The sequence below is a fragment of the Kitasatospora sp. NPDC094028 genome (genome assembly GCF_049543595.1).
GTDB lineage: Bacteria > Actinomycetota > Actinomycetes > Streptomycetales > Streptomycetaceae > Kitasatospora.
Window position 1 is genome coordinate 433459 of record NZ_JBMVFA010000003.1, and the last position, 57671, is coordinate 491129.

General features: G+C 73.5%; 29 protein-coding genes and 1 riboswitch (2 of these 30 only partly in view). Of the genes, 7 read left to right on the forward strand and 22 right to left on the reverse strand.

Annotated features, from left to right (window positions below):
- The 6 genes from ACPC54_RS07570 to ACPC54_RS07595 all read right to left on the reverse strand — a co-directional run.
- A protein-coding gene (locus tag ACPC54_RS07570) for a type I polyketide synthase (RefSeq protein ID WP_498962249.1) crosses the window boundary here: on the reverse strand, positions 1-1370 show its 5' end (the start). The gene continues 5020 nt to the left of window position 1, outside the view; only the first 1370 of its 6390 coding nucleotides appear in the window; it begins with the start codon at positions 1368-1370; its stop codon lies beyond the left edge, outside the window.
- 14 nt (positions 1371-1384) lie between these two features.
- The gene (locus tag ACPC54_RS07575) at positions 1385-12097 is read right to left on the reverse strand and encodes a type I polyketide synthase (RefSeq protein WP_498962251.1); all 10713 of its coding nucleotides are present in this window, start codon (positions 12095-12097) and stop codon (positions 1385-1387) included.
- A 14-nt stretch (positions 12098-12111) separates the two neighbouring features.
- Entirely contained in the window at positions 12112-22707 is a 10596-nt protein-coding gene (locus ACPC54_RS07580) for an SDR family NAD(P)-dependent oxidoreductase (RefSeq protein ID WP_498962253.1), read from the reverse strand.
- Positions 22708-22835: 128 nt separating this feature from the next.
- Entirely contained in the window at positions 22836-29360 is a 6525-nt protein-coding gene (locus tag ACPC54_RS07585; RefSeq protein WP_498962255.1) for an SDR family NAD(P)-dependent oxidoreductase, read from the reverse strand.
- Positions 29361-29609: 249 nt separating this feature from the next.
- Positions 29610-30371 (reverse strand): thioesterase II family protein, encoded by a 762-nt coding sequence (locus tag ACPC54_RS07590; RefSeq protein ID WP_498962256.1) that lies wholly within the window; start codon positions 30369-30371, stop codon positions 29610-29612.
- Between the two features lie 33 nt (positions 30372-30404).
- Positions 30405-31910, reverse strand: coding sequence for a DHA2 family efflux MFS transporter permease subunit (locus ACPC54_RS07595; RefSeq protein WP_498962258.1), 1506 nt, complete (start codon positions 31908-31910; stop codon positions 30405-30407).
- Positions 31911-32855: 945 nt separating this feature from the next.
- On the opposite strand from ACPC54_RS07595, the gene ACPC54_RS07600 reads away from it, so the two are divergent.
- Positions 32856-33488, forward strand: coding sequence for an RNA polymerase sigma factor (locus tag ACPC54_RS07600; RefSeq protein ID WP_498962260.1), 633 nt, complete (start codon positions 32856-32858; stop codon positions 33486-33488).
- Positions 33489-33531: 43 nt separating this feature from the next.
- Here the strand turns inward: ACPC54_RS07600 and ACPC54_RS07605 are convergent, their stop codons facing one another.
- Positions 33532-33813, reverse strand: a complete 282-nt coding sequence (locus tag ACPC54_RS07605; RefSeq protein ID WP_498962262.1) for a hypothetical protein — start codon at positions 33811-33813, stop codon at positions 33532-33534.
- Positions 33814-33971: 158 nt separating this feature from the next.
- Positions 33972-34625: a DUF7691 family protein gene (locus tag ACPC54_RS07610; protein ID WP_498962264.1), complete on the reverse strand. Its 654-nt coding sequence runs from the start codon at positions 34623-34625 to the stop codon at positions 33972-33974.
- 214 nt (positions 34626-34839) lie between these two features.
- On the opposite strand from ACPC54_RS07610, the gene ACPC54_RS07615 reads away from it, so the two are divergent.
- Complete coding sequence (locus ACPC54_RS07615; protein WP_498962266.1) at positions 34840-36285, forward strand: alkaline phosphatase family protein; 1446 nt, start codon at positions 34840-34842, stop codon at positions 36283-36285.
- Positions 36286-36318: 33 nt separating this feature from the next.
- On the forward strand, positions 36319-36951 hold the full coding sequence (locus tag ACPC54_RS07620) for a hypothetical protein (RefSeq protein ID WP_498962268.1): 633 nt from the start codon (positions 36319-36321) through the stop codon (positions 36949-36951).
- A gap of 24 nt (positions 36952-36975) precedes the next feature.
- Here ACPC54_RS07620 and ACPC54_RS07625 read toward each other — a convergent pair whose 3' ends face one another.
- Positions 36976-38583 carry a multicopper oxidase family protein gene (locus ACPC54_RS07625; RefSeq protein ID WP_498962270.1) on the reverse strand — a complete coding sequence of 536 codons (1608 nt, stop codon included), beginning with the start codon at positions 38581-38583 and terminating at the stop codon, positions 36976-36978.
- A gap of 277 nt (positions 38584-38860) precedes the next feature.
- On the opposite strand from ACPC54_RS07625, the gene ACPC54_RS07630 reads away from it, so the two are divergent.
- Positions 38861-40309, forward strand: a complete 1449-nt coding sequence (locus tag ACPC54_RS07630) for an amino acid permease (RefSeq protein ID WP_498962272.1) — start codon at positions 38861-38863, stop codon at positions 40307-40309.
- 125 nt (positions 40310-40434) lie between these two features.
- Positions 40435-41691, forward strand: a complete 1257-nt coding sequence (locus ACPC54_RS07635) for a threonine/serine exporter family protein (protein ID WP_498962274.1) — start codon at positions 40435-40437, stop codon at positions 41689-41691.
- A gap of 2 nt (positions 41692-41693) precedes the next feature.
- Here the strand turns inward: ACPC54_RS07635 and ACPC54_RS07640 are convergent, their stop codons facing one another.
- The 4 genes from ACPC54_RS07640 to ACPC54_RS07655 form a co-directional block, all read right to left on the reverse strand.
- The gene (locus tag ACPC54_RS07640) at positions 41694-42407 is read right to left on the reverse strand and encodes an IclR family transcriptional regulator (protein ID WP_498962276.1); all 714 of its coding nucleotides are present in this window, start codon (positions 42405-42407) and stop codon (positions 41694-41696) included.
- Positions 42408-42608: 201 nt separating this feature from the next.
- A riboswitch (SAM riboswitch) is annotated at positions 42609-42751 on the reverse strand.
- Between the two features lie 139 nt (positions 42752-42890).
- Positions 42891-44012 (reverse strand): NHL repeat-containing protein, encoded by a 1122-nt coding sequence (locus tag ACPC54_RS07645; RefSeq protein ID WP_498962278.1) that lies wholly within the window; start codon positions 44010-44012, stop codon positions 42891-42893.
- Between the two features lie 280 nt (positions 44013-44292).
- Entirely contained in the window at positions 44293-45693 is a 1401-nt protein-coding gene (locus tag ACPC54_RS07650) for a phenylacetate--CoA ligase family protein (protein ID WP_498962280.1), read from the reverse strand.
- A gap of 54 nt (positions 45694-45747) precedes the next feature.
- The gene (locus ACPC54_RS07655) at positions 45748-46671 is read right to left on the reverse strand and encodes an aldo/keto reductase (RefSeq protein ID WP_498962449.1); all 924 of its coding nucleotides are present in this window, start codon (positions 46669-46671) and stop codon (positions 45748-45750) included.
- Between the two features lie 590 nt (positions 46672-47261).
- On the opposite strand from ACPC54_RS07655, the gene ACPC54_RS07660 reads away from it, so the two are divergent.
- Positions 47262-48623, forward strand: coding sequence for a protein kinase domain-containing protein (locus tag ACPC54_RS07660; RefSeq protein WP_498962282.1), 1362 nt, complete (start codon positions 47262-47264; stop codon positions 48621-48623).
- A gap of 378 nt (positions 48624-49001) precedes the next feature.
- Here ACPC54_RS07660 and ACPC54_RS07665 read toward each other — a convergent pair whose 3' ends face one another.
- From ACPC54_RS07665 to ACPC54_RS07705, 9 genes are all read right to left on the reverse strand, one after another.
- On the reverse strand, positions 49002-49214 hold the full coding sequence (locus ACPC54_RS07665; RefSeq protein ID WP_498962284.1) for an MbtH family protein: 213 nt from the start codon (positions 49212-49214) through the stop codon (positions 49002-49004).
- 68 nt (positions 49215-49282) lie between these two features.
- The gene (locus ACPC54_RS07670; RefSeq protein WP_498962286.1) at positions 49283-49456 is read right to left on the reverse strand and encodes a hypothetical protein; all 174 of its coding nucleotides are present in this window, start codon (positions 49454-49456) and stop codon (positions 49283-49285) included.
- Between the two features lie 235 nt (positions 49457-49691).
- The gene (locus tag ACPC54_RS07675; RefSeq protein WP_498962288.1) at positions 49692-50507 is read right to left on the reverse strand and encodes a LuxR family transcriptional regulator; all 816 of its coding nucleotides are present in this window, start codon (positions 50505-50507) and stop codon (positions 49692-49694) included.
- 304 nt (positions 50508-50811) lie between these two features.
- Positions 50812-51924 (reverse strand): prephenate dehydrogenase, encoded by a 1113-nt coding sequence (locus tag ACPC54_RS07680; RefSeq protein ID WP_498962290.1) that lies wholly within the window; start codon positions 51922-51924, stop codon positions 50812-50814.
- Positions 51925-52152: 228 nt separating this feature from the next.
- On the reverse strand, positions 52153-52389 hold the full coding sequence (locus ACPC54_RS07685) for a helix-turn-helix domain-containing protein (protein WP_498962292.1): 237 nt from the start codon (positions 52387-52389) through the stop codon (positions 52153-52155).
- A 496-nt stretch (positions 52390-52885) separates the two neighbouring features.
- Positions 52886-53902: an asparaginase gene (locus ACPC54_RS07690; protein WP_498962294.1), complete on the reverse strand. Its 1017-nt coding sequence runs from the start codon at positions 53900-53902 to the stop codon at positions 52886-52888.
- Positions 53903-54002: 100 nt separating this feature from the next.
- Entirely contained in the window at positions 54003-55439 is a 1437-nt protein-coding gene (locus tag ACPC54_RS07695; RefSeq protein ID WP_498962296.1) for an amino acid permease, read from the reverse strand.
- Positions 55436-56113 (reverse strand): FadR/GntR family transcriptional regulator, encoded by a 678-nt coding sequence (locus tag ACPC54_RS07700; protein ID WP_498962451.1) that lies wholly within the window; start codon positions 56111-56113, stop codon positions 55436-55438. Before ACPC54_RS07700 ends, ACPC54_RS07695 begins: the two co-directional genes overlap by 4 nt.
- A gap of 86 nt (positions 56114-56199) precedes the next feature.
- Positions 56200-56988: a gamma-glutamyl-gamma-aminobutyrate hydrolase family protein gene (locus ACPC54_RS07705; RefSeq protein WP_498962298.1), complete on the reverse strand. Its 789-nt coding sequence runs from the start codon at positions 56986-56988 to the stop codon at positions 56200-56202.
- A gap of 270 nt (positions 56989-57258) precedes the next feature.
- On the opposite strand from ACPC54_RS07705, the gene ACPC54_RS07710 reads away from it, so the two are divergent.
- Positions 57259-57671, forward strand: partial view of a LysR family transcriptional regulator gene (locus tag ACPC54_RS07710; RefSeq protein ID WP_498962300.1) — the beginning only. 496 nt of this gene lie beyond the right edge of the window; 413 of the gene's 909 nt are visible here — the first part of the coding sequence; its start codon is at positions 57259-57261; its stop codon lies off the right edge, out of view.

A 57671-nucleotide genomic window follows, 5' to 3' on the forward strand; every position in this document is an offset into this window, starting at 1 on the left:
TTGGTGCCGCTGACGCCGAACGAGGACACGCCCGCGCGACGCGGCCGCTCACCGGCCGGCCACTTCCGGGCCTCGGTCAGCAGCTCGACCCGGCCGGACTCCCAGTCCACGTGCGAGGACGGCTCGTCCACGTGCAGGGTCTGCGGCAGCACGCCGTGCCGCATCGCCATCACCATCTTGATCACGCCCGCCACGCCGGCGCCCGCGGAGGTGTGGCCGATGTTCGACTTGATCGAGCCCAGCCACAGCGGCTCGTCCCCGGCCCGCTCGCGCCCGTAGGTCGCCAGCAGGGCCTGCGCCTCGATCGGGTCGCCCAGCCTGGTGCCGGTGCCGTGGCCCTCGACCGCGTCGACGTCGGCGAGCGACAGGCCCGCGCTGGCCAGCGCCGCCCGGATCACCCGCTCCTGCGAGGGACCGTTCGGCGCGGTGAGACCGTTGCTGGCGCCGTCCTGGTTGATCGCGGTGCCCCGGATCAGGCCGTGGATGCGGCGCCCGTTGCGGCGCGCGTCCGACAGCCGCTCCAGCACGAGCAGGCCGAGGCCGTCCGAGAAGCCGGTGCCGTCCGCCGAGGACGCGTACGCCTTGCAGCGCCCGTCCTCCGCCAGGCCGCGCTGGCGGCTGAACTCGCGCAGCATGAACGGGCTCGGCATCAGTGTCACGCCGCCCGCCAGGGCGAGCGAGCACTCGCCGCCCCGCAGCGCCTGCACGGCCATGTGCAGGGCGACCGAGGAGGAGGAGCAGGCGGTGTCGACGGAGACCGCCGGGCCCTCCAGGCCGAGCAGGTAGGAGATCCGGCCCGAGGACACGCTCGCCGCGCCGCCGGTGAGCTGGAAGCCCTCGATCTCCGGCAGGGCGCGCTCCTGCCCCATGCCGTAGTCGGTGACGCTCAGCCCGCAGTAGACGCCGGTGTCGCTGCCGCGCAGCGTGCCGACGTCGATCCGCGCGTCCTCAAAGGCCTCCCAGGAGGCTTCGAGCAGCAGGCGCTGCTGCGGGTCCATCGCGGTCGCCTCGCGCGGCGAGATGCCGAAGAACTCCGCGTCGAACTCGCCGATGCGGTCGACGAATCCGCCGCCCCGGGCGTAGACCGTCCCGGGCTGCTCCGGGTCGGGGCTGTACAGCCGCTCCAGGTCCCAGCCGCGGTCGTCGGGCAGCGGCGCGACGGCGTCGCGCCCCTCCGCGACCAGCTCCCACAGCCCGTCCGGCGAGGACACCCCGCCGGGGTAGCGGCAGCTCATCCCGATGATGGCCAGCGGCTCGGTCGCCCGGGACTCGGCCTCCTCCAACTGCGCTCTGGTCTCGTTGAGTTCGAGCGCGACCTTCTTGAGGTAGCGGACCAGCTTCTCCTGCTGGTCGACGCTCTCCGTCGTCATCTCCGTGTCCCCCGTCACTCGTCGCCCAGCTGAACATCGATCATTCGGAACAGGTCCTCGGCGGTGGTCGCCGCCTGGAGCTGCTCCCGCTCGCTCTGCGCCCTGCTCACCGGCTCGCCCTCGCCCGGGCCGGCGGCCGCCGCCGCTCCGGCGCTGATGGCCGACAGCAGGGTGCGCAGGCGCTTGGCCACCCGCTGCTGCTCCTCCGCCGAACTGGCGGCGAGCATCTCCTCCAGCCGCCGGACCTCCTGGTCGATCGGAGGCTCGGCCGGCTCCCCGCCGCCCAGCTCCGACAGCAGCAGGTCCGCCACCGCCGCCGGCGTCGGGTGGTCGAAGACCAGCGTCGCCGGCAGCCGCACGCCCGTGGACTGGGCGAGCCGGTTGCGCAGTTCGACGGCGCCGAGCGAGTCGAAGCCGAGGTCCTTGAAGGCCCGGTCCGGCTCGATCGCGGCCGCCGAGGCGTGGCCGAGGACGGCCGCCACCTGCGCCTGGACGGCCTCCAGCACGATCCCCGCCCGCTCCGGCTCCGCCACCGCCGCCAGCCGCTGCGCCAGCACGCTCGCCCCGGCGTCGGCCGCCCGGGCCGGCAGCCGGACCAGGCCGCGCAGCAGCGGCGGCAGCATCCCGGCCCGGGCCTGGGCGCGCAGCACGGTGGTGTCCAGCAGCACCGGGGCCACCATGGCCGCGTCCACGTCCAGCGACCGGTCGAACAGCGCCGGTCCGGTCGCCGGGGTCAGCGCGCCGACTCCCATCCGCTCCAGGCGCGCGAACTCGGCCTCGCCCAACTGGGCGGCCATACCGGCCGTTTCGGACCACAGACCCCAGGCGAGCGAGCTCGCCGGCAGGCCGGCCGCCCGGCGGGACGCGGCCAGCGCGTCCAGCGCCGAGTTCGCGGCCGCGTAGTTCGCCTGCCCCGGGCTGCCGATGAGGGCGGACACCGAGGAGAACAGCACGAACGCCGTCAGGTCGGCTCCGGCGGTCAACTCGTGCAGGTGCCAGGCGGCTTCGAGCTTCGGGCGCATCACGCGGTCGACCTGCGCGGGCGACAGCGAGGCGATCACGCCGTCGTCGAGCACACCGGCGGCGTGCACGACGGCCGACAGCGGCTTCTCCGATTCCGCGATGGCGGCCGCCAGTTGTGCGCGGTCCGCGACGTCACAGGCGACCACCTTCGCGGTCGCACCCAACTCGGCCAGCTCGGCCACCAGTTCGGCGGCACCGGCGGCCCGCGGGCCGCTGCGGCTCAGCAGCAGCAGGTGCCGCACGCCACGGGCGGCGACCAGGTGGCGGGCGAAGACCGCGCCCAGGCCACCCGTACCACCGGTGATCACCACCGTGCCCTCGGCGTCGAACTCCACCGCCGACTCACCGCTGGACGCCTTCACCAGGCGCGGCGCCAGTACCCGGCCGCCGCGCAGCGCCACCTGCGGCTCGTCGCCGTCCAGCAGCGCGCCCCAGTCCGGTCCGGAGCCGTCGTCGGAGCCGTCCTCGGAACCGTCCAGGCCGACCAGGTCGACCAGCAGGAAGCGGTCCGGGTTCTCCGACTGCGCACTGCGCAGCAGGCCCCACAGCGCGGCCTGGGCGACGTCCGCCGCCCCGCCGTCCACGGACACCGCGTTCCGGGTGACCAGGGCCAGCCGCACCTCGGCCGTCCAGTCGGCGGCCAGCCACCGCTGCACCAGCTCCAGCGCCTCGGCCACGGCCTCGCGGGCCGCGTCGGCCTCGTTCCCCGCCGGAGTGGCGACGGACGCCACCACCAGCCGCGGCTTCGGGGCGCCCTCGGCGAGCGCCTTCTCCAGCGCCGCCAGGTCGGCGAACGCCTCGCCCTCGACACCCGCACCGTCCAGCACCGCCGGCCGGACGGGCTGCGCCGCGCCGAGCGCCACCGGCGCCCAGTCCAGCCGGTACACCGACTGGGCGCCACCGCGCCGCAGCCGCTCCAGCTGCGAGAGGTCCACCGGGCGCATGTCCAGCCGCTCCAGGCTCAGCACCGGCTCGCCCTGCTCGGACACCACGTCCACCCGCAGAGCGGAGTCACCGGCGGGCGAGATCCGCACCCGGACCCGGGAGAGGCCCGGCCGGCCGCCGGTCACCTTCGACCACGAGAACGGCAGCAGGGTCGCGCCGCCGTCCGCGCCCTTCTCCGCGAACGCGCCGTGCAGCGTCGCATCGAACAGCGCCGGGTGCAGGGCGAAGCCCTCGCCGCCGGTGTCGCCCGGCAGGGCCACCTCGGCGAACACCTCGGAGCCGACCCGCCACGCCGTCCGCACGCCCTGGAACACCGGGCCGTAGTCGAAGCCGAGCTCGGCCATGCCCGCGTACAGCGCGCCGCCGGTCATCTCCGTCCCACCGGTGGGCGGCCACTCGGTCGGCAGCCACACCGCCGGAGCGGCACTCTCGGCCGCCAGCCAGCCACGGGCGTGGCAGACCGCCTCGACGGCCTCCTCGGCCGACGCCGACTCCGGGCGGGCGAACACCGCCACCTCGCGACGGCCGTCCGCACCCGCGACGCCCACCGTGACGCGCAGCTGCGCGGCGCCGCCCTCCTCCAGCAGCAGCGGCGACTCCATCACCAGCTCGTCCACCACCGGCACACCCACCCGGCGACCGGCCGCCGCGACCAGGTCCACCCACGCGGTGCCCGGGACGATCACCATGCCCAGGACGACGTGGTCGCGCACCCACGGCTGCGACTCGGTGGAGAACCGTCCGGTGAACACCCACTCGTCACGGTCGCCGACCTGCACGGCCGCCGCCAGCACCGGGTGCTCCATGCGGTCCAGGCCGGCCGCGACGACGTCACCGCCCTGCGCGGACGGCGTCAACCAGTAGGTCTCCCGCTGGAAGGCGTACGTCGGCAGGTCGACGATCCGGGCACCGGTGGCGGCGAACGCGGACTCCCAGTCGACCTTCACCCCGGCGGCGTGCGCCTGGCCGAGGGAGAGCAGGAAGCGCGACAGGCCGCCCTCCTCCCGCTTCAGCGAACCCACCACCGACACCCGGCCGTTGGCCTCCGCCGCCTCGACGGCGTCCTCCACGGCCATGGTCAGCACGGGGTGCGGGGAGGCCTCGACGAAGCAGCCCATGCCCTGGTCGATCAGCGCGCGGATGGCCGGCTCGAAGCCCACCTGACCGCGCAGATTCTTGTACCAGTAGCCGGCGTCCAGCACCGCCGTGTCGATGAACTCGCCGACGACGGTGGAGTAGAACGGGATCCGGCCGCTGGTCGGCTCGACCGGCGCCAGGGCGGCGAGCAGGTCCGCTTCGATGATCTCGACCTGCGCGGAGTGCGAGGCGTAGTCGACTTTGACCTTGCGGGCCCGGACGCCGTCGCGCTCGCAGGCCTCGAACACCTCGTCCAGCGCGCCGGGTTCGCCCGCGACGACCACGGCGGCCGGGCCGTTCACGGCCGCGACGGAGAGCCGGCCCGCGTACGGCTTCAGCAGCTCCTCGACCCGCTCCACCGGCAGCGCCACCGACATCATGCCGCCCAGGCCCGCGAGCCTGTCGCGCACCAACTGGCTGCGCACGGCCACGATCCGGGCCGCGTCACGCAGCGACAGCCCGCCCGCGACGTACGCCGCCGCGATCTCGCCCTGCGAATGCCCGACCACGGCCGCCGGCTCGACACCGTAGGAACGCCAGAGGGCGGCGAGGCTGACCATGACGGCGAACAGCGCCGGCTGGACGACATCCACCCGCTCGAACGACGGCGCGCCCTCCTTGCCGCGCAGGACGTCCTCCAGGCTCCAGTCGACGAACTCGGCCAGCGCCTCACCACACGCGGCGATCTCCGCCGCGAACACCGGCGCCGAGTCCAGCAGTTCGACCGCCATCCCGACCCACTGCGCACCCTGCCCCGGGAACACGAACACCGGCTTCACCGTGCCACCGGCCGAACGGCCCTCCACCACCAGCGGCGAGGGCTCGCCCAGCGACAGCGCCGCCAGACCCGCCAACAGCTGCTCACGATCGGCCGCCGCCACCACAGCCCGGTGCTCCAGCTGCGCCCGCGTCGTCGCCGCCGAGAACCCCACATCGGCAAGCGACAGCTCAGGCCGCGCCACCAGATGCGCCCGCAACCGCTCCGCCTGCGCCCGCACCGCCGCCGCACTACGACCCGACACCGGCACCGCCACCGCCGCGACCTGCGGAGCCGGCTCCACCACCGGCACCTCCTCGGCCGCCGGAGCCTCCTCCAGGATCACGTGCGTGTTCGTCCCACTGACCCCGAACGAGGACACCGCCGCACGACGCGGCCGCCCGTCCACCACCGGCCAGTCCCGCGCCTCCGTCAGCAGCTCGACCCGGCCCGCGTCCCACTCCACGTGCGGCGAGGGCTCGTCCACGTGCAGGGTCTGCGGCAGCACGCCGTGCCGCATCGCCATCACCATCTTGATCACACCGGCGACACCGGCCGCCGCCGAGGTGTGCCCGATGTTGGACTTGATCGAGCCCAGCCACAGCGGCTCCCCGGCGCGGTCCCGGCCGTAGGTGGCCAGCAGGGCCTGGGCCTCGATCGGGTCGCCCAGCTTGGTGCCGGTGCCGTGGCCCTCGACCGCGTCGACGTCGTCCGCCGACAGGCCCGCGTTCGCCAGCGCCGCCCGGATCACCCGCTCCTGCGAGGGCCCGTTCGGCGCCGTCAGACCGTTGCTCGCGCCGTCCTGGTTGACCGCGCTGCCGCGCACCACGCCCAGGATCCGGCGCCCGTTGCGGCGGGCGTCCGACAGCCGCTCCAGCACGAGCAGGCCCATGCCGTCCGAGAAGCCGGTGCCGTCCGCGTCGGACGAGTACGCCTTGCAGCGCCCGTCCTCGGAGAGGCCCCGCTGGCGGCTGAAGCCGACGAGCAGGTCCGGCGTGGCCATCAGCGAGATGCCGCCGACCAGGGCCAGTTCGCATTCGCCCGCGTGCAGGGACTGGGAGGCGAAGTGCAGGGCGACTGAGGAGGAGGAACAGGCGGTGTCGACGGACACCGCCGGGCCCTCCAGGCCGAGCGAGTAGGCGATCCGGCCGGAGACCACGCTGGTGGTGGTGCCGGTGAGGTGGTAGCCCTCCAACTCCGGTGCCATCGTGGAGTGGTAGCCCGAGGGGACGGTGCCGCAGAAGACGCCGGTGTTGCTGCCGCGCAGCGAGGTCGGGTCGATGCCGGCGTGTTCGAAGGCCTCCCAGGAGGCTTCGAGCAGCAGCCGCTGCTGCGGGTCGGTGGCGGTCGCCTCGCGCGGCGAGATACCGAAGAACTCGGCGTCGAACTCTCCGATGCCGTGCACGAATCCGCCGGCCCGGGTGTACGCCGTGCCCGCGTGGTCGGGGTCCGGGTCGTACAGGTTGGCCAGGTCCCAGCCGCGGTCGGACGGGAACGGGCCCATCGCGTCCCGGCCTTCGGCGACCAGCTGCCACAGCTCGTCCGGCGAGGACACCCCGCCCGGGAACCGGCAGCTCATGCCGACGATCGCCAGCGGCTCGGCGGAGTCGACGCGCCGCGCCCGGGTGGCCTTCGGACGGCCGCTCGCGGGCTCCACCGTGATCTGCGAGACCAGCAGGCGCGCCACCGCCGCGGGGGACGGGTGGTCGAACACCAGGGTGGCCGGCAGGCGCACCCCCGTGGACCGGGTGAGCCGGTTGCGCAGCTCGACGGCGCTCAGCGAGTCGAAGCCGATCTCCTGGAAGGCGCGCTCCGGGTCGATCGCGGCGGCCGAGGCGTGCCCGAGCACGCCCGCGACCTGCCCCAGCACCAGGTCGAGCGCCACCCGCTCGCGGTCCGCCTCCGGCACGCCCGCGAGACGGCGGGCCAGCGATCCGCCGTTCTCCGCGCGCCGGGCCGGGACGGGCGCCAGCCCGCGCAGCAGCGGCGGCAGCAGGCCCGCCCGGGCCTGGGCGCGCAGAACGGCCGTGTCGAGCTGGACGGGCGCGAGCAGCGCCGCGTCCGAGGCCAGCGCCCGGTCGAACAGACCGAGACCGAGCTCGGCCGTCAACGGCTTCGCCCCCATCCGCTCCAGCCGCGCCAGCTCCGCACCACTCAACTGCGCCGCCATACCACCGGCTTCGGACCACAGACCCCAGGCCAGCGAGACCGCCGGCAGACCCGCCGCCCGACGGGACGCCGCCAACGCGTCCAACGCCGAGTTCGCCGCCGCGTAGTTGCCCTGACCCGGACTGCCGATCAGCGCCGCCACCGACGAGAACAACACGAACGCCTTCAGATCGGCCGAGGCCGTCAACTCGTGCAGATGCCACGCCGCTTCGACCTTCGGCCGCAGCACCCGCTCGACCTGCTCCGGCGCCAACGACTCGACCGTACCGTCGTCCAGCACCCCGGCCGCATGCACGACACCCGTCAGCGGACGACCCAACCCGCCCAACACCGAAGCCAGTTGCCCTCGATCCGCGACATCGCACGCGACGACCTCCGCCGCCGCACCCAACTCCGCCAGCTCCGCCACCAGTTCGGCCACACCCTCGGCCGCCGGACCACGCCGGCTCAACAGCAGCAGATGCCGCACCCCGTACGCCGCCGCCAGGTGCCGCGCGAACACCGCACCCAGACCACCCGTACCACCGGTGACCAGAACCGTGCCCCCGGCATCGAACTCCACCACCGGCCCCTCGGCCGGGGCCTTCACCAGGCGCGGCGCCAGAACCTTGCCGTCGCGCAGCGCCACCTGCGGCTCGTCGCCGTCCAGCAGCGCGGCCCAGTCCGGTCCGGCGCCGTCGTCGGAGCCGTCCAGGTCCACCAGCAGGAAGCGGCCCGGGTGCTCCGACTGCGCACTGCGCAGCAGACCCCACACCGCCGCCTGGGCGACCTCCGCCGCCTCACCGTCCACCGACACCGCACCACGCGTCACCAGCGCCAACCGGGCCTCACCCGACCAGTCGTGCGCCAGCCAGGACTTCACCAGCGCCAGCGCCCGGGTGACGGCCTCGGCCTCACCCCCGACCGAGGTGTCCACCGAGGCCACCACCAGCTGCGGCGCCTGGCCGCCCTCGGCCAACGCCCGGCCCAGCGCCGCCAGGTCCGCGAACCGCTCGCCCTCGACACCGGCCTCGCCCAGCACCGCCACCCGGACGGCCTCGCCGGTGCCGGACGCCACCGGTGCCCAGCCGAGCCGGTACAGCGGGCTCTGCGTCCCGCCGGCCCGCTTCAGCTGCGCCCGGTCGACCGGGCGGAACACGAGCTGGTCCATGCTGAGCACCGGCTCGTCGTGCTCGTCGACGATCTCGATGCGGAACGCGGCCTCACCGGCGGGAGTGAGCCGGGCGCGGGCGTGCGAGACGCCGGGGCGATGGAGCCGGACGCCGTTCCACGAGAACGGCATGACGAGCGTGTCGTCGGGCTTCTCGCCGAACAGCGAGCTCTGCACCGCCGAGTCGAAGAGCCCGGGGTGGATGCCGAAGGCCGTGCGGGTGTCGGCGTCGTCCGGCAGGGCCAGCTCGACGTAGACGGCGTCCTCGTCCTGCCAGGCCTCGACGACGCCCTGGAACAGCGGGCCGTAGTCGTAGCCGATGTCGGTCATGCGGGTGTAGAGCGCCTCCGGGGACAGGGGCTCGGCGCCCGGCGGCGGCCATTCGACGTCCCACCCGGGCACCGACGACTCGTGCGCCGCCAGCCAGCCCCGGCCGTGGCAGGTCACCTCGGCGGAAGCGTCGGCGTCCTGGCCCTCGGGGTGCGAGAAGAGCACGAACTCGCGGCGGCCGTCCTCGTCGGCCTGGCCCACGGTGATCTGCAGGCGGCGCGCGGCCGTCTCGTCCAGGGCCAGCGGCGCCTCGATGACGAGCTCGTCCAGCACCGGGCAGCCGACCTCGCGGCCGGCGGCCAGGCTCATCTCGACCAGCGCCACGCCGGGCACGACGACGGTGCCCAGCACGACGTGGTCGCGGGTCCACGGCTGGGACCGGGTCGAGATGCGGCCGGTGAACAGCCACTCGTCGCGGTCGCCGATGAGGGCGCGGCCGGCCAGCACGGGGTGCTCGACGGCGATGAGCCCGGCGGCCGTGACGTCACCGCCCAGCGCGGACGGCATCAGCCAGAAGCGCTCGCGCTGGAAGGCGTAGGTCGGCAGGTCGACGACCTTGGCGCCGGTGCCCGCGTAGAACGCGGCCCAGTCGACGGCCGCGCCGGCGGTGTGGGCCTGGCCGAGGAAGCCCGCGAAGGTCTCGCGGTCCCCCTGCTTGGCACGCAGGGCCGCCGCGAACGCGGCGTCGGCGTTCTCGTCGACGCACTGGCGGGCCATCGCCGTCAGCACCGCGTCGGGGCCGAGCTCCAGGAAGCGGCGAACGCCCAGCTCCCACAGGGTGGTCACGCCGTCGGCGAAGCGCACCGCCTGGCGCACGTGGCGCACCCAGTACTCGGCGTCGAAGGCCTCGACCAGCGCGCCGGTGACGTTGGAGACCACCGGGATGGCCGGCTCGGCGTAGGTCAACTTCTCCGCGACCGTACGGAATTCGGCCAGCATGGGTTCCATGCGGGGCGAGTGGAACGCGTGCGAGACCCGCAGGCGGGTGGTCTTACGGCCCTCGACCTTCGGCAGCCACTCCTCGACGGCGTCCGCGTCACCCGACACAACCAGCGCGGTGGGCGCGTTGATCGCGGCGATCTCCAGCCGGCCCTCGAACCCGGCCAGCGACTCGGCAACCTCCGCCTCGGTGGCCTGCACGGCCACCATCGCGCCACCGGCGGGCAGCGCCCCCATCAACCGGCCACGCGCGACGACGAGTTCGGCGGCGTCGGCGAGCGAGAGCACGCCCGCGACGTGCGCGGCGGCGATCTCGCCGACCGAGTGCCCGACCAGATAGTCCGCCCGCAGCCCCAGCGACTCCGCCAGCCGGAACAGCGCCACCTCCACCGCGAACAGCGCGGCCTGGGTGAACTCGGTGGAGTTCAGCTCCTCGCCACCGGCCGCGATCAACTCCCGGACGGAACGGCCCAGTCGGGCATCCAGCTCGGCGCAGACCTCGGTCAGCGCCCGCTCGAACACCGGGAAGGCACCGGCCAGCTCCAGGCCCATCCCGGCCCGCTGCGAGCCCTGCCCGGTGAACAGGAACGCCGACTTGCCGCCGACCGCACCCACCCCGGCCGACACCCCGGCCAGCCGCTCCGCCAGCTCGTCACGCCCCGAGGCGACGACGACCGCGCGCCGCTCCAGCAGCGCCCGCGAAGAAACGGACGAGTACCCGAGGTCCGCGACGGCCGCGTCCGGGTCGGCGGCCACCCACGCGCGCAGTCGCTCGGCCTGCGCCCGCAGCGCCGCATCGGTGCGCGCCGAGAGCACCACCGGCACCGCGCCCGCCGGACGGGCCACGACCTCCTCCACGGCGGGAGCGGCCGGCTCCTCGGCCGGCGCCTCCTCCAGGATGATGTGCGCGTTGGTGCCGCTGACACCGAACGAGGACACCGCGGCCCGGCGCGGACGCCCCTCCGCGGCCGACCAGGCGCGCGCCTCGGTCAGCAACTCGACCCGGCCGGACTCCCAGTCCACGTGCGAGGACGGCTCGTCGACGTGCAGCGTCTGCGGCAGCACGCCGTTGCGCATCGCCATGACCATCTTGATCACGCCCGCGACACCGGCCGCGGTCGAGGTGTGGCCGATGTTGGACTTGATCGAGCCGAGCCACAGCGGCTCGCCCTCGCGCTCGCGCCCGTACGTCGCCAAGAGGGCCTGCGCCTCGATCGGGTCACCGAGCACCGTGCCGGTGCCGTGGCCCTCGACGGCGTCGACGTCACCCGTCGACAGTCCGGCGTTGGCGAGCGCCGCCCGGATCACCCGCTCCTGGGACGGGCCGTTCGGCGCGGTGAGGCCGTTGCTGGCGCCGTCCTGGTTGACGGCGCTGCCGCGGATCAGGCCGAGGATGCGACGCCCGTTGCGGCGCGCGTCGCTCAGCCGCTCCAGGACGACGAGGCCGAGGCCGTCCGAGAAGCCGGTGCCGTCCGCCGAGGACGAGTACGCCTTGCAGCGCCCGTCCGGGGCGAGGCCGCGCTGACGGCTGAACTCCATGTGCAGGAACGGCCCGGCGAGGACGGTCACGCCACCGGCGAGCGCCAGCGAGCACTCCCCGGCCCGCAGCGCGTTCACCGCGAGGTGCAGGGCGACCGCCGAGGCGGAGCAGGCGGTGTCGACCGACACCGCCGGGCCCTCCAGGCCGAGCGCGTACGCCATCCGGCCGGAGACCACGCTGGTGGTGGAGCCGGTCAGCCGGAAGCCCTCGATCTCGGGCAGGGCACCGGCCGGCATGGCCGCGTAGTCGGACGGGCCGACGCCGCAGAAAACGCCGGTGGAGCTGCCGCGCAGGGTGTGCGGGTCGATGCCGGCGTCCTCCAGCGCCTCCCAGGCCGACTCCAGCAGCAGGCGCTGCTGGGGGTCCATCGCGGTCGCCTCGCGCGGCGAGATGCCGAAGAACTCGGCGTCGAACTCGGCGGCGCCGTCGATGAATCCGCCCTCGCGGGCGTAGACGGTGCCGAGCGTGTCGGGGTCCGGGTCGTAGAGCTTCTCCAGGTCCCAGCCGCGGTCGGTCGGGAACGGACCGATGCCGTCCCGGCCTTCGGCGACCAGCTGCCACAGCTCCTCGGGCGAGGTCACCCCGCCCGGGTAGCGGCAGCTCATGCCGACGATCGCCAGCGGCTCGCCGTCGCGCGACTCGTACTCGCGCAGGCGCGCACGGGCCTGGTTGAGGTCGCTCGCCATCTTCTTGAGATAGCGGGCGATCTTCTCCTGCTGCTCGGTGTTCTCTGCCATGTCAGCGCCCCCTGTCACGCTTCGCCGAACTCGGCGTCGATCATTTGGAAGACCTCGTCCAGATTGCTGGCCGCCTCGATCCGCTCGGCCGTGCTCTCCGCCTGTCCGTCGTCGTCGGCGACGACGGAGAGCAGGCGGCGCAGTCGCTCGGCCACGTGGCGCCGGTCGGTGTCGGCGATCGCGGCGAGCATGTCTTCCAGCTTCGTCAGTTCCTTGTCGATGGGTGCCTCGGCCGGCTCGTCGCCGCCGCCGAACTCGGCGAGCAGGAGTCGCGCGATCTCCCCGGGTGTCGGGTGGTCGAACACCAGCGTCGCGGGCAGTCGCATGCCCGTGGACTGGGTGAGCCGGTTGCGCAGGTCGACGGCGCCGAGCGAGTCGAAGCCCATCTCCTGGAAGGCCCGCTCGGGTTCGATGGCCGCGGCCGAGGCGTGGCCGAGCACTGCCGCCACGTGGGTGCACACCAGGTCGAGGATGACGGCCGGCCGGTCGGCGACCGCGACGCCCGCAAGCCGGTCGCGCAGCGTCACCGTCGAGGTGTCCACCCGCCGGGCGGGGGCGGGCGCGAGCCCGCGCAGCACGGCCGGGATCACGCCGTCCCGGGCCTGGGCGCGCAGAACGGCCGTGTCGAGCTGGACGGGCGCGAGCAGCGCCGCGTCCGAGGCCAGCGCCCGGTCGAACAGACCGAGACCGAGCTCGGCCGTCAACGGCTTCGCCCCCATCCGCTCCAGCCGCGCCAGCTCCGCACCACTCAACCGCGCCGCCATACCACCGGCTTCGGACCACAGACCCCAGGCCAGCGAGACCGCCGGCAGACCCGCCGCCCGACGAGACGCCGCCAACGCGTCCAACGCCGAGTTCGCCGCCGCGTAGTTACCCTGACCCGGACTGCCGATCAGCGCCGCCACCGACGAGAACAACACGAACGCCTTCAGATCGGCCGAGGCCGTCAACTCGTGCAGATGCCAAGCCGCTTCGACCTTCGGCCGCAGCACCCGCTCGACCTGCTCCGGCGCCAACGACTCGACCGTACCGTCGTCCAGCACCCCGGCCGCATGCACGACACCCGTCAGCGGACGACCCAACCCGCCCAACACCGACGCCAGTTGCCCGCGATCCGCGACATCGCACGCGACGACCTCCGCCGCCGCACCCAACTCGGCCAGCTCCGCCACCAGTTCGGCCACACCCTCGGCCGCCGGACCACGCCGGCTCAACAGCAGCAGATGCCGCACCCCGTACGCCGCCGCCAGGTGCCGCGCGAACACCGCACCCAGACCACCCGTACCACCGGTGACCAGAACCGTGCCCCCGGCATCGAACTCCACCACCGACTGGCCGATGGCCGCCTTCGCGAGCCTCGGGGCGAGCAGCTTCCCGCCGCGCAGTGCAAGCTGCGGCTCCTCCGCCGCCACCACCGCACCCCAGTCGGCCACTTCACCGTCCACGTCGACCAGCACGAACCGGCCCGGGTGCTCCGACTGCGCACTGCGCAGCAGACCCCACACCGCCGCCTGGGCGACCTCCGCCGCCTCACCGTCCACCGACACCGCACCACGCGTCACCAGCGCCAACCGGGCCTCACCCGACCAGTCGTCCGCCAGCCAGGACCGCACCAGCGCCAACGCCCGGATGACGGCCTCGGCCTCACCCCCGACCGAGGTGTCCACCGAGGCCACCACCAGCTGCGGCACCTCACCGCCCTCGGCCAACGCCCGGCCCAGCGCCGCCAGGTCCGCGTGGGTCTCCCCCGCGCCGACCGCCGCGACCCTCAGGTCCGCCGCCCCGGCACCCGGCTGCACGGGCACCCAGTCCAGCTCGTACAGGTGGCGCTCGCCGTCCCGCCGGGCCGCCTCCAGGTGCGCCTGCTCCACCGGGCGGACGTCCAGGCGGCGCAGGCAGGCCAGCGGCAGGCCGTCCTCGCCCGCGATGTCGAGCTGCAGCGAGGTCGGGTCCGGCAGCGAGATCCGCACCCGGATCCGGGTGAGGCCGAAGCGCTCCAGCTGCACGCCGGACCAGGAGAACGGCAGGCCGCTCGGGTTGCCCTCGCCCATGTCGAGCATGCCGAGCCCGCCGTGCAGGGAGGAGTCGAACATCGCCGGGTGAATGGCGAAGCCGTCCGGCGAACCGGCCTCCTCGGGCAGCGCCAGCTCGGCGAAGACCTCGCCGTCCCGGCGCCAGGCGGTCCGCACCGCGCGGAAGGCCGGGCCGTAGTCGAAGCCCGCGTCGGTGAGGTGGGCGTTCTTGTTGAGCATCGAGTACAGCTCGGACACCGTCAGCGGCTCGGCGTCGGCCGGCGGCCACGGGACGGGCAGCTGCGGCAGCGGCTCCGCGTTGGCGGAGAGCCAGCCGCGGGCGTGGCAGGTCAGCTCGGTGGCCTCGTCCTCGCCCGCCTCGACCCGGGAGAACAGCGCGAACTCGCGCCGGGTGTCCTCGCCGGCCGGGCCGACCGTGATCCGGATCTGCCGGGTCAGGTCGTCCTCCAGCACCAGCGGCGCGGCGATGACCATCTCGTCGACGACCTCGCAGCCCAGGCGGCGGCCGATGGTCAGCGCCATCTCGACCATCGCCGTCCCGGGCACCAGGACGATCCCGAACACCTGGTGGTCACGGGTCCACGGCTGGCTCTCCTGGGACATCCGGCCGGTGAACACCCACTCGTCCCGGTCGCCGACCTGCACGGCCGCCGCCAGGATCGGGTGCCGCATCCGGTCCAGCCCGGCCGTCGCGACGTCGCCGGTGCCACCCTTCGGCGCGAGCCAGTAGTTCTCGCGCTGGAAGGCGTAGGTCGGCAGGTCGACGCGCTGCGCGCCCGTGCCCGCGAACACGGCCGCCCAGTCGACCTGAACGCCGGCGGCGTGGGCCTGGCCGAGGAAGCCCGCGAAGGTCTCGCCCTCGCCCTGCTTGGCGCGCAGCGCCGGGACGAACGCCGCCTCCGTGTCGTCCTCGACGCACTGGCGGGCCATCGCCGTCAGCACCGCGTCGGGGCCGAGCTCCAGGAAACGGCGAACGCCCAGCTCCCACAGCGTGGTCACGCCGTCGGCGAAGCGCACCGCCTGGCGCACGTGCCGCACCCAGTACTCGGCGTCGAACGCCGCCACCAGCGCGCCGGTGACGTTCGACACCACCGGAATCCGCGGCTCGGCGTAGGTCAACTTCTGCGCCACCGCACGGAATTCGGCCAGCATCGGCTCCATCCGCGGCGAGTGGAACGCGTGCGAGACCCGCAGCCTCGTCGTCTTACGACCCTCGACCCTCGGCAGCCACTCTTCGACGGCATCCGCGTCACCCGAAACCACCACGGCCGCGGGCCCGTTGACCGCCGCGATCTCCAGCCGACCCGCGAACCCGGCCAGCGACTCGGCCACCTCGGCCTCACCCGCCCGCACGGCCACCATCGCGCCACCACCCGGCAGCGCACCCATGAACCGGCCACGCGCCACCACGAGTTCAGCCGCATCGGCCAAAGACAGCACCCCGGCCACATGCGCGGCCGCGATCTCACCCACCGAGTGCCCGACCAGATAGTCGGCGCGCAGCCCCAGCGACTCCGCCAGCCGGAACAGCGCCACCTCCACCGCGAACAGCGCGGCCTGCGTGAACTCGGTGGCGTCCAGCTCCGCGCCGTCCGCCGCCAGCAGCTCCCGCAGCGAGCGGCCCAGGCGCGGGTCCAGCTCGGCACACACCTCGGTCAGCGCCTCGTCGAACTTCGGGAAAGCGCCCGCGAGTTCGAGGCCCATCCCGGCCCGCTGCGAACCCTGCCCGGTGAACAGGAACGCCGACTTCCCGCCGACCGCCCCCACCCCGGCCGACACCCCGGCCAGCCGCTCCAGCAGCTCGTCACGCCCCGAGGCGACGACGACCGCGCGCCGCTCCAGCAGCGCCCGCGAGGAGACCGCGGAGAACGCGACGTCGGCGACCGACAGTTCGGGCCGCGCCAGCAGGTGCGCCCGCAGCCGCTCGGCCTGCGCCCGCAGCGCCACGTCCGTGCGTGCCGACAGCACCACCGGCACCGCACCCGCCGGCACCACCGGCACCGCACCCGCCGGCACCTCCGGCGCCGCCTGCGTGCTCCGCACGACCGGAGGCGCCTCCTCGACGATGATGTGCGCGTTGGTCCCGCTCACACCGAACGAGGACACGCCCGCCCGGCGCGGACGCCCCTCGACGGCCGACCAGGCGCGCGCCTCGGTCAGCAGCTCGACCTCGCCCGCCTCCCAGTCGATGTGCGGGGACGGCTCGTCCACGTGCAGGGTCTGCGGCAGCACGCCGTGCCGCATCGCCATGACCATCTTGATCACGCCGGCCACACCGGCCGCCGCCGAGGTGTGCCCGATGTTCGACTTGATCGAGCCCAGCCACAGCGGCTGATCCCCGGCCCGCTCACGGCCGTACGTCGCCAGCAGCGCGTGCGCCTCGATCGGGTCACCCAGCTTGGTGCCCGTCCCATGACCTTCGACCGCATCGACCTCCGCTGCCGACAGGCCGGCGCTGGCCAGCGCCGCCCGGATCACCCGCTCCTGCGAGGGCCCGTTCGGCGCGGTGAGACCGTTGCTCGCGCCGTCCTGGTTGACGGCACTGCCCCGGACCAGGCCGAGGATCTTCCGCCCGTTGCGCCGCGCGTCGCTCAGCCGCTCCAGCACGAGCAGGCCGACGCCCTCGGAGAAGCCGGTGCCGTCCGCGTCGGACGAGTACGCCCGGCAGCGCCCGTCCGGCGAGACCGCCCGCTGGCGGCTGAACTCGGTGAGCAGGTACGGGCCGGCGAGCACGGTCACGCCGCCGACCAGCGCCAAAGAGCACTCGCCGTTGCGCAGCGCCTGCCCGGCCATGTGCAGGGCGACCGCGGAGGAGGAGCAGGCGGTGTCGACGGACACCGCCGGGCCCTCCAGGCCCAGCGTGTAGGCGATCCGGCCGGACACCACGCTGGTCGTGGTCCCGGTGAGGCGGTAGCCCTCCAGCTCGCCGGAGGACATGCCGCCGTAGTCGGTGGTCACCACGCCGGCGAACACGCCGGTGTCGCTGCCGCGCAGTGTCGTCGGGTCGATGCCCGCCTGCTCGATGGCCTCCCAGGAGGTCTCCAGCAGCAGGCGCTGCTGCGGGTCCATGGCCAGCGCCTCGCGCGGCGAGATGCCGAAGAACTCGGCGTCGAACTCGCCGATCCGCTCCAGGAAGGCGCCGCCCCGCATGGTGATCTTCCCCGGCAGGTCCGGGTCGGGGTCGTAGATGTCGCGGTCCCAGCCGCGGTCGGTGGGCAGGCCGGCGACCGCGTCACGACCGGCGGCGACCAGTTGCCACAGCTCTTCGGGCGAGGTCACGCCGCCCGGGTAGCGGCAGCTCATGCCGACGATGGCCAGCGGCTCGTCGGCCGCCGCCCGCTTGGGCCGGGCGGCGCGCTTCGGCGCGTCCGCGAGGCCGCCGAACTCGGCGAGCAGCAGCCGCGCGACGGCGCCCGGGGTGGGGTGGTCGAAGATCAGCGTGGCGGGCAGCCGGACGCCGGTCGCCTGGCTGAGCCGGTTGCGCAGCTCGACGGCGCTGAGCGAGTCGAAGCCGAGGTCCTTGAAGGCCCGCTCGGTGTCGATCGCGGCGGCCGAGGCGTGGCCGAGGACAGCAGCCACCTGCTCCCGCACCGCGTCCAGCACGATCCGCTCGCGCTCGGGCTGCTCGACGCCCGCGAGGCGCTGGGCGAGCGAGCCGCCGGTCGCACCGCGGCGGGCGGGGACGGGCGCCAGGCCGCGCAGCAGCGCGGGCAACAGGCCGGACCGGGCCTGGGCCCGCAGGGCGGCCGTGTCGAGCTGGACGGGCGCCAGCAGGGCGGCGTCGGAGCCGAGCGCCAGGTCGAACAGGTCGAGCCCGCGTTCCTGGGACAGCGCGCCGACACCGGTGCGCTCCAGGCGGGCCAGGTCGGCCTCGTCGAGCCGGCCGGCCATGCCGCCGTCGCCGCCCCACAGGCCCCAGGCGAGCGAGGTCGCCGGCAGGCCGGCGGCGCGGCGGGACGCGGCCAGCGCGTCCAGGGCCGCGTTCGCGGCCGCGTAGTTGCCCTGGCCGGGGCTGCCCATCAGGGCGGCCACCGAGGAGAACAGCACGAACGCCTTCAGATCGGCCGAGGCCGTCAACTCGTGCAGATGCCAGGCGGCTTCGAGCTTCGGCCGGAGCACCCGCTCGACCTGCCCGGCCGACAGCGACTCGACGACGCCGTCCTCGACGACACCGGCCGTGTGAACGACCGCCGTCAGCGGCTTCGCCAACCCGGCCAGCACGGCGGTCAGTTGCTCACGGTCCGCCACGTCGCACGCGACGACCTCCGCGGCCGCGCCCAACTCCGCCAGCTCGGCCACCAGTTCGGCGGCACCGGCGGCCTGGAGGCCACTGCGGCTGAGCAGCAGCAGGTCACGCACACCGTGCGCGGCCGCCAGGTGCCGGGCGACGACCGCGCCCAGACCACCCGTACCGCCGGTGACCAGGACGGTCCCGTCCGCGTCGAACCGGACCGCCGGCCCACCGGCCGACGCCTTCGCCAGTCGCGGCGCGAGCAGCTTCCCGCCGCGCAGTGCAAGCTGCGGCTCCTCCGCCGCCAACACCGCGCCCCAGTCGGCCACTTCGGCCTCCGCGTCGACCAGCACGAACCGGCCCGGGTGCTCCGACTGCGCGCTGCGCAGCAGACCCCACACCGCCGCCTGGGCGACGTCCGCCGCCTCACCGTCCACCGACACCGCACCGCGCGTCAGCACGACCAGCCGGGCCTCGCCCAGCCACTCGCTCGCCAGCCGGCCCTGCACCAGCGCCAGCGCCTCCGCGACGGCCGCACGGGCCGAGGCGAGCACGGGGTCGCCGTGGACGGAGATCGTGGCGACGACCACCTGTGGTGCCTCGGCGCCCTCGGCGAGGGCCGCCTCCAGCGCGGCCAGGCCCTCGTGAGCCTCCCCCGCGCCGATCCGCACCAGGGCCGGAGCCCCGGCCACGCTCCCGGCCGCGACCGGCGTCCACTCCACCGCGTACAGCGACTGCCGCGCGTCCCCGCGCGCACCGTCGATGGCCGCCTGCTCGACGGGCCGGACGATGAGGGAGCGTGCGGAGACGACGGGGGTGCCGTCCGGGTCGACGGCGTCCAGGCGCAGCGAGGTGCCGCCGGTCATGACGGAGCGGACCCGCAGGCGGGTGGCGCCGGTGCGGTCGAGCTGCACGCCGTTCCAGCTGAACGGCATGAGGTGGGCGCCGGAACCGGTTCCGGTGAGCAGGATGACGCCGCTCTGGAGGGCGGAGTCGAAGAGCGCGGGGTGGATGCCGAAGCCTTCGTGGCCCTCGGGCAGGGTGACCTCGGCGTATGTCTCGTCGCCGTCGCGCCAGACGGCCTCGACGCCGTGGAAGAGCGGACCGTAGTCGTAGCCGATGTCGGCGAGGCGGGTGTACAGCTCCTCGACGGGCAGCGGCTCGGCGTCCTGCGGCGGCCACTGCTCGGGCCAGTCCGCCACGGGCGCCGCGTCGGCACCCAGCACGCCCCGGGCGTGGCAGGTGGCCTCGGCCTCCCCGGCGGCACCCTCCGGCCGCGAGTAGATGGTGACGTCGCGGCGGCCGTCCGGGCCGGCCGCGCCGACCGCGATCTGCAGCTGACGGGTGACGGCCTCCTGGACGAGCAGCGGCGATTCGAGCACCAGCTCGTCCACCACTGGCACACCGACCTGACGGCCGGCGGCGATGGCCAGCTCGACCAGCGCCACGCCGGGCACGACCATGGCGCCGAGCAGCAGGTGCTCGGCCACCCAGGGCTGCGTCTCGGTGGACACGCGGCCGGTGAACACCCACTCGTCCCGGTCGCCGACCTGCACGGCGGCGGCCAGCAGCGGGTGGTCCATGCCCACGAGCCCGGCCGCCGTGACGTCACCGGCGGCAGCACCCGGGGTCAGCCAGAAGCGCTCGCGCTGGAAGGCGTAGGTCGGCAGGTCGACGCGCCGCGCGCCAGTGCCCGCGTAGTAGGCGGCCCAGTCGACGGCCGCGCCGGCGGTGTGGGCCCGGCCGAGGAAGCCCGCGAAGGTCTCGCGGTCCTCCCGCTTGGCGCGCAGGGCCGCCGCGAACACCGCCTCCGCGTCGTCCTCGACGCACTGGCGGGCCATCGCCGTCAGCACCGCGTCGGGGCCGAGCTCCAGGAAGCGGCGAACGCCCAGCTCCCACAGGGTGGCCACACCATCGGCGAAGCGCACGGCCTGGCGCACGTGGCGCACCCAGTACTCGGCGTCGAAGGCCTCAACCAGCGCGCCGGTGACGTTCGATACCACCGGGATCCGCGGCTCGGCGTACGTCAACTTCTGCGCCACCGTACGGAACTCGGCCAGCATGGGTTCCATGCGGGGCGAGTGGAAGGCGTGCGAGACCCGCAGGCGGGTGGTCTTGCGGCCCTCGACCTTCGGCAGCCACTCCTCGACGGCGTCCGCGTCGCCCGAGACGACCAGCGCGGTGGGCGCGTTGATCGCGGCGATCTCCAGCCGGCCCTCGAACCCGGCCAGCGACTCGGCGACCTCCGCCTCGGTGGCCTGCACGGCCACCATCGCGCCACCGGCGGGCAGCGCACCCATCAACCGGCCACGCGCGACGACGAGTTCGGCGGCGTCGGCGAGCGAGAGGACGCCCGCGACGTGCGCGGCGGCGATCTCCCCGACCGAGTGCCCGACCAGATAGTCCGCCCGCAGCCCCAGCGACTCCGCCAGCCGGAACAGCGCCACCTCCACCGCGAACAGCGCGGCCTGGGTGAACTCGGTCGAGTTCAGCTCCTCGCCACCGGCCGCGATCAACTCCCGCACCGAGCGCCCCAGTCGGGCATCCAGCTCGGCGCAGACCTCGGTCAGCGCCCGCTCGAACACCGGGAACGCCGCGGCCAGCTCCAGGCCCATCCCGGCCCGCTGCGAGCCCTGCCCGGTGAACAGGAACGCCGACTTCCCACCGACACCCGGCGTCCCCGCCGAAACGGCAGCCAGCCGCTCCAGCAGCTCGTCACGCCCCGAGGCGACGACGACCGCACGCCGCTCCAGCAGCGCCCGCGAAGAAACGGACGAGTACCCGAGGTCCGCGACCCGGGCGTCCGGGTCGGCGGCCACCCGTGCCCGCAGTCGCTCGGCCTGCGCCCGCAGCGCCGTGTCCGTACGCGCCGAGAGCACCACCGGCACCGCGCCCGCCGGACGGGCCATGACCTCGTCCGCGCTCTCGCCCGCGCCCTCGGGAGATTCGGCGGGCGCGACCGGCTCCTCCGCCGGCGCCTCCTCGACGATGAGGTGCGCGTTCGTGCCGCTGACGCCGAAGGAGGACACGCCCGCGCGACGCGGCCGCTCACCGGCCGGCCAGTCCCGGGCCTCGGTCAGCAGCTCGACCCGGCCCGAGTCCCACTCCACGTGCGGGGACGGCTCGTTGACGTGCAGCGTGGCGGGCAGCACGTTGTTGCGCATCGCCATGACCATCTTGATCACACCCGCGACACCGGCCGCCGCCGAGGTGTGCCCGATGTTCGACTTGATCGACCCCAGCCACAGCGGCTCGTCCCCGGCCCGCTCACGCCCGTAGGTCGCCAGCAGCGCGTGCGCCTCGATCGGGTCACCGAGCTTGGTCCCGGTGCCGTGACCCTCGACGGCGTCGACCTCCGCCGCCGACAGGCCGGCGCTGGCCAGCGCCTGCCGGATCACCCGCTCCTGCGACGGACCGCTCGGCGCCGTCAGCCCGTTGCTCGCACCGTCCTGGTTGACCGCGCTGCCACGGATCAGGCCGAGAATGCGGCGCCCGTTGCGCCGCGCGTCCGACAGCCGCTCCAGCACGACCAGGCCCACACCGTCCGAGAAGCCGGTGCCGTCCGCGTCGGACGAGTACGCCTTGCAGCGCCCGTCCGGCGCCAGCCCGCGCTGACGGCTGAACTCCACGAACAGGAACGGCCCGGCCAGCACCGTCACACCACCGGCGAGCGCCAGCGAGCACTCCCCGGCCCGCAGCGCGTTCGCCGCCAGGTGCATGGCCACCAGCGACGACGAGCAGGCGGTGTCCACCGACACCGCCGGGCCCTCCAGGCCCAGCGAGTAGGCGACCCGCCCGGACATCACGCTGCTCTGCGTGCCGGTGACCCGGAAGCCCTCCAACTCCGGCAGCGTGGACGGCCCGTAGTCCGAGGACACGGTGCCCGCGTAGATGCCGGTGTCGCTGCCCTTGAGCGAGGACGGGTCGATGCCCGCGTCCTCCAGCGCCTCCCACGCCGTCTCCAGCGTCAGCCGCTGCGTCGGGTCCATCGCCAGCGCCTCACGCGGCGAGATCCCGAAGAAGTCCGCGTCGAAGGTCGTCGCCGTGTCGACGAAACCGCCCTCGACGGCGTACGCGCTGCCCGGCCGCTCCGGGTCCCGGTCGTACAGCCTCTCCAGGTCCCAGCCACGGTCGGTCGGGAACGGACCCATCCCGTCCCGGCCCTCGGCGACCAGCTGCCACAGCTCCTCGGGCGAAGTCACCCCACCCGCGAACCGGCAGCTCATGCCGACGATCGCGATCGGCTCGACGTCGCGCTGCTCCAGGTCGCGCACCCGCCGGTTCGCGGTGCGCAGCTCGTTGGTGACGCGCTTGAGGTAGGTACGGAGCTTCTGCTCATCGCTCACCGAACCGTTTGCCGAACCGTTCACGGAACCGTTCGCCGAACCGTTCGCGGAACCGTTCGCCGAACCCCCCTGCGACGCCTTCGTCCGACCACTCATCGCTCTGCTCCGGCCCTCGTCGTTCTTCCCGGTCATGCGGATCCGAGCTCCTTGTCGATCAGGTCGAACATGTCGCTGTCCGAAACGAAGTCGAGGTCGTCTTCGAAGGTGTCGTCGTCATCGGCGTCCTCGGCGCCGGTGGCGCTCAGCAGGGCGCGGAGCCGGTTGCTGAGCGAGCGCAACCTCGGCTCCGCACCGGCGAGTTGCTGCGAGTGGCCGGAGACGGCGATCAGCAGGGCTTCCAGCCGCTGCAGTTCCTGCTCCAGCGGCGAGGGCTGCTCGACGCCGCCCGTCCCGCCGACCAGGGACAGGATCAGCCGCGCCGCCTCGACCGGGGTCGGGTGGTCGAAGACCAGCGTGGCGGGCAGCCGGAGACCGGCCACCTGGCTGAGCCGGTTGCGCAGCTCGACCGCGGCCAGCGAGTCGAAGCCGAGGTCCTTGAAGGCCCGCCCGGGCTCGATCGCCGCGGCCGAGGCGTGGCCGAGCACGGAGGCGACCTGCGCCAGGACCAGGTCCAGCACGACCTGCTCCCGGTCGGCCTCCGGCACGCCGGCGAGGCGGCGTTCCAGGGAGCGCGCGTTGTCGGCGCGGCGGGCGGGGGCCCGCACGAGGCCGCGCAGCAGGGCGGGCAGCAGGCCGGACCGGGCCTGGGCGCGCAGCGCGGCCGGGTCGAGGCGGACGGGGGCGAGCAGTGCGGCCTCGGCGCCGAGGGCCTGGTCGAAGAGGTCCAGGCCGAGCTGGTTGGAGATCGCGCCGATGCCGGTGCGCTCCATCCGGGCGAGGTCGGCCTCGTCGAGTTCGCCGGTCATGCCGGTGGAGTCGGACCACAGGCCCCAGGCGAGCGAGAGGGCCGGCAGGCCGGCGGCCCGGCGGGACGCGGCGAGCGCGTCGACGGCCGCGTTGGCGGCGGCGTAGTTGGCCTGGCCGGCGTTGCCGAGCAGGCCGGCGGCGGAGGAGAACAGCACGAACGCGGACAGGTCCAGCCGCTCGGTGAGCTCGTGCAGGTGCCAGGCGGCGTCGAGCTTGGGCCGCATGACGAGCCCGATCTGCTCGGGCGTCAGCGACTCGATGACGCCGTCCGCCAGCACGCCGGCGGTGTGCACGACGGCGGTCAGCGGCCGCTCCACCGCGCCGATCAGCGAGGCGAGTTGCGCCCGGTCGGTGACGTCGCAGGCGGCCACCCGGGCCTCGGCGCCGAGTTCCGCCAGTTCGGCGACGAGTTCGGCGGCCCCGGCGGCGGCCGGGCCGCGACGGCTGACCAGCAGCAGGTGCCGCGCGCCGTACCGGGTGACGAGGTGCTTGGCGAAGAGGGCGCCGAGGCCGCCGGTGCCACCGGTGATCAGGACGGTGCCCTCGGGGTCGAGCGGCGCCGGCACGGTCAGCACGACCTTGCCGGTGTTGCGGCCCTCGCGCAGGTAGCGGAAGGCCTCCTGGCCCCGGCGCACGTCCCAGGAGCGGATCGGCGACGGCACCAGCACCTTGCGCTCGAACAGCGCGGCGAGCTCGACCAGCATCTCCTGGATGCGCTCCGGCCCGGCCGCGGTGACCAGGTCGTACGAGCGGTAGCGCACCCCGGCGTGCTGCCGGGCGACGGCCTCCGGGTCGCGCAGGTCGGTCTTGCCCATCTCCAGGAAGCGGCCGCCGCGCGGCAGCAGCTCCAGCGAGGCGTCGACGAACTCGCCGGCCAGCGAGTTCAGCACCACGTCCACGCCCCCGCCGCCGGTCACCGCCCGGAACGCGTCCCGGAAGCCCAGGTCGCGGGAGTTGGCGATCCGCTCGGTGGGCACGTCCAGCGCCCGCACGGCGTCCCACTTGGCGGGGCTCGCGGTCGCGAACACCTCCGCGCCGAAGTGGTGGGCGAGCTGGATCGCGGCCATACCGACACCGCCGGCCGCCGCGTGCACCAGCAGCTTCTCGCCCACCCGCAGGCCGGCCAGGTCGACCAGGCCGTAGTAGGCGGTCAGGTAGACGACCGGAACCGCCGCCGCCTCGGCGAAGGTCAGCCCGGCCGGCATCGGCGCGACCGTGCGCCGGTCGGCGACGGCGACGGGGCCGAAGGCGTCCATCACCAGGCCGAAGACGCGGTCACCGGGCTTCAGGTCCGTGACGTCGGCGCCGACTTCGAGCACCACGCCCGCGGCCTCGCTGCCCAGCGGCGCCTCGCCCGGGTACATGCCGAGCGCGATCAGCACGTCACGGAAGTTGACGCCCGCGGCCCGCACCCCGATCCGCACCTCGCCGACGCCGAGCGCGCGGGCGCCGTCCGAGGGCAGGATCGTCAGGTTCTCCAGCGAGCCCTTCTCGGTGCTGCCCAGCCGCCAGGCCTGCCCGGCGGGGGCGGCGACGGCGCGGGCGAGCCGCGGCGCGAGCAGGGCGCCGCCGCGCACGGCGAGCTGCGGCTCGTCGAGGTCCGCGAGGCAGGTCCAGTCCGGTGCGGCCGCACCGTCGGTGTCGACCAGGACGAACCGGCCGGGGTGCTCGGCCTGCGCGCTGCGCAGCAGGCCCCAGGCGGGGGACTGCGCGAGGTCCACCGGCTCGGCGCCGACGGCGACCGCGTTCCGGGTCACCGCGACGAGCGTCGCCTCGCCCAGCCATTCGCTGGCGAGCCAGAGTTGGGCGAGCGCGAGGGTGCGCTCGGCGACCGCGCCGGCGGCCCGGGCGGGGTCGGTCCCGGTGGGGCCGTCGATCGCGGCGAGCACCAGGTCCGGCCCGGCCGCACCGGCCTCCAGCGCCTTCTCCAGCGCCGCCAGGTCGGCGAAGCGCTCGCCCGGCGCGTCGAGCTCGCCGAGGACGGCGATGCGGGCCCGCGACGGGGCGCCGGTGACCGGCGTCCACTCCAGCTGGAACAGCTCGTTCTGCTCGCCGCGGGCGCGCAGCTGCGCCGGGTCGACGGGCCGCACGGCGAGGCTGTCGACGGCGACGACCAGTTCGCCGTCCCCGTCCGCGACCTCGACCCGGAACGCGGACTCGCCGGCGCCGGTGATCCGCACCCGGGCCCGGGCGGCGGCCGGGCGCCCGAGCCGCACGCCGGACCAGGAGAACGGCAGGTCGGGGGCGGAGCCGGCGGCCTTGTCCAGCATGCTGGCGTGCAGCGCGGAGTCGAACAGCGCCGGGTGGACGGCGAAGCCGTCGACGGCCGCGTCCTCGGGCAGCGCCACCTCGGCGTACACCTCGGAGCCGCTGCGCCAGACCGTCTGAACGCCCTGGAACAGCCGGCCGTAGTCGAGCCCGAGGTCGGCCAGCCGCTCGTACAGGGCGTCGGCGGAGGACTCGACGGCGGCGACCGGCGGCCAGACCGCGGGGAACGGCGCGACCGGCCCGGCCTCGGGGGCGAGCCGGCCGCGGGCGTGCCGGACGGTGTCCCGCGCGCCGTCCGGGCCGGTCCCGGCCTCGGCGAGGGAGTGGATGGACAGCTCGCGCCGCCCGTCCTCGCCCGGTGCGCCGACGGTGACCTTGACGTGCCGGGCGGCGCCCTCGTCGAGGGTCAGCGGCGCCTCGAAGACCAGCTCGTCGAGGAGTTCGCAGCCCAGGTGCCGGGCGGCGGCGAGGACGAGTTCGACCAGCGCGGCGCCGGGGACGATCACCACGCCGAGGACGACGTGGTCGCGCACCCACGGCTGCGACTCGGTGGAGAACCGTCCGGTGAACACCCACTCGTCACGGTCGCCGACCTGCACGGCCGCCGCCAGCACCGGGTGCCCGATCCGGTCCAGGCCGGCCGCGACGACGTCACCGCCCTGCGCGGACGGCGTCAACCAGTAGGTCTCCCGCTGGAAGGCGTACGTCGGCAGGTCGACGCGCTGCGCGCCGGTGCCGGCGAACACGGCCTCCCAGTCGACCTTCACCCCGGCGGCGTAGGCCTCGCCCAGCGACAGCGAGAACCGCTCCGGGCCGCCCTCGCCGCGGCGCAGCGAGCCGACCACGGCCACGCGGCCGGTGGCCTCCGCCGCCTCGACGGTGTCCCCCACGGCCATGGTCAGCACGGGGTGCGGGGACGCCTCCAGGAAGCAGCCCATGCCCTTGTCGATCAGCGCGCGGATGGCGGGCTCGAAGCCGACCTGGCCGCGCAGATTCTTGTACCAGTAGGCGGCGTCCAGCACCGCCGTGTCGATGAACTCGCCGACGACGGTGGAGTAGAACGGGATCCGGCCGCTGGTCGGCTCGACCGGGGCGAGGGCGGCGAGCAGCTCGGCCTCGATGGCCTCGACCTGCGCGGAGTGCGAGGCGTAGTCGACCTTGACCTTGCGGGCCCGGACGCCGTCGCGCTCGCAGGCCTCGAACACCTCGTCCAGCGCGCCGGGTTCACCGGCGACGACGACGGCGGCCGGGCCGTTCACGGCGGCCACCGAGAGGCGGCCCTCGTACGGCTTCAGCAGCTCCTCGACCCGCTCCACCGGCAGCGCCACCGACATCATGCCGCCGAGACCCGCGAGCCTGTCGCGCACCAACTGGCTGCGGACCGCGACGATCCGGGCCGCGTCACGCAGCGACAGACCGCCCGCAACATAGGCCGCCGCGATCTCGCCCTGCGAGTGCCCGACCACGGCCGCCGGCTCGAGACCGTACGAGCGCCACAGCGCCGCCAGCGACACCATCACCGCGAACAGCGCCGGCTGGACCACGTCCACCCGCTCGAACGACGGCGCGCCCTCCTTGCCGCGCAGGACGTCCTCCAGGCTCCAGTCGACGAACTCGGCCAGCGCCTCACCACACGCGGCGATCTCCGCCGCGAACACCGGCGCCGAGTCCAGCAGTTCGACCGCCATTCCGACCCACTGCGCACCCTGCCCCGGGAACACGAACACCGGCTTGACGGCCGACCCGCCGGTCTGGCCCTCCAGCACGTTCGCGGCCGGCTCCGCCGAGCTGAGGTCGCTCAGCCCGGTCAGCAGGGCGCCCCGGTCGGCGGCCACGACGACCGCGCGGTAGTCCAGTTGGGCGCGCATGGTGGCCCGGGTGAAGCCGATGTCGAGGTGGTCCAGCTCGGGGCGGGCGATCATGTGGGCCCGGAGCCGGTCGGCCTGCTCGCGCAGCGCCGCCTCGCTGCGCGCCGAGAGCGGCACGAACACCGGCGTCCGCACGCCGCCGGCCCCCGCGGAAGCCGCGGAAGCCCCGGAGGCCCCGGCCGGCTCAGCGTCCTCGGCCGGCTCGGCCGGCTCCACCGCCGGCGCCTCCTCCAGGATCACGTGCGCGTTGGTCCCGCTGACCCCGAACGAGGACACGCCCGCCCGGCGCGGCCGCCCCTCGGCGACCGGCCAGTCCCGGGCCTCGGTGAGCAGCGCGACCTCGCCCGAGGCCCAGTCGACGTGCGGGGACGGCGCGTCCACGTGCAGGGTCGGCGGCAGCGTCTCGTTGCGCAGCGCCATCACCATCTTGATCACGCCCGCGACGCCGGCGGCGGCCTGGGTGTGGCCGAAGTTCGACTTGATCGAGCCGAGCCACAGCGGCCCGTTCTCGCGGTTCTGGCCGTAGGTGGCGAGCAGCGCCTCGGCCTCGATCGGGTCGCCGAGCGGCGTTCCCGTCCCGTGGCCCTCGACGGCGTCCACGTCGGCGGTGGTCAGCCCGGCGCTGGCCAGCGCCTGCCGGATCACCCGCTCCTGGGACGGGCCGTTCGGCGCGGTGAGGCCGTTGCTGGCGCCGTCCTGGTTGACGGCGCTGCCGCGGACCAGGCCGAGGATCCGGCGGCCGTTGCGCCGCGCGTCGGAGAGCCGCTCCAGCACGAGCAGGCCCATGCCCTCGGCCCAGCCGACGCCGTCCGCGCCCGCCGCGTACGCCTTGCAGCGCCCGTCCGGCGAGAGGGCTCGCTGGCGGCTGAACTCCACGAAGGCGCTGGGCCGGGCGAGGGTGGTGGCGCCGCCGACCACGGCGAGCGAGCACTCCCGGTTGCGCAGGGCCTTGCCGGCCAGGTCGATCGCGACGAGGGAGGAGGAGCAGACGGTGTCGACGGTGACGGCCGGGCCCTCGAAGCCGAAGGTGTAGCTGATCCGGCCGGAGGCGACGCTGGGCGAGGAGGCGATGGAGAGGTAGCCCTCGATCTCCGGGCGGCGGTCGCTCTGGCCGGCGACGAACTGGTAGTCGGAGAACATGAGGCCGCAGAAGACGCCGGTGTCGCTGCCCTTGAGGGTCAGCGGGTCGATGCCCGCGTCCTCGAAGGCCTCCCAGGCGCCCTCCAGCAGCAGGCGCTGCTGCGGGTCCATGGCCAGCGCCTCGCGGGGCGAGATGCCGAAGAAGTCGGCGTCGAACTCGGCCATGCCGGGGAGGAAGCCGCCGTGCCGGGTGTAGGCGGTGCCGGGGTGGTCCGGGTCGGGGTCGTAGAGGTTGTCCAGGTCCCAGCCGCGGTCGGCGGGGAACTCCGAGATTCCCGTCCGGCCCTCGGAGACCAGCGACCACAGGTCCTCGGGCGAGGCCACGCCGCCGGGGAAGCGGCAGCTCATCCCGACGATCGCCAGGGGCTCGGCCGCGCGGTCGAGCAGCTGTTGGTTCTGCCGCCGCAGGCGCTCGGTCTCCTTCAGCGACTTGCGCAGGGCTCCGACGACGTCGGGCTTCTCGAGGGCCATGCTGTTTCCCCCACCTTCGGACTCATGCCGTCGACCTTGTGGTCGATTGGTAGATCCGACGGTGGGCTGTCCAGATACAGCCAATCTCGAAGAATTTCTCGCACGAGGTGTAGCCGCCCCGGAGCCCGGGCACTCTGACTGTTTGTCATGTCCCCCAGGAAGAGGAATCCATCCCTCCGCCCTGCTTCGCGCACGCGAAGGCCCGTGCCCCCTCCGACCGGAGGGGGCACGGGCCCTCGACGCCTGCCGCTACGCCTTCGCGGAGAGCGCGTCCTCCACCGACCGGCGGACGGCGGCGGTCAGCCCGTCACCGTTCTCCGTGAAGAAGAAGTGGCCGCCCTGGTGGACGTCCAGGCTGAACCCCCCGGTGGTGGCCTGACGCCAGCCGGCCGCCTCGGACTCGGAGACCTTCGGGTCGACGTCGCCGATGTGCACGTGGATCGGCACCCCGATCCGCGCCTCCGGCGAGCTGCAGTACTTCTCGGCGATCCGGTAGTCCGCCTGCATCGGCGGCAGCACGATGTCGATGATCTCCTCGTCCTGCAGCAGCTCGCTCCCCATGCCGCCGAGCTCGACCATCTCCCGGAGGAAGTCCTCCCGGCTCTTGAGGTGGGTCTGCTCGTCCTTGCGCAGCGTCGGCGCCACCCGCCCGCAGGCGAACAGCGACAGCGGGGCCCGGCCTGCGGCCTCCAGCCGCTGGGCGACCTCGAAGCCCACCAGCGCGCCCATGCTGTTGCCGAGCAGCACGACCGGCAGGTCCGTCCAGTCGTCCAGCTGCTCGGCGATGTCGGCGGCCAGCTCCGCGATGCTGTCCCGGAACGGCTCGCGCCGCCGGTCCTGCCGCCCGGGGTACTGCACGCCGTACACGTCGAACTCGCCGAAACCGCGGGCGAACTGGAAATAGGAGTTCGCCGATCCACCGGCATGCGGGAAACAGACCAGTGCGGCCTTGGGTTCCTGCGCCGAACTCAGCTTGCGAATCCAGAGGTTGAAGCCGTCCGTGTCGACCATTTTTCGATCTCCCCGCTCAATTGCGTCTTGCGCTCATCCTGCCGCGCCGCCTGACACGACGTCATCGGCCTTCTCCCGGACGGCGGCCGGCGCTTCCGGCGCCGCCGCCTTCTCCGGGAACTTGACGAACAGTACGCAGGCGAGCGCCCCCACCGCCAGGAAGGCACTGGGCAGCAGGCTGGTCTCGCTCAGGGCCTTGGCGTACGGCTCGTGGAGGAAGTCCGGCACCGCGCTGGGGCTGCCCTCGAAGCTCTTCGAGTGGCCGCCGGCGCCCGGCAGGTGCGCCGCGATCCGGTCGACCAGGAGGGAGCCGACCACGGCGCTGCCGAGCACGGAGCCCATCTGCCGCATGGTGTTGTAGATCCCGGAGCCCGCACCGGCCTGGTGGACGGGGAGGTTGCGGGTGGCGGTGGCGGCGAGCGGGCCCCAGCACATGGCGTTGGCGATACCGGTCACGCCGGCCACGGTGGAGAACACCCACAGCGGCGAGTCGGGCGTCATCAGCACGGCGAACACCGCGATCGCGACGGTGAAGACCGTGAAGCCCATGGTGGTGAAGATGCGCGGGTGCAGCTTGTCGGACATCTTGCCGACGAACGGCGCGGCGACACCGGTCATGATCGCCAGCGGCGCGAAGACCAGCGCCGACTCGGCCGCGGTGAGCCCCCGCACGCCCTGCAGGTAGAAGTAGGCGGGCACGGTCCACGCGGTCACCGCGGCGCCCATGCAGGCGATGCCGACGTTGGCGAGCGAGAAGTTGCGGTCGCGGAACAGCGAGAGCAGCAGCAGCGGCTGGTTCCTGGTGCGCGCCTGGGTGAAGACGAACAGGGCGAGCACGGCCAGGCCGCCGCCGATCATCAGCCAGATACCGGCGTCCCAGTCCTTGTTGTTGCCCTCCTGCAGGCCGTAGACGAGCAGGAACATGCCGGCGCAGGACAGCAGGATGCCGACCGGGTCGAACTTGTGCTCCTCGGTCGGCAGCGCCGGCACCAGCTTCCACGCCAGCGCGAAGGCCACGACGCCGATCGGCACGTTGACCAGGAAGATCCACTCCCAGCCGACCGAGTCGACCAGCAGGCCGCCGACGACCGGGCCGAGCAGCAGGAAGATGCCGGAGGAGCCGCCCCAGATGCCCATCGCGGCGCCGCGCTTGTCCGCCGGGAAGATCTTGGTGATCACGGCCATCGTCTGCGGCGTCATCAGCGCGGCGCCGAGGCCCTGCACGGCGCGCGCGGCGATCAGCATGCCGATGCTCCCGGACACGCCGCACCACAGCGAGGAGAGCGTGAAGACCGCCAGGCCGATCAGGTAGATGTTCTTGGCCCCGAAGCGGTCGCCCAGCCGCCCGGTGAACAGCAACGGCGCCGCATAGGTGAGCAGGTAGGCACTGGTCACCCAGATGACCTGCGAGACGCTCGTGTCGAAGGATTCGGTGATCGCGGGGTTGGCGACCGCGACCACGCTCATGTCCAGGATGATCAGTGAGAACCCGGCGATCAGCGCGCCCAGCGCCGGCCAGGGGTTGCGTTCAACGGTCACGGTTGCCTTCCCAACGGTACGGTTGCGACCTTCCGGGACCACCATGCCCGTCCCAACGAGCCGGTTGCGCCCCTTTTGCCGCAACCCAGATCCCACGAGTCACCGTCTGGGTACACATGCAGCGACTTTCTGTCATGGATGTGGCGGATCTCACATCCCCGCCGGTCACGGGGTGGACGGTACGGTCGACCGCGCGGCAGGCGCTTCGCCGCACGCGCCCCCCGACGCTTCTTGACCCCCTCTTTGACCATGACATTTCAATTGTCCGCGCACGCTGTCGCCCTCGCACCGCCCCGACCAGCAAATCTCTTTCACCGGGCCGGAGTTACCCGCCGGTTAGGTTCGGCGGCGGGAAGCCGGTGCGCAAAGAATTCACGGCAAACCCGTCGGCGATCCCCCCGACAACCCGCCCCCGCGGACCAAACGAGAAAGCACGTCAACTAACCGATGACCCACCGCGGCGACGCGCCCGGGAAATACGGAACATCGGCGATCCGAAATGCCCTCAGTCCCAGGTCACGGGCCCGTTCCCGGCCCGTCCGACCGTCCGGTCCAGACCAACTCACGGCCCACCACATCCCGTTGATCAGAGGACCTTTGACGAGCACACCAAGTGTTCGACATACTCGACGGAGAGTGGGGGTCCACGGTTCATCCGGCGTCCTCGGGGTCGAGGGGCGCGACAGGGTCCAAGGGCCCTACCGGGGGCTGGGGGAAACGGCAATTGTCGGTGCTCGGCGATAAGGTCGGAATCGACGATGAGGGGGAATACGAATAAGCCGTCGCGGATCCGTGAGGGGATCCGTTAATTCCACGTGACGGTCAGGGATTGCTGCACCGCTTGACCCGGGCGCAGCGCGTGCGTTCGGCGGGACATCAGCGTCAACCGCTGGGTCGACACCACACATGACCAGCGGTGACGAGAAGCAGACAAACGGGGGATGTATGCGTACACCTACCCTGAACGAACTAGTTGACGATTGCATAGCCGGGAACCAGGACAGCTGGAGCCGGATCGTCGAGCGCTACACGCCGCTGATCTGGGCGATCGCGCGGGGGCACCGGCTCAGCACGGCCGACTGCGAGGACGTCAGCCAGACCACCTGGATGCGCGTCATCCAGCACCTGGGAAAGCTGCGCGACCCCGAGAAGCTGTCCCAGTGGATCGCGGTGTCGGCCCGTCGGGAGAGCCTGAAGCACATCGAGAAGTCCGGCCGCACCTCGCCGGTCGGTGACTCCCCGGTGTTCGACCAGTCCGAACCCACCGAGAACCACCCGGAGGAGATCGCGCTCGCCAAGGAGCGGGACAACGAGGTCCTGCTCGCGTACTGCGCGCTCTCGCCCAAGTGCCAGGCCCTGCTCGGGCTGCTGGTGACCGACCCGCCCATGTCCTACGACGAGATCAGCGCGACGCTGGGCATGCCGCGGGGCTCGCTCGGCCCGATCCGGTCGCGCTGCCTGGCCCATCTCGCCAAACTCCTCCAGCGCGAGACCGAACGGTCCGAGCGGGCGAAGGAGTTGGTGGACACCATCACCCGCTCCGGGATGCGGACCTACGCCCTGGAGCTGCAACGCTGACCGCGCGCGCAAGCGCCTCCCGCCCCGGACCGGGCGCGGCCGCTCAGGCCTCGACCGCTCCGGCGGGAGGCGCTTGCGGCGTTTCCGCCGCTTCCGCCGCTTCCGCTGCTTCCGCAGCTTCCGGCTTGTCCGGCATGTCCGGCGCGTCCGCGGCTGCCCGCCCGGCCGCGCCGGCGGTCCCGACCAGGCCGTCCGCGAGCATCGACGCGAACAGCGCCTTCGCGGCGTCGACCACGCCGACCGGGGGCCGCCCGATGGCGTCCGCGAGCCTGGCGAGCGTCTCGTCGCCCGGTTCCGTCGACATCGTGTCGTCCGACTCGCTCACGCTCACCCCTCACGCTCCGTAACTAGTTCATTCCTCAACCATGAATGGCCAGAATATACCTGCACGTGAAGGGATTCAACGCCCACACAACCGGGTAAACCCCGCCAGCAGCCCGAATGGTTCAAGCCACGGCGGCCCGCCCGCCGGCCGGCGCCCGGTCAGCCCGTGATCGAGAAGAAGATCGTGTCCTGGCTGTACCAGTCCAGGTGCTCCGTCGCGTACTCCCAGTTCTCGTGCTCGCACTCGAACAGCTTGATCATCTCCAGCAGGTCGTACCGCAGGCCCTGTTCCAGCCGGTCCAGCACGGCCCGGTACGCCGCGGCCGCGGGCCCGGCCTTGGCCAAGGGGAACATGCCGATGTGCGGGCCGTCCACGGGGTACGGGATGCCGAACGGGATCTCCGGCGGCGGCCCCGAGAACAGGTGGTCGTGCAGCAGCAGGTCCTCGGCCACGCCCAGCCGGCGCAGCTCCTCGTCGAGGGCGCCGAAGAAGGTCGCGGGCCGGGAGTAGACGCCGAGGTCGCAGGAGTCGGAGGCGTTGCGGTCGATGACGAGCTGCAGGGCCGCGTAGTAGGCGCCGGCCGCGTACGACCCCGCCGAGTCCGCACGGCCGGCGACCAGGTGGTCGAGCGCGTCCGGGATCGACAGGCCCCAGTCGATGCCCTGGCGGTCGAGCTCCGCCTGGCGCTCCCGCGCCCGCCCGCGCGCCCGGTCGAGGCGCCGCTCCTGATCCGGCGTCAGCCGCCCGGCCGCACCGAGGAAGGCCACGACCTCGGCCCGGTCCGCCGTGCTGTACGTGATGATTCGGCTCATGGCCGCCATGCTGCCAGCCCCCGCCGACACCCGGCGCCGGAGGTGTACCACCGGGCCGACGACGACCCGTCATCGGATCGTAGGCGTCCGATCCGCCTCCATTCATGCCGTGGACATCTCACGTTGACGTTACTCGCCAGTACGCGCATCCTGCACGGTGGACAGTGTCCACTCGGCGGGGAAGGGCCCCGCCGGAATGCAATGAGGGAGCGTCATGGCACGGCTCACGATCGGGCGCTGGGGACGGCGTCTGATAACCGGGGTGGCGGTGATGACGGCCGCGGCCTCGCTGGCGCCGGCCTCCGCCTCGGCCCACGACAACGACGGCCACCGGTCCAAGACCCCCAAGATCGGCCACGTGTGGACGATCATCCTGGAGAACAAGTCCTACGAGGCGACGTTCACCGGGCTCAACCAGAACAGCTACCTGTGGAACACCCTCCCCCAGTACGGCGAGGTGCTGCGCCAGTACTACGGGACGGGCCACTACAGCCTGGACAACTACATCAGCCTCGTCTCCGGCCAGGCCCCGGCCCCGGACAACCAGGCCGACTGCCCCCGCTACACCGACGTCAGCCCGGGCACCCCGGCCGCCGACGGCCAGACCAACGCCACCAAGGGCTGCGTCTACCCGAACTCCGTGTACACCCTCTTCAACCAGCTGGACGACAAGAACCTCAGCTGGAAGGCGTACATGCAGGACATGGGCAACACGCCCGGCCGCGAGGACGTCTACCGCTGCGGCATCCCCGGCGACCCCTCCGGCGCCGGCGTCCCGCAGCCCGGCGGCTCCACCGCCCAGGACCAGTACGTGGCCAAGCACAACCCCACGGCCTGGTTCCACTCGCTGATCGACGACCCGCAGGAGTGCGGCAACGTCGTCCCGCTGGACGGCCGCCCCGCCGAGGGCGACCACCCGGCCCTCAGCGGCCTGGCCGAGGACCTCAAGAGCGAGGACAGCACCCCGGCGTTCTCCTGGATCACGCCCAACAACTGCGCGGACGCGCACGACTCGACCTGCAAGGGCGACAACGGCTCCGGCGACCCGAACAACCACCAGGGCGGCCTGTACGCCTCGGACCTGTTCCTGCAGCGGGTCGTCCCGCAGATCATGGCCTCGCCCGCGTTCCAGCACGACGGCCTGATCCAGGTCGTCTTCGACGAGGCCTTCCCGCCCTACAAGATGTACGGCAACTCGGTCGCCGACTACACCGGCAACCAGGACCCGAAGCTCAACACCCCCACCGACACCGCCCAGTCGGTCGTCGCGTGCTGCAACGAGCTGCCCGGCCCGAACACCACCCAGCCCGGCTTCCAGGCCTTCGGCCAGGACACCACCCCGGGTGGCGGCATCACCGGTGCGGTCATGATCTCCCGCTTCATCAAGCCGGGTTCGGTCAGCGACCAGCCGTACAACCACTACTCCTGGCTGCGCAGCATGGAGGACCTGTACGGCATCGACCACGGCGGCACCGACGACCACGGCCACCTCGGCTACGCGGCCGCGGACGGCCTGCGCCCGTTCGGCGGGGACGTCTACAACAACCCCGGCGGCAAGGCCCTCCCGCCGGCGCCGTTCGCCAGCACCGTCTACCCGGCCACGGCCCGGGCCGACGAGCCGCAGAACCCGATCGTCAACCCGGCCCCGGCCAAGAAGTGACCGACCGGACCTCGTGAAGGACCCACAGCACTGATGAACGCCGCACGCACCGCGGCGCCCCGCCGGGCCGGCCTCCGCCGGCCCGGCTCCGGGCGCGCCCGCTCCGCCCTGCGCCCGGCGGCGCTCGCCTGCGCCGCCCTGGCCCTCGTCCTGACCGGCTGCACCGGGGAGTCCTCCCCCGAGCACAAGAACGCGGCCGACACGATCAAGGACCTCGGCGCCGTCCCGATCCCCACGCCGCCCAGCGCCCGGCCGACGCCCGTCGCCGACGAGCAGCACCTGCAGCTGGTCGCCATGGGCGACACCGTCCAGGCCAAGCTGCCCGAGGGCGGCGCGGTGATCAGCGCCTCCGGCCCCACCCAGGGCGCCACGGCCGCGCCGGACGCCTCCGGGAAGGTCCCGGAGCACACCACCGGCACCATCACCGTCACCGTCCGGCAGGCCACCGCCCCGGTCACCATCGCCGCCGCGGACTTCTCCTCCCGCGACGACCAGGGCGCCGAGATCCCGCTGACCGCCACCGGCCCGGCCACCGTCACCGCCGCCCCCGGCGGCACCGCGACCCTCACCCTGACCGGCACCTACCAGGCCGGCGCCGCCCAGCTGACCTGGCGCCACGACGGCAAGCCCGTCACCGTCTGGGACTTCAACATCGAGCTCGACTGACCGGCCCCGCCGCCGGGCCCGCCGTCACCCCTCGACGTAGTCGACCAGCTGCATCATCCCCAGGTCCTCGTGCTGGAGCTGGTGGCAGTGGGCGACGGTGCGGCCGGCGAAGTCCTCGTACTTCACCAGGAAGGTCGCGCTGTCCCCGGGCTCCCCGCCGGCCAGGCCGACGGTGTCGTGCCAGACCGGCGGGTCGAGCCGCACGCCGTTGCGGTGGGTGACGAGCACGTGGTTGGTGTGCAGGTGGAAGGGGTGGTTGAACTCCGGCCGCCGCTCCTCGGTGCGCACCGTCCACCGCTCGACGGTGCCGAGCGCCAGGGTGTGGTTGACGTGGTCGGGGTCGAACAGGCCGTAGGCGGGGTCGCGGGCGAGGTCCCCGTCCGGGTCGGCCGCGGGGGTCGGGTTGCTGCCGAGCATCCGGTAGGCGTTCGGGAACGGCGGGCCGAAGACGCCCGGGTCGACGTGGAAGACCACCTCGCGGTCCGCGTCGGGGTTGGCGATGTCGTTCTCGTCGAGGTACGGCTTGCCCTGCGGCAGCGCGTCCGGCAGTCCCATCGGCGGGTCGACCGGGTCGCCCGCCACCTCGACGGTCATCAGCGGGCCGGCGACGCCGTCCGCCCGCAGCTCGTACGTCCCCGGGTCGCCGCCGCGCACCAGCACGTCCGCCCGGTTGCCCATCGCCAGGCCCAGGGTGTCCCGGGCCACCGGCGCCGCGAAGGTCACCCCGTCCTGCGCGATCTGGTGCAGGACCAACCGCCCCGGCTCCCCGAGCACCTCCAGGGAGAGCGCGGTGAACGCCGTCGCCGCGACCAGCCGCCAGCGCTGCACCTCGCCGGGGCGCAGCGCGAGGACGGGGTTCACCGCGCCGTTGACGGTGAGGACGGCCGGGACGGCGGCCAGCGACCCGCCGGTGGTGAAGTCGGGGACGGTGCCGTCCTTGAGCCGGAGTTCGTTGACGCAGACGACGAGGTCGGCGGCCGCCCGGATCTCGGGCACCTCGTCGACGTCGCCCTCGACGATGACGACCCCGGCCATCCCGCCGACGATCTGCGTGGCGGTGGCCCCGTGCAGGTGCGGGTGGTACCAGTACGTCCCGGCGGGGTGCCCGGCCGGCACCTCGACGGTCGTCAGGTACCGCGGCTCCGGCGCGCCCGCGTCGGCCTCCTCCGCCGTGCGCGGCGCGAACACCCGCAGCACGTTGTCGGCGTCGCCGGACGGCGCGACGTGCATCCCGTGGGTGTGCAGGTTGAAGCTGTTCGGGTCGTGCGGCCGGTTGTGGCCGCCGCCGGACGGCTCGGCCCGCTCGTTCGGCCCGGGCGATTCGTGCGGTTCGTTCGGCGGCAGCCCGTTGACCTGGGTGAGCCGCAGCACGTCCCCGCCGCGCACCCGCAGGGTCGGCCCGGGGATGCCGGCGTTGTACGTCCGGGTGGTCACCGTCCCGTACCCGGGGACGGCGACGTCGGCGAAGCGCACGTCGAGCACCCCCTCGGCCCCGAGCACCGCCGGCTGCGGGAACCCGCCGCCCGCCGCGGCCGCCCGCCCGGCGCCCGCGCGGCCGACCGCCCCGGCCGCGGCCGCCACCAGGGCCGCCCTGAGCACCGTCCGCCGACTGATTCCGTCATTTCGTCCCATAAGCGGGCAATCTAGGCCTCCTCCCCCACCACTCGGCGGAGCCACACCGCGCGCCCGCCACCCGGGTGACGCTGCGTCAGATCTGAGCTTTCCATGCCACCTCTGCACCCGCCCTGAGCTGGGCATATGTGTCCGGTGAGCGAACTGTTGCCGAAGACTTGTTCCGATACTCGGGCGTAGAAGTTAGGTTGCACCGCAATGCGCGGGTCTGTCCCCCACCCTCCGGCGTGCCGAGCCGAGGGTCACTCCGCGACGGAAAGGCAACAGGACACCCTTCATGAGTGCGGACACCACCAAGCAGGCGGCGCCCCCCGCCCCCGGCTCCCACCCGCCGGCCCCGATCGGGCACGGCGGCGACGGCCACCTGAAGGCCGGCCTCAAGAACCGCCACCTGTCGATGATCGCCATCGGCGGCGTGATCGGCGCCGGCCTCTTCGTCGGCTCCGGCGCGGGCATCGCCTCCACCGGCCCGGGCATCCTGCTCTCCTACGCACTGGCCGGCGTGCTGGTCGTGCTGGTGATGCGGATGCTCGGCGAGATGGCGGCCGCCGACCCGCAGAGCGGCTCCTTCTCCGCCTACGCGGACCGCGCGCTCGGCCGCTGGGCCGGGTTCACCATCGGCTGGCTGTACTGGTTCTTCTGGGTCGTGGTGCTCGCAGTCGAGGCGACGGCCGGCGCCAAGATCCTCCACCAGTGGGTGCCGGGCGTCCCGCAGTGGGGCTGGGCGCTGATCGTGATGGCGGCGCTGACCGCCACCAACCTGTTCTCGGTCGCCTCCTACGGCGAGTTCGAGTTCTGGTTCGCCGGCATCAAGGTGGTGGCGATCGCCGCGTTCCTGGTGATCGGCGGCCTCGCCGTCTTCGGCGCCCTGCCGGACACCCACGCGGTCGGCCTCAGCAACCTCACCGGCCACGGCGGCTTCCTGCCGAACGGCGTCGGCGCGGTCTTCACCGGCATGCTCACCGTCGTCTTCGCCTTCATGGGCAGCGAGATCGTCACCCTCGCCGCCGGCGAGTCGGAGGACCCGGAGAAGGCGGTCAGCAAGGCCACCAACAGCGTCATCTGGCGGATCGGCGTCTTCTACCTGGGCTCGATCCTGCTCGTGGTCACCCTGCTGCCGTGGGACTCCGCCGAGGTCAAGGCCAGCCCGTACGTCGCCGTCCTCGACCACGTGGGCATCCCGCACGCCGGCCAGGTGATGGACGTGATCGTGCTGACCGCCGTGCTGTCCTGCCTCAACTCCGGCATGTACACCGCCTCCCGGATGGCGTACTCGCTCGGCCAGCGCGGCGACGCCCCGAAGGCCTTCGCCACGGTGACCTCCCGCGGCGTCCCGCAGGTGGCCATCCTCTCCTCGGTGGTGTTCGGCTTCGTCGCCGTGTTCTTCAACTACACCTACCCCGAGACCGTCTTCTCCTTCCTGCTCAACTCCTCCGGCGCCGTCGCCCTGTTCGTCTGGCTGGTGATCTGCTTCTCGCAGCTGCGGATGCGCAAGATCATCGAGCGCGAGACGCCGGACCGCCTGACCGTGCGGATGTGGCTGTACCCCTACCTCACCTGGGTCGCCATCGGCATGATCGGCTTCGTCATCGCCTACATGTTCACGGACGCGGACGGCCGCAAGCAGATGTACCTCTCGCTGGTCGCCGCCGCCGTCGTCCTCGGCGCCTCCGTCCTGGTCGGCCGGCGCCGCAAGGCCGCCGCCGAGGCCCTCACGCAGGGCTGACCCCGCCGTCCCACCCGGGCCCGGAAGCCGAGGAACGGCTCCCGGGCCCGCGTGCGTCCACGGCCGGAAACGAACAGACCGGGGCAGAGTCGGACCGAACCGGGCGGGGTGGGACGATACCTGCCATGTCCAGCACGTCTCCCCCGGTCCGGGGCACCGCCGCCCCGCCCGACCCGCTCCGCCGCCTGCTGCTCGACCTGGGCGAGGCCCTCCTCGGCGGCGGCCTGCCCGTCCACGACGTCGAGGAGGAACTCCGCGCGCTCGGGCAGGCCCTGGGCGCCCCGGAGGTCCGGGTCGCCGCCCTGACCAACGGCCTGTTCGTCGCCCTGGACGCGGACGAGGCCACCCGGTTCCAGCCGGTCGGCGCCGCGCTCCGGTTCGAGCAGACCGCCGACGTCCTCCACCTGGTGCACCGGCTGCGCCGCGGCGAGCTCGACGGCCCCCGGGCGCTCGCCGAACTGGACGCCATCCGGCGGGCGCCGGCCCGCTGGCCCGCCTGGGTCGCCGACCTCGGGGCGCTGCCGGTCGGCATGGGGATCTGCCTCTTCCTGCAGCCGCTGGCGGCGAACGTGCTGGCCGCCGGCGCCGGCTCGCTGATCGTCGTGGGGCTGACCGTGCTCGCCCGGCGGCTGCCGTACCTGCGGCCGCTGCTGCCCGTCGCGGCCGGCTTCCTGGTCGCGCTGCTCGTCCTCTCGCTCGCGCGGGCCTCGCTGCTGGACGGGCCGCTGCGGACGATCGTCGCCACGCTGGCGATCCTGCTGCCGGGCGGGCTGCTGGTCACCGGGCTGTCGGAGATCGCCGCCGGCGCGGCCAGCGCTGGGACGGCCCGGCTGGTGTCCGGCGCGGTGCAGCTGGCGCTGTTCCTCGCCGGGGTGGCCGCCGCCGCGACCGCGACCGGCATGCCGGCCGGCGCCCTGGCCAACGTCCAGGTGGCCGAGCCGAGTTGGTGGGTGATCGGGCTGGGGCTGGCGATCGCCGTCGCCGGCGTCGTGATCAACGTCAACACCCCGCCCCGGGCCATCCCGTGGATCGTCGCGGTGATCGCGGTCAGCGTCACCGTCCAGGTGGTGGTCGGCTCGGCGCACGGCGCGGCGATCGGCGGCCTGGCCGGCGCGGTCTCCGCGGCGCTCGCGGCCACCCTGGTGCACTGGCTGCCCGGCGGCCCGCTCTGGCAGGTGCTCTACCTCCCGGCGTTCTGGATCGTCGTCCCCGGCTCGTTCGGCCTGCTGAACACCGCGCAGATCGAGGTCGGCAACGGCGCGCAGTCCGTCCTGGCGGCCGTGTCGGCGGTGTTCGGGGTGTCGATCGGCACCCTGATCGGCTCTGTGATCAGCCGCGTCCCCCGCCCCTCCCTCGCCGCGCTCCGGCCCGGCCGCCCCTGAGTTCAGGCCTGCCGCAGCGTCTCGCCGAGCCGGGTGGCCGCCTCCACGACCGCCTGGGACAGGTGCACGCCCGGGTGCCGGCTGAGCCGTTCGATCGGGCCGGAGACCGAGACGGCGGCCACCACCCGGTTGGACGGGCCGCGCACCGGCGCGGAGACCGAGGCGACCCCGGGCTCGCGCTCGCCGAGCGACTGCGCCCAGCCGCGCCGCCGCACGCCGCTGAGCGCGGTGGCGGTGAACCGGGCGCCCTGCAGCCCGCGGTGCAGGCGCTCCGGCTCCTCCCAGGCCAGCAGGATCTGTGCGGCCGAGCCGGCCTTCATCGGCAGGGTGACACCGACCGGGACGGTGTCGCGCAGACCGGAGAGCCGCTCGGCGGCGGCCACGCAGATCCGCACCTCGCCCTGCCGCCGGTACAGCTGGGCGCTCTCCCCGGTCACGTCGCGCAGGTGGACGAGCACCGGCCCGGCGGCCGCGAGCAGGCGGTCCTCACCGGCGGCCGCCGAGAGCTCCCCGAGCCGGGGGCCGAGGATGAACCGCCCCTGCATGTCCCGGCCGACCATCCGGTGGCGTTCCAGTGCGACGGCGAGCCGGTGCACGGTGGGCCGCGCCAGGCCGGTGGCCGCGACCAGCCCGGCCAGCGTGGCGGGCCCGGCCTCCAGGGTGGCGAGGATCGAGGTGACCTTGTCGAGCACGCCGACGCCGCTCGTGTTCTCCATGGACGGGTACTCCAGTCTCAGAACCCGTGAGCGGCGGGGTGGGTGCCGGGTCACGGGGGCTCCGCGCGGGGAGCGTGGGGGTGGTCAGCGAGGACGGGCCGGAGAAGTCGGCCGGTCGCCTGCGCCGGGCACGAGACGGGTACGCGGAAGCGCCGGGGCGGGAAGCGCCCGGGCGAAGGACAGCACTGGAAGCACCGTGTCTCCTCATCTTTCCCGCGCCACGTTGGCGACAGGCCGGAGTTGGCACTGATCCCGGTCGTCGCGGCGCGCACGTCGCGCGCCGGGTCGGCCGGGGAGTTGCCGGGGCTTCGTCGGGCCGGTCCCTCCACCCCTCTGGATGATTCGCGAGGAACCCTACAAGATTCCCTCGGCCCGCCACCAAACCTCCCCCCTTCCCGACCTCGCCCCGGTCCCTCGCCGGCCCCCGGGAACGACGGTGCACCGGCCGCCGTCGGCAGCCGGTGCACCGTCACGCGGAGGTCGTCAGTGCAGCACGTCGAGCACGTTGTCCGCGTTGTTGACGAAGTAGACCGCGTCGCGGTCGAGGTCCAGCGCGAGGCCGAACAGCGCACCCGCGCCGGGCGGGCTGCCCGCGCTGTTGATCTGCTTGACCGCCACCTGCTGCCCGGCCGGCGTGGTCTCGACGATGTTCCCGTCCCCGCCGTTGACCGTCAGCACGTCACCCCGGGGCGTGATCGCCATCCCCAGCGGGCCGTTGAGGCTGCCGCCCGCGGTGACGACCCGTCCGGTGCCGGCGCTGTCCTTGCGGAAGATCGCGTCCGGGATGGCGGTGATCCGGTTGAGGGCGGTGTCGGCGACGAAGAGCGAGCCGTCGTGGCCGAGGCCGACGCCGGTCGGGCCGACCACCAGTGCCGCCGGGTCCGTCCGCTCGGCGAAGCCGGAGCCGATCTCGGTGGTGGCCACCCGCTGCGGCGGCTCGTCGCCCGCGTCGCACAGGGTGATCCGCAGGACGGTGCCCTGGTCGACCTCGGCGCCGCCGCCCGCGACCGTCCCGTTGAGCACGTTGGTCACGAACAGCTCGCTGCGCTTGCCGATGCTGATCGAGGTCATGTCCCAGGGCCCGTTGATGCCGTCCCCGGCGATGGTCTCGCGCACCGTGCCGTGCTTGTCGAGCACCAGCAGGCAGCCGGCCCGGGCGGTGGGCGACATGCCGTCCGCGGTGGGCAGGCTGCCGACCACGACCCAGCCGCCGGGCAGCACGGTCAGCGCCGTGGTGAGGCCGACCCCGCCGGGGCAGGGGCCGGGCAGGTGGGCCGGGTCGATCGTGGCGAAGGTGGTCACCGTGCCGTCCGGGGCGACCTGCACCAGCGTGGTGCCGAGGCCCTGCAGGTTGGCCGAGTTGTTGAAGTTGCTGATCAGGACGTTGCCCCGGTGCAGGTCGCCGATGCTCTCCCGGACGGTGAACGTGCCGTACGGGTTCACGTCGCCGTTCGCCGGGACGGTGGACGCGACGGGGGACACGGTGGTCAACCGGTCGAGGAACGCCGGCGGATCGGCGGCGGCCCCGGCCGGGGTCGCACCGGCGGCCAGGCCGACGGTCAGCGCCGCCGTCGCCAGCACGCTCGAACAGGCCCGAAGTCTCATGTGTACTGCCTCCTGGAGGGCGGGCCGGACGGCCGGAGCCCGGCGTCCCGACCCGTGGAAGTGCTCGGATCGCCCCCGGGCCCGTCGGACGGGCCCCGGCCGCCACGCTAGCCACCCGACACCGCGCCCCGCCCGCCGACGTGCGCCGAATGCCGGGCACCCGGGTGACGGCCGCACAGCCCCTCAGGCCGACACACCGGTCCGGTCCGCACCTGCCGTCACAGGTGCGGACCGGAGGTCCTTCGTCCCGGGGCCGCCTCCCCCCGCCGCGCTCGACGGCTCAGCGGGCCGCCGGCACCGCCCCGCTCGGGACGCCCGTGCGGCGGTCCACCACCCGGGCCGTCTTCCAGCTCACCGGGCCCGCCCCGCCGGCGCTCTCGGCCATCGGCCCGTGGGCGACCGTGACCGGCACGCCGAGGACGGCCGAGGCCTCCTCCACCGTCCGGTCGACCACCGCCCGGGACGGCTCGAAAGCGGGCGGGAGCACGAGGGTGATGCCGTCCGTGTCGGCGCCGGCGGGCCGGTCGATGACGATGCGGTAGTCGGTGTGCCCGCGCAGGTGGCGCAGCAGCAGGTCCTCGATGTCGTAGGTGGTGACGGCGGCGCCGTTGACCACCACCGGGTCGCCGGCCCGGCCGAGCACCTCGATCCGCTCCGCCGGGATCGCCGTACCGGGCGCCGCCGGGTGGACGCGCACCAGGTCGCCCGTCCGGTAGCGGAGCAGCGGCTTGGCGCCCTGGTAGAGGTGGGTGACCACGAGCTCGCCGCACCGCACCCCGGCCGCGTCGGCCTCGGCCGGCCGCAGCGTGGCCGGGTCGAGGACCTCGTAGTGGTTGATCAGCGGGGTGAGGTACAGGCCGCCGTCCCCGGCGCCGGCGCCCAGCACGGACGCCTCCTGGGACCCGTACAGCACGTTGTGGGCCTCGGCGTCCCAGAGGAAGCCGATGTTGTCCAGGAGCGCGGGCGGCGCGACCTCGCCGGTGAGCATCAGGACCTTCACCGGGAGGTCGCGGCGCGGGTCCAGGCCCGCTTCGAGGGCCGCGGCCGCCAGCGAGAGCGCCATGCTCGGCGTGCAGATCAGCCCGGTGATCCCGAGCTTCCGGATCACCCGCAGGGCGCGGTCGTAGCCGACCAGCGGGGAGAGCGGCCACAGCTTCGCCACCGCGATGCCCAGGTTGCGGCACACCTCGCCGAAGGTGTCGCCGTTGGCGTGCAGGTCGTTCGGGCCGCTGATCCCGATGACCTGGTCCGCGCCGAACCGGCGAAGAATCGTTTCGCTGTGGAAGGTCAGCGCCATGTTGGTGTGCAGGCTGTCGACGTTGCCGCGCGGCGCGGGCGTGGAGGCGCCGGTGGTCCCGGTCGTCTCGTAGTACACCCAGGCCTCGGACAGCGGCCGGGAGAGGACGTCGAGCTGATGCGTGCGCAGGTCCTCCTTCGTGGTGAAGGGGATCTCGGCCAGCGTCCGCGGGGTCAGCGCGGTGATGGCCTCCGGGTCGATCCCGCCGAGGCGGGCGCGGTACATCGGCGACCGCTCCCGCACGTAGGCGACGGTCCGGCGGAAGCCCTCCAGCTGGTGGCGGCCCAGCCGCTCGGCGGTCCAGCCGCCGGAGACGAACTCGGCGTACTGCGCGTGCAGGGACGTGGCGAGTGCGGCGAGTTCGGGATGGAAAACGGTGTACACGGGGTGGTTCCCTCTCTGGTCGACGGCCCCGCGCGGGCCCGTCGTGCGGTCCGGTCAGCGGAGCATCTGCGCCCGGCACTGGTCGAGGCGGAAGCCGGCCACGGCCTCGGCGGGAGAGAGCTCCTCGATCCGCCGCAACTCGTCCGCCGACAGCCGCAGGTGCGCGGCGCGGGCATTCTCCTCGACGTGCTCGGGCCGCTCGGCCCCGGGGATCGGCACCACGTCGGCGCCCCGGGCCTGCACCCAGGCGAGGGCCAACTGGTTGACGGTGGCGCCGCATTCACGCGCGAGCTCGCGCAGCGCCGCGACCAGCCGGAGGTTGCGGTCGAAGTTCTGCTCGGCGAACCGCGGGTTGCGGCGCCGGTCGTCGTCGGCGGCGAGGTCGTCGAGCGTGCGGAAGCCGTCCGAGAGGATGCCCCGGGCCAGCGGCGAGAACGCGACGATCCCGATCCCCAGCTCCCGGCAGGTCGGCACCACCCTCGCCTCCAACTCCCGGCTCCACAGGCTCCATTCGCTCTGCACCGCGGACACCGGGTGCACCGCGTGCGCCAGCCGGATCTCCTCCGGGCTCGCCTCGGACAGCCCGACGTGGCGGACCTTGCCCTCCGCGACCAGGTCGGCGAGGGCCAGCATCGTCTCCTCCAGCGGCGTGGCCGGATCGATCCGGTGCACGTAGTAGAGGTCGATGTGGTCGACGCCGAGGCGGCGCAGGGACTGCTCGCAGCTGCGCCGGACGTAGTCGCCCCGCCCGCTCACGGAGCGCTCGTTCGGGTCGTCGGTGCGGACGATGCCGAACTTGGTGGACAGCACGACCCGGTCGCGCCGGCCCCGGACGGCCCGGCCGACCAGTTCCTCGTTGCGGCCCCGGCCGTAGATGTCGGCGGTGTCCAGCATCGTCACGCCGAGGTCCAGCGCGCGGTGGACGGTGCGCAGCGCCCGGTGCTCGTCGACCGGCCCGCGGAACTCGCTCAGGCCCATGCAGCCCAGCCCCTGCGCCGGGGCGACCAGCCCGCCGAGCGCCCGGGCGGGTAACACCCGCGCCTCGACGGCGGCACCGTCGACGGCGCCGGGCGCGGGGCCCGCCTCCGTCGACGTGGGTCTCAGTGGCGTTCCGACTTCCGATCGAGACATGCGGATCCCCTCCCACTCCGGGCCCGATCTGGGCACACGTCAGTCAACGGTGATCCGTCGAACACGAGTTCAGGAATCACACTTACGTGCAGGGACCTGCCAACATCGCACCCGTACCACCGGTCGCCACGGCTCCCACGACAACCACTGGCCACATCCGTATCCGGGATGAACCCGCCCACATCGGCCCGCGGCGCCGATCGCGGGTCGGCCGCAGTCCGATCGAGGGCCGATCGCAGGCCGATCGCAGGCCGATCGCGGACCGGCCGCACGCCGGCCTCATACCGTCCGGGACCCCCGGCGCCCCGAACCGCGCAGGTCAGCGGGACCGGCCACGGATGGCCGGTCCCGTGGCCTGGTGTCCGGCGCGCGGAGATCGGCACGCTCGTCCTCGACGGCAGCGAACACAGAGAGGGCGCCTGGTGGGCGAATCGTTGTTGCCCGGTGATCCGCGGCAGTTGGGCGGCTTCTACCTCGACGGCCGGCTCGGCGCGGGCGGCCAGGGCGTGGTGTACGAGGGGTACGACGTTCAGGGGCGGCGGGTCGCCGTCAAGGTGCTGCGCGCCGTCGACGCCGAGGACCGGGAGCGGCTGCGCCGGGAGATCCCCGCCTGGCGCAAGGTCGAGCCCTACTGCACCACCCGGGTCCTGGAAGCCGACCTGGACGGCACCGTCCCCTACGTCGTCAGCGAGTACGTGGCCGGCCCGGACCTGCGCCGCGCCGTGAACGACGGCGGCGCGTACGGCCCCGAGGAACTGCGGCGCCTCGCGGTCAACCTGGCCGGGGCGCTGGTGGCGATCCACCGGGCCGGCGTGGTGCACCGGGACCTGAAGCCGGAGAACATCCTGCTCGGCCCGGACGGCCCCCGGGTGATCGACTTCGGCCTGCACCCTCGGCCTCTTCTTCCAGCTCTCCGTCAGCGAGGTGCTCCTCCAGGGGCTCCTGGTCGGCCTCGCCGCCGGCTTCGCCTTCTCCGCCGCCTACGCCATCACCCTCGCCGTCAACCACGGCGAGAGCTGGAAACCGACCTACACCCGCCTGCGCTGGCCCCGCGGCGGCGACGCCGCCCGTGCCCGCTCCCCCCGCGCCATCGCCGTCCACCTGGGCTCGCTCTTCCTCGCCTCCTTCGTCCTCGGCGCCGGCTGCGCCGTCGCCAGCTCGGCCCAGTGGTACCTGTTCGACCACGTCCCCCTCGGAAACCCCCGGATCCGCGACACGGCGATCGCCAACATGACCCTCTTCGGCCTGACCTTCGCCACCGCCACCACCGCCGTCTTCGGCCTCCTGACCGCCCTCGAATCCCCGATGGACACCGCCTCCGCCGCCGCCCGAGCCGCCTCCTGGCCGCCAACCGCTCCACCATCACCCGCCAGGCCGCCCTCCTCCTCCCCCTCTTCGGCATCACCGTCTCCGCCGGCGGCGCCTGCTGGGTCCACCTCCTCCAAGGCACCTTCGGCCCCTACGACTGGGGCCTCCAACGCGCCATCACCATCGGCGCCATCGGCAGCATCAGCGCCGTCCCCGCCTACGTCCTCGGCTTCACCGCCTGGGGCCAGTGGCTCCTCCTCGTCCGCATCTGGCTCCCCCTCACCGGCAAACTCCCCCGCGACACCATCACCTTCCTCACCGACGCCTACCACCGCGGCGCCCTCCGCCAATCCGGCGCCGTCTACCAGTTCCGCCACCTCCGCCTCCAACACCACCTCCACACCGACCACCCACCGGGCCGCCGACCGGGCCACCCCGGGACCACCTCCGCCGGCCCCTCCCGCCCGGACGCACCCACCCGGCCGACGTAGCACCACGAGGCCGAGGGCGCCGGCACCACCCGCCCTCGGCCTCCTCCGCCGCCACCTGCCGCCCGTACTCCGACCCACCCCCGGAAACGGCGAAAGCCCCGCCGACCCGCCGGTCGGCGGGGCTCCGTCATCACCGGAGGAACGACAGGCGGACTCCTCGGCGTCGATGAGGTGGGGGCGATTCCTTCGTCGAGCACGTGCCGACGGAAGGCGGGCCGGCACTCGGCGCCGCCGCCGGTCCGGATGACCTCGACGCGGAACGGCAGCCGCTCCAGGGTGCGGCCCGGGAGCTGGACGGCGGTCTTCCGGGCAGACGACTGGCCCCGGTCCGTGTGGGGACGGACCGGGGCCCGGGGCACCGTCAGGTGGTCAAGGGGGTCAGGCGCCCATGGCCTCGACGAGGCTCTTCGGGCGCATGTCCGTCCAGTTGGTGTTGATGTAGTCGAGGCAGGACTCGCGGCTCTCCTGGCCGTACGCGACGGTCCAGCCGGCCGGGATCTCGGCGAAGACGGGCCACAGCGAGTGCTGGTTCTCCTCGTTGACGAGGACGTAGTAGGAGGCGCTGTCGTCCTCGAACGGGTTGGTCGCCATGATCGATCGGGCTCCTGTCGGTTGGTCGTGTGTGCGAATGGAACAGGGTCGACGTCCGCCGAGGTCGGTCAGCGGGACAGCGCGCCGGCGGCCGCCATGCGGTGGCGACCCGCGGAGACGGATCCGGGCAGCCGGTCGATCGCTTCCGCGACGTCCGGCCAGGATGTGATCGGATCCCGGTACGCCATCCGCGAGTACGCGCCGCCGAACGAGAAGTACCAGCGCGGCGGCTTTCCTGCCATCACCGTCTCCAGGGAATTCGCGAAGAATCGCCAGTCGGAATTCTGGCGATTCCCAGCGGGGCCGGACAAGCCGTTCTGCAGCTAACTGCCAGGAATTCTCGGGCATCCGATCAGATCGGTGTCTGCGAGCCGGGCGGCCGTGGCGGAACCGAATTCGGCGACGCGCGGAGCCCGGGTGATCCCCTGCGGCTCCTCCCGGGCGGCAGTGACCGGCAGCGGCAGACGGCAGCGCAGGTCAGGCGGTACGGCGGGCCTGGCCGAGGGGCCGTCCCGCGGTCAGCAGCCCGAGTTCGGCGGCCCGCGCACCGGCCTGGAAGCGGGAGTTCGCACCGAGCATCTCCATGAGCTCGGCGACGTACCGGCGATAGGTGCGGACCGAGACCGACATGTCCCGGGCGGCCACCTCGTCCGTCAGCCCGGCGTTCAGCCGGTCGAGGATGCGCCAGACGAAGTCCGCCCTGGCCCAGCCCTCGAAGTCGAGCCGTTCCTCGACCGGGACGGCATGCCGCCAGATGCCGGCGAACAGGTTGTGCATGGTGTGGATCACCGAGTGGTCCCGGATCACCGCGGCCCGCCGGTTGCCGGACCCCGGGTTCGCGCAGGCGAGCACGACCTGGTGGTCGACCATGATCGCCTCCGTCCACGGCAGGTGGCAGATCCGGACCTCCAGCCGGCGGCCCGCGGCGAGCTGTTCCCGGACGAAGTCCCGGTCCGACGTCTCCGGCACGCACAGCAGCCGCACGGCGACGTCGTCCGGGCAGGCGTCGAGCATCTCGCCGAGCGCGCCGTAGATCGCCCCGGCCCTGGGGACGTCCGAGGCGAGCACCACGTGGAGGGTCTGCCTCGTGCGCCCGATCAACCGGGCTGCCACCGAGGACAGTTCGGCCTCGTCCGGTGGCAGGACGGTGACGACGGCGGACCGGGAGAGGACGTCGCGGTGTCTCACCACGGTGTCCTCGATCAACGCTTGGACCTCCAGCAGCACATTCTCGATCTCGTCCCCGAGCGGGCGGCGCGCCGCCCACGCTGGTGCACCCGACAGTTCCCTCATGACTACCCCCGTGACACGCGACTTCGGCAACCGTCATGGAACAGCGCGGCGCGCCGCTGTCCTACGGCGCTGTCCGCAAGCTGCGCGCCCGGCCGACCGCGAGCCCGGCGCGGCCCCCGATCGACGACGGTCCGTGCCCGCGCCCTTACCGGTGGGTGACCGAACTGCCCTCCCGGGAAGCCTGGTTGGCCGATTCCGGCCATGGCAGATAGCGGTCAGCCCCCGGTGTCCGGAGCCCCTGGCTGCCGGCCGGTGGCGCAGCGCGATCCGGTGGGCGTCCGCCGATCCGGCTGCCCCACTCGCGTCAGCGCGCGCCGGCCGCCGGCGCCGCCTCCTCCGCCACGGTCCAGCCGTCCGCGTCCAGCAGCCGGGAGAGCGCCGGCGCGGACGCCTGCCGCACGAGCAGCTCGACCAGCCCGCGGGGGCGGTCCATCGAGTGCTCGATCCGGACGTCCTCGATGTTCACCCCGATCTCCCCGACCGCGGTGAACAGCCGTGCCAGCGCTCCGGGTTGGTCCGGGACCAGCACCGGGACGGCGGCCAGGTCGGTGAGCGGGGTGCCCGACTTGTGGGCGACCCGGGCCCGCCCCCGGTTGCCGTGGCGCAGGACGTCGTCCAGGGTGGCCGCGGCGTGCTTGCGCCGTGCGGTGTCGGTGTCGGCCAGGCCCCGCAGCGCGGAGATGGTCCGGCCGAGGTCGGCGGCGTACTCGTCCAGGACGTCCGCGACGGCGGCGGCGTTGGCGTCCAGGATCTCGCCCCACAGGCCCGGGTCCCCGGCCGCGATGCGGTTGACGTCCCGCACCCCGGGCCCCGCGACCCGGATGCTGGACTCCCCCGCGTCCGCCAGGCGGGCCGCCATCAGGGCCGAGACCAGGTGCGGGGCGTGCGAGATCAGCGCGACGGCGCGGTCGTGCGCCGCGACGTCCATCACCACGGGGGTGCCGCCGCACAACGAGGCGAGTTCGAGGGCGCGGTTGAGCGTCTCCTGGCAGGTGTCCCGGGACGGCGTGAGCACCCACGGCCGCCCCTCGAACAGGTCGGCCCGGCCGGCCAGCGGCCCGGAGCGCTCGGTGCCGGCCATCGGATGCCCACCGATGTAGCCGACCGGGTCCGCCCCCGCGCGCTCGATCTCGTCGTGCGGCCGGCCTTTCACGCTGGCCACGTCCGTGTAGGAGCGGGCCAGGCCGGCGCGCTGCACCCGGGCCAGGACGGTGCCGATGTGCGCGGGCGGCACGGCGAGGACGGCGAGGTCCACCGGCGTCTCCGGGGCCGCCAACGAGCCCGCGCCCATGGCCTCCGCGGTCCGCACGGCCGTCCGGTCCACGTCGTCCAGGTGCACCGCCACTCCGTGCCGGCTCAGCGCCAGGCCGACCGAGGTCCCGATCGCCCCGGTTCCGATGACGACGGCGCTTCTCATCGGCCGGGCCCGGCGATGCCGCCCGCGGCGTCCGCGCGCCGCGCTGCCGTGAGTTCGACGTGGTCTGCGTGCATGGTGGTTTCCCCTCCGACAGTGCTGGGGTCGGTCTCGGTCGCACCGGTGCGCGGCACCCGGGCCACCGGCCGGCCGCCACTTCGGGCGACGCCGCCCCGGCCTTGCGCGCGGTGGCCGACTCGGCGGCCTTGCGACGGCGGTGGTAGTGCACGGTCAGGATGCCGAGCAGTGGCCCCCAGGCTCGGCGCCGAGCATCTGCTGCAGGCATTCGAGCTGATGGCTGATCGCCGGCTGCGAATATCCCGGTTCCTTCGCCGCGTGGTCCATGCGCCCGATCTCCGCCACGGATACGAAGGCGCGGAATTCCCTTTCGGGCAAGGCGGCCCCCCTGTCCTTGCCGCGGCGCAGCCGACGGTCGGCGGCCAAGCAACGGATCCCGGTGATTTCCACTCCATGACAGCTCATCCGAAGTAGCTCGGCAATGGCCGTTACAGGAAGCTGCAAACCCCGCCGGGCCACGCCCGGCCGGGGCGTTCCGCCGTCGACCGGCGGATCGCCGCGCACAACACCCGGAGCCAGGAGGATGCCACCCACCCCAAGTCCGGCACCGGCAGCCGGCAACGCGACGCCCTCTCCCCGACGAGCCCGACCCGCCATCCTCCGAGGCCGCCACCGCGTCGCCGGTCACGCTGTCCACGCCGGGGGCGCCCGTTCTACCGGCTCGGGACGGTCCCGCGCGAGGAAGCCCACGGCATGGGTGACAGCGGCGCAGGGCTGCGGGAGGGGCGGAGGTTCACCCCGACGATGGCGCTGCGCCCGGGCGAGCAGGTCCAGGTCGACAGCACCCGCCTGGACGTGCCGGCCCTGTTCGAGGACGGCAGCCCGGGCCGGCCGGAGCCGACCGTCGCCGTGCGGGTCCTCTTTCTTCCCGGGGTGGCGGGTCGGGTCACGCGGGAGAGAGCAGGACCGACGGGTCCAGCGCCGCCACCGGCCGGACGCCACCGACGCGCCGACCGCCGCCGGTCGCCGGCTCCCCCGCGAACCCCGTGAGCAGCCGTGGGTCGACTCCCGCGAGGGCCAGCGCGGCCGCCGCCACCGGAACGCGCGCCCGGTTCGCGCCGTCGGCGATCTTCACGGCGACGGCGCGGCCGTCCGGCAGTGCGGCGACGTGGACGCCTTCGAAGCCGTCCTTGGCGATCAGCCCAGGCACCGCGCGCATCAGCTGGGCCACGTCTCGTCCGGCGCCGGAGGCCATCTCCGGGTGGCCGCGCAGCGCGTCGGCCACCCGGCGCTCGGGCGTGCCCGACTGCCCTGCGGCGATGCGGGCGGCGGCGCGGGCGAGGCCGTGCAGGGAGACGGCGAACAGCGGGGTACCGCAGCCGTCGACGGTGACGTTGGCGGTGCGCTGGCCGGTGAGTTCCTCGACGACGTCGGCGATCATCCGCTGGAGCGGGTGGGCCGGGTCGAGGTAGTCCTCCAGCGGCCAGCCATTGAGCGTGCAGAGGTAGAGCATCGCGGCGTGCTTGCCGGAGCAGTTCTGGGCGAGCCGGGAGGGCGAGCGCCCCTCGCGGACCCAGGCGTCCCGGACGGCCGGGTCGTACGGCAGGTCCGGAACGTTGCGCAGGTCGTCCTCGGTGGCACCGGCCAGTTCCATGATCCGTCGGGTGCCCGCGAGGTGGCGCTCCTCGCCGGAATGGCTGCCCATCGCGAGCGAGAGCAGCTCGCCGTCGAGCGGCAGCCCGGCTCGCACCATGGCGACGGCCTGGAGGGGCTTGAGGGCCGATCGCGGGTAGCAGGCCGCCTCGGTGTCGCCGAGGCTGAACCGTGGTTCGCCGTCGGCGCCGAGAACGATGACGGAGCCGTAGTGGACGCCCTCGACCATGCCGCCCCGGGTGACGTGGGCCACGGGTGCGTGGCGGGGCTCGCGGATCGCGGGCGCGTCCGTGAGGGGACTGCTGAGCATGACTGCCTCGCTCGGTGGTGTGTTGTGGCTGCCGGCCTGCGGGCGACGGCCCCGGGGCGGTGTGCGGCGGTCCGTGGGGATCCCTGGGGCCGCCCCGGGTTCAGCTGTCGGCCCCGGCGGTGCGCGCGATGCGCCCGCGGATCGCGAACCAGCCGGTGACCAGCGCCGCAGCGATCAGCGGTACGCAGAGCACGGTGGTGCGTCCGGCGCCGCCGTCGGCGTACATGAGGACCAGGACGGAGGCGAGGAAGGCCAGCGTCACGAGTTCGGTCCAGGGTGAGCCGGGCAGGCGGTAGCCGGGGCGGGTCAGTTCGCCGGCCTTGGTCTTCCGCCAGAACAGGAGGTGGCAGAGCATGATCATGCCCCAGGTGGCGAGGATGCCGATGGCCGCGAGGTTGAGCACGATCTCGAACGCGTCGGCGGGTACCAGGAAGTTGAGGCCGACACCGAGGACGCACATGCCGCTGGTCAGCAGGATGCCGCCGTAGGGCACCTGGGTGCGGCTCATCCGGGCGGTGAAGCGCGGGGCCGATCCGTTGACGGCCATGGAGCGCAGGATGCGGCCGGTGGAGTAGAGGCCGGAGTTGAGCGAGGACATCGCCGCGGTGAGGACGACCAGGTTCATCACGCTGCCCGCCGCCGGGACACCGATGTGGGAGAGCACCGTCACGAACGGGCTCTGGCCGGAGGTGTACCTGTTCCACGGCATCAGCATCGACAGCAGCACGACCGAGCCGACGTAGAACAGGCCCACGCGCCACATGATCGAGTTGATCGCCTTCGGCATGATCTTCTCGGGGTTCTCGGTCTCCCCGGCCGTCACGCCGACCAGTTCGACGGAGGCGTAGGCGAAAACGACGCCCTGGATGATCAGCAGCATCGGAAGGATGCCGTTGGGAAAGATGCCGCCGTTGTCGGTGATCAGGGACGGGCCGGGTACGACGCCGTCGACCGGGTGCTGGGTGACGAGCAGGAAGATCGCGATGCCCATGAACACGACCAGGGCGCTGACCTTGACGATGGCGAACCAGAACTCCAGTTCGCCGAACATCCGCACCGAGATGAGGTTCACGGTGAGGACCACGGCCAGGGCTATGAGTGCGATCACCCATTGCGGGACGTCGGAGAACAGGTGCCAGTAGTGGGCGTACGTGGCGACGGCGGTGATGTCGGCGATGCCGGTGGTCGCCCAGTTGAGGAAGTACATCCAGCCGGCGGTGTACGCGCCCCTCTCCCCCATGAACTCCCGGGCGTACGACACGAAGGCGCCGGAGGACGGGCGGTACAGGACCAGCTCGCCGAGCGCTCGCACGACGAGAAACGCGAAGACGCCGCAGATGGCGTACGCGACGAACAGGGAGGGCCCGGCGTCGGCGAGCCGTCCGCCCGCGCCGAGGAACAGCCCGGTGCCGATGGCACCGCCGATGGCGATCATGTTGACGTGCCGGGCTTTCAGGGACTTGCTGTAGCCGGTGTCGCCGGCGTCGACGTGACGGGTCGTGGGGCGCTTCTCGTCTTTGAGGAACTGCTCGCTCACGCCTCGGCTCTGCCTTCTCTTGAGGTGTCCGCGCGCGGGGGGCGCACGATGTCGGTGAGGGTGGCCTCCACGCGGTGGAGGTGGTGGGACATCGCCTCGACGGCGTCGGGCTCGGAACCGTCGATCAGGGCCTCGACGATCGCCCGGTGCTCGCAGTTGGACTGCTCGCGCCGACCGCCGAGTTCGTTGAGGAGGGTCGACTGCCGCGCCAGTGCGTCACGGATCTCCTCGATCACCCGGCGGAACACCGGGTTGCCGGAGGCCTCGGCCACCGCCAGGTGGAACACGGTGTCCAGGGCGACCCACGCGGTGGTGTCGGTCTCCCGCTCCATCCGGTCGAGCAGGTGGGCCAGGTGGTCCAGGTCCTCCGGGGTCCGGCGCAGCGCCGCGTAGCCGGCGACCGGGATCTCGACGTGCCGGCGCACTTCCAGGAGGTCGCTGGCCGCGTAGTCGCCGAAGGTGGGGTCTTCGACCGTGTTCGCCACGACGAAGGTGCCCTTGCCGGTCTTCGAGACCGTCAGGCCCATGGCCTGCAGGGCCCGGAGCGCCTCCCGCAGCACGGGCCGGCTGACCTCCAGGTTCCGGCACAGTTCTGCTTCCGAGGGGAGCTTGTCCCCCACGGCGTACTGACCGCGCTCGATGGCGCTGCGCAGGTGGCCGAACACCGCTTCCATCGCGCTGACGCGCCGCGGGATCGAACCGCCTGTCTGGCTGTCTGACAGGTTCACGGGGTGATCCTGGGGGTTGGAGCACAGCGGTGTCAAGACACCGGGGTCGGTGGAGTGACCTCCGGTGTGCTCCGCCGGATGCGCAGCTCGCGCTCGGCGACGGGGCCCGGCGCGGGGTTCGGAGCCGCCCTGGCGGCGGCCACCAGGGCGTGCACCACGGCCGAGTCGAAAGCCATCTCGGGGTGCCACTGCACGCCGACCGCGAAGCGGTGCCGGGTGCTCTCGATCGCCTCGATGGTGCCGTCCGCCGTGCGGGCGCCCACGATCAAGCCGGCCCCGAGGGACTCCACCGCCTGATGGTGGTGCGTGGCGACCTGGCGGGTCCCCGGCAGGAGTGCGCCGATCCGTGTTCCCGGCACCGTGGTGACGGCATGAGGGGAGAAGTGGCCCCCGTGCAGGTTGTGCCCGTGGTGACCCACCGTTTCGGGGAGGTGCTGGATCAGGGTGCCACCGGCATGCACGTTCATCAGTTGCATTCCGCGGCACACTCCGAGCACCGGCATGTCACGCGCGAGACCCTCGGTCAGCACGGCCCACTCCCACCGGTCGCGCTCGCGGACCGGCGGTCCCGTGCACGGATGCGGCCGCGCCCCGTACAGCGTGGGATCCACGTCTTCTCCGCCGGTCAGGACGATCGCGTCCAGACGCGCGACGACATCGGGCGCGGCCTCCGGCGCGTCCGGCGGCAGCAGGACCGCACGGCCGCCCGCCGCCTGGAGACAGCTGACATACGCCGCGGGCAGCAGCGCGGCGGGCAGCTCCCACTCCCCCCACTGAGCGTCGGCGAGGTAGGTGGTCAGTCCGATGAGTGGCTTGGGCATACCACTTCCTTTTCAGGGGCGAAGGAGTCGATCGTCGAGGGCCGTCTCCTCCGCGGCCCACCCGCCCGACTGACGGGTGGGCAGGCGGGCTGCGGAAGAGGGGGTGCACGGCCCCGCGGGCGCACGAACGCGCCCGACGAGGGATGGGGTGGGTCGCGGACCCGGGGGGCGGAGGCTTGCGCATCCGGGCCGCGAGCAAGAATCCTGCTGCCGTTCATGCTTAAGCGCAAGAAAAGACATCTTCGCGACAGATAAGTGAGCCTTAACTCCGTGCAGAGACTCGACCCCCGCTTGCTCGCCACCCTCGAATCCGTGGTCCGCCACCGCTCCTTCAACGCCGCCGCACGCGAGCTGGGCTACAGCGCGCCCGCCGTCTCGCAACAGATCGCCGAACTCGAACGCCGCGCCGGCCTCATCCTGATCGAGCGCCGCCCCGTACGCGCCACCCCGGCCGGCATGGTCCTCCTCGACGCCGAACAGCGCGTCCGAAGCGCATTGGCGGCGGCGTCCGTGGAACTCGACGCCATGCGTGCGGGCACGGCCGGACGGATCAGGCTCGGCGCCTTCGCCTCCGCCGCCGCCGGCATCGTCCCGCAGGCGCTGGCAGAGCTTCACGTGACCTATCCGGATGTACAGGTCAGTCTCTCCCAAGTGGAGCCCGAAGCCGGCTACAGCCGGCTCAA

What these genes read in the sequence shown, in the direction of transcription:
- ACPC54_RS07665 (WP_498962284.1), bottom strand. Translation starts at nt 49,214, where the DNA reads ATGGCGACCAACCCGTTCGAGGACGACAGCGCCTCCTACTACGTCCTC.
- ACPC54_RS07690 (WP_498962294.1), bottom strand. Translation starts at nt 53,902, where the DNA reads ATGCTCAGCAGTCCCCTCACGGACGCGCCCGCGATCCGCGAGCCCCGC.
- ACPC54_RS07620 (WP_498962268.1), top strand. Translation starts at nt 36,319, where the DNA reads ATGAACGCCGCACGCACCGCGGCGCCCCGCCGGGCCGGCCTCCGCCGG.
- ACPC54_RS07645 (WP_498962278.1), bottom strand. Translation starts at nt 44,012, where the DNA reads ATGAGACTTCGGGCCTGTTCGAGCGTGCTGGCGACGGCGGCGCTGACC.
- ACPC54_RS07705 (WP_498962298.1), bottom strand. Translation starts at nt 56,988, where the DNA reads ATGCCCAAGCCACTCATCGGACTGACCACCTACCTCGCCGACGCTCAG.
- ACPC54_RS07700 (WP_498962451.1), bottom strand. Translation starts at nt 56,113, where the DNA reads ATGGAAGCGGTGTTCGGCCACCTGCGCAGCGCCATCGAGCGCGGTCAG.
- ACPC54_RS07600 (WP_498962260.1), top strand. Translation starts at nt 32,856, where the DNA reads ATGCGTACACCTACCCTGAACGAACTAGTTGACGATTGCATAGCCGGG.
- ACPC54_RS07590 (WP_498962256.1), bottom strand. Translation starts at nt 30,371, where the DNA reads ATGGTCGACACGGACGGCTTCAACCTCTGGATTCGCAAGCTGAGTTCG.
- ACPC54_RS07615 (WP_498962266.1), top strand. Translation starts at nt 34,840, where the DNA reads ATGGCACGGCTCACGATCGGGCGCTGGGGACGGCGTCTGATAACCGGG.
- ACPC54_RS07630 (WP_498962272.1), top strand. Translation starts at nt 38,861, where the DNA reads ATGAGTGCGGACACCACCAAGCAGGCGGCGCCCCCCGCCCCCGGCTCC.
- ACPC54_RS07625 (WP_498962270.1), bottom strand. Translation starts at nt 38,583, where the DNA reads ATGGGACGAAATGACGGAATCAGTCGGCGGACGGTGCTCAGGGCGGCC.
- ACPC54_RS07675 (WP_498962288.1), bottom strand. Translation starts at nt 50,507, where the DNA reads ATGAGGGAACTGTCGGGTGCACCAGCGTGGGCGGCGCGCCGCCCGCTC.
- ACPC54_RS07575 (WP_498962251.1), bottom strand. Translation starts at nt 12,097, where the DNA reads ATGGCAGAGAACACCGAGCAGCAGGAGAAGATCGCCCGCTATCTCAAG.
- ACPC54_RS07670 (WP_498962286.1), bottom strand. Translation starts at nt 49,456, where the DNA reads ATGGCAGGAAAGCCGCCGCGCTGGTACTTCTCGTTCGGCGGCGCGTAC.
- ACPC54_RS07680 (WP_498962290.1), bottom strand. Translation starts at nt 51,924, where the DNA reads ATGAGAAGCGCCGTCGTCATCGGAACCGGGGCGATCGGGACCTCGGTC.
- ACPC54_RS07585 (WP_498962255.1), bottom strand. Translation starts at nt 29,360, where the DNA reads ATGGCCCTCGAGAAGCCCGACGTCGTCGGAGCCCTGCGCAAGTCGCTG.
- ACPC54_RS07655 (WP_498962449.1), bottom strand. Translation starts at nt 46,671, where the DNA reads ATGGGCCTGAGCGAGTTCCGCGGGCCGGTCGACGAGCACCGGGCGCTG.
- ACPC54_RS07635 (WP_498962274.1), top strand. Translation starts at nt 40,435, where the DNA reads ATGTCCAGCACGTCTCCCCCGGTCCGGGGCACCGCCGCCCCGCCCGAC.
- ACPC54_RS07610 (WP_498962264.1), bottom strand. Translation starts at nt 34,625, where the DNA reads ATGAGCCGAATCATCACGTACAGCACGGCGGACCGGGCCGAGGTCGTG.
- ACPC54_RS07640 (WP_498962276.1), bottom strand. Translation starts at nt 42,407, where the DNA reads ATGGAGAACACGAGCGGCGTCGGCGTGCTCGACAAGGTCACCTCGATC.